This window comes from Novosphingobium clariflavum (assembly GCF_026420865.1).
Classification (GTDB): domain Bacteria; phylum Pseudomonadota; class Alphaproteobacteria; order Sphingomonadales; family Sphingomonadaceae; genus Novosphingobium; species Novosphingobium clariflavum.
Genome location: NZ_JAPCWC010000006.1, coordinates 1 through 57,671, shown reverse-complemented (window position 1 = coordinate 57,671; position 57,671 = coordinate 1). Strand labels below are relative to the sequence as shown.

52 protein-coding genes (1 of these 52 running past the window's edge) are annotated in these 57,671 nt (G+C 65.7%); 23 read left to right on the top strand and 29 right to left on the bottom strand.

Translation table 11 applies throughout. The features are described 5' to 3' along the window. On the bottom strand, positions 1-1,250 hold the 5' portion of the coding sequence (locus OKA11_RS09965; protein WP_267220051.1) for an acyl-CoA carboxylase subunit beta. Its footprint begins 277 nt before the window's first position; 1,250 of the gene's 1,527 nt are visible here — the first part of the coding sequence; the start codon lies at positions 1,248-1,250; the stop codon falls past the left edge of the window. Between the two features lie 349 nt (positions 1,251-1,599). Next, a complete protein-coding gene (gor, locus tag OKA11_RS09960) occupies positions 1,600-2,946 on the bottom strand; it encodes a glutathione-disulfide reductase (RefSeq protein WP_267220050.1) in 1,347 nt (448 codons plus the stop codon). Positions 2,947-3,212: 266 nt separating this feature from the next. Here gor and OKA11_RS09955 point away from each other — a divergent pair, with 266 nt between their 5' ends. Continuing rightward, positions 3,213-3,860 carry an RBBP9/YdeN family alpha/beta hydrolase gene (locus OKA11_RS09955; protein WP_267220049.1) on the top strand — a complete coding sequence of 216 codons (648 nt, stop codon included), beginning with the start codon at positions 3,213-3,215 and terminating at the stop codon, positions 3,858-3,860. 74 nt (positions 3,861-3,934) lie between these two features. Here the strand turns inward: OKA11_RS09955 and pgi are convergent, their stop codons facing one another. Further along, a complete protein-coding gene (gene pgi, locus OKA11_RS09950; protein WP_267220048.1) occupies positions 3,935-5,455 on the bottom strand; it encodes a glucose-6-phosphate isomerase in 1,521 nt (506 codons plus the stop codon). 228 nt (positions 5,456-5,683) lie between these two features. Between pgi and lepB the strand changes: the two genes are divergently transcribed. The 5 genes from lepB to OKA11_RS09925 all read left to right on the top strand — a co-directional run bounded on the left by lepB (position 5,684) and on the right by OKA11_RS09925 (position 10,933). Continuing rightward, entirely contained in the window at positions 5,684-6,568 is an 885-nt protein-coding gene (gene lepB / locus OKA11_RS09945; protein ID WP_267220047.1) for a signal peptidase I, read from the top strand. After that, complete coding sequence (rnc, locus tag OKA11_RS09940) at positions 6,569-7,237, top strand: ribonuclease III (protein WP_267220046.1); 669 nt, start codon at positions 6,569-6,571, stop codon at positions 7,235-7,237. Then, positions 7,234-8,127, top strand: a complete 894-nt coding sequence (gene era, locus OKA11_RS09935; protein ID WP_267220045.1) for a GTPase Era — start codon at positions 7,234-7,236, stop codon at positions 8,125-8,127. Before rnc ends, era begins: the two co-directional genes overlap by 4 nt. Further along, the gene (locus tag OKA11_RS09930; RefSeq protein ID WP_267220247.1) at positions 8,127-9,200 is read left to right on the top strand and encodes an SGNH/GDSL hydrolase family protein; all 1,074 of its coding nucleotides are present in this window, start codon (positions 8,127-8,129) and stop codon (positions 9,198-9,200) included. The genes era and OKA11_RS09930 overlap by 1 nt, the downstream gene beginning before the upstream one ends. A 221-nt stretch (positions 9,201-9,421) precedes the next feature. After that, positions 9,422-10,933, top strand: a complete 1,512-nt coding sequence (locus OKA11_RS09925; RefSeq protein WP_267220044.1) for an ArnT family glycosyltransferase — start codon at positions 9,422-9,424, stop codon at positions 10,931-10,933. Here OKA11_RS09925 and OKA11_RS09920 read toward each other — a convergent pair whose 3' ends face one another. From OKA11_RS09920 to plsY, 4 genes are all read right to left on the bottom strand, one after another. Continuing rightward, positions 10,934-11,113 carry a hypothetical protein gene (locus tag OKA11_RS09920; RefSeq protein ID WP_142634389.1) on the bottom strand — a complete coding sequence of 60 codons (180 nt, stop codon included), beginning with the start codon at positions 11,111-11,113 and terminating at the stop codon, positions 10,934-10,936. It abuts the gene before it with no gap. Next, positions 11,110-13,740 carry a type I DNA topoisomerase gene (topA, locus tag OKA11_RS09915; RefSeq protein ID WP_267220043.1) on the bottom strand — a complete coding sequence of 877 codons (2,631 nt, stop codon included), beginning with the start codon at positions 13,738-13,740 and terminating at the stop codon, positions 11,110-11,112. The genes OKA11_RS09920 and topA overlap by 4 nt, the downstream gene beginning before the upstream one ends. Before the next feature lie 182 nt (positions 13,741-13,922). Next, the gene (gene dprA / locus OKA11_RS09910; RefSeq protein WP_267220042.1) at positions 13,923-15,041 is read right to left on the bottom strand and encodes a DNA-processing protein DprA; all 1,119 of its coding nucleotides are present in this window, start codon (positions 15,039-15,041) and stop codon (positions 13,923-13,925) included. After that, positions 15,038-15,625 (bottom strand): glycerol-3-phosphate 1-O-acyltransferase PlsY, encoded by a 588-nt coding sequence (gene plsY / locus OKA11_RS09905; RefSeq protein ID WP_267220041.1) that lies wholly within the window; start codon positions 15,623-15,625, stop codon positions 15,038-15,040. Before plsY ends, dprA begins: the two co-directional genes overlap by 4 nt. A gap of 109 nt (positions 15,626-15,734) precedes the next feature. Between plsY and murI the strand changes: the two genes are divergently transcribed. The 4 genes from murI to OKA11_RS09885 all read left to right on the top strand — a co-directional run bounded on the left by murI (position 15,735) and on the right by OKA11_RS09885 (position 20,037). After that, entirely contained in the window at positions 15,735-16,568 is an 834-nt protein-coding gene (murI, locus tag OKA11_RS09900) for a glutamate racemase (protein WP_267220040.1), read from the top strand. Next, entirely contained in the window at positions 16,565-17,380 is an 816-nt protein-coding gene (locus OKA11_RS09895) for a hypothetical protein (protein WP_267220039.1), read from the top strand. The genes murI and OKA11_RS09895 overlap by 4 nt, the downstream gene beginning before the upstream one ends. Positions 17,381-17,553: 173 nt before the next feature. Beyond that, a complete protein-coding gene (gene hemA, locus OKA11_RS09890; protein WP_267220038.1) occupies positions 17,554-18,768 on the top strand; it encodes a 5-aminolevulinate synthase in 1,215 nt (404 codons plus the stop codon). 165 nt (positions 18,769-18,933) lie between these two features. After that, positions 18,934-20,037, top strand: a complete 1,104-nt coding sequence (locus tag OKA11_RS09885; RefSeq protein ID WP_267220037.1) for an NADH:flavin oxidoreductase/NADH oxidase — start codon at positions 18,934-18,936, stop codon at positions 20,035-20,037. Positions 20,038-20,108: 71 nt separating this feature from the next. On the opposite strand, the gene OKA11_RS09880 is transcribed toward OKA11_RS09885, so the two are convergent. From OKA11_RS09880 to OKA11_RS09860, 5 genes are all read right to left on the bottom strand, one after another. Further along, entirely contained in the window at positions 20,109-21,320 is a 1,212-nt protein-coding gene (locus OKA11_RS09880; RefSeq protein ID WP_267220036.1) for a type III PLP-dependent enzyme, read from the bottom strand. Between the two features lie 384 nt (positions 21,321-21,704). Next, positions 21,705-22,883, bottom strand: a complete 1,179-nt coding sequence (locus OKA11_RS09875) for a carboxynorspermidine decarboxylase (RefSeq protein ID WP_142634407.1) — start codon at positions 22,881-22,883, stop codon at positions 21,705-21,707. A 31-nt stretch (positions 22,884-22,914) separates the two neighbouring features. Continuing rightward, complete coding sequence (locus OKA11_RS09870; RefSeq protein ID WP_142634409.1) at positions 22,915-23,265, bottom strand: DMT family protein; 351 nt, start codon at positions 23,263-23,265, stop codon at positions 22,915-22,917. Positions 23,266-23,275: 10 nt separating this feature from the next. Further along, on the bottom strand, positions 23,276-23,698 hold the full coding sequence (locus tag OKA11_RS09865; protein WP_267220035.1) for a hypothetical protein: 423 nt from the start codon (positions 23,696-23,698) through the stop codon (positions 23,276-23,278). Then, positions 23,698-24,909 carry a saccharopine dehydrogenase family protein gene (locus tag OKA11_RS09860; RefSeq protein WP_267220034.1) on the bottom strand — a complete coding sequence of 404 codons (1,212 nt, stop codon included), beginning with the start codon at positions 24,907-24,909 and terminating at the stop codon, positions 23,698-23,700. Before OKA11_RS09860 ends, OKA11_RS09865 begins: the two co-directional genes overlap by 1 nt. A gap of 368 nt (positions 24,910-25,277) precedes the next feature. Between OKA11_RS09860 and OKA11_RS09855 the strand changes: the two genes are divergently transcribed. The 6 genes from OKA11_RS09855 to OKA11_RS09830 all read left to right on the top strand — a co-directional run bounded on the left by OKA11_RS09855 (position 25,278) and on the right by OKA11_RS09830 (position 29,229). Beyond that, positions 25,278-26,498, top strand: coding sequence for a DUF3419 family protein (locus OKA11_RS09855; protein ID WP_267220033.1), 1,221 nt, complete (start codon positions 25,278-25,280; stop codon positions 26,496-26,498). A 41-nt stretch (positions 26,499-26,539) separates the two neighbouring features. Next, positions 26,540-27,145 carry a class I SAM-dependent methyltransferase gene (locus OKA11_RS09850; RefSeq protein WP_267220246.1) on the top strand — a complete coding sequence of 202 codons (606 nt, stop codon included), beginning with the start codon at positions 26,540-26,542 and terminating at the stop codon, positions 27,143-27,145. 16 nt (positions 27,146-27,161) lie between these two features. Next, positions 27,162-28,139 carry a threonine ammonia-lyase gene (locus tag OKA11_RS09845; RefSeq protein WP_267220032.1) on the top strand — a complete coding sequence of 326 codons (978 nt, stop codon included), beginning with the start codon at positions 27,162-27,164 and terminating at the stop codon, positions 28,137-28,139. 63 nt (positions 28,140-28,202) lie between these two features. Next, positions 28,203-28,625: an MAPEG family protein gene (locus OKA11_RS09840; protein WP_267220031.1), complete on the top strand. Its 423-nt coding sequence runs from the start codon at positions 28,203-28,205 to the stop codon at positions 28,623-28,625. Between the two features lie 85 nt (positions 28,626-28,710). Beyond that, a complete protein-coding gene (locus tag OKA11_RS09835; protein ID WP_267220030.1) occupies positions 28,711-28,947 on the top strand; it encodes a hypothetical protein in 237 nt (78 codons plus the stop codon). 18 nt (positions 28,948-28,965) lie between these two features. Further along, a complete protein-coding gene (locus tag OKA11_RS09830) occupies positions 28,966-29,229 on the top strand; it encodes a hypothetical protein (RefSeq protein WP_267220029.1) in 264 nt (87 codons plus the stop codon). Positions 29,230-29,252: 23 nt separating this feature from the next. On the opposite strand, the gene OKA11_RS09825 is transcribed toward OKA11_RS09830, so the two are convergent. The 3 genes from OKA11_RS09825 to OKA11_RS09815 are packed head-to-tail and all read right to left on the bottom strand — an operon-like array spanning position 29,253 to position 32,270. Beyond that, positions 29,253-30,506: a class I SAM-dependent RNA methyltransferase gene (locus OKA11_RS09825; protein WP_267220245.1), complete on the bottom strand. Its 1,254-nt coding sequence runs from the start codon at positions 30,504-30,506 to the stop codon at positions 29,253-29,255. A gap of 2 nt (positions 30,507-30,508) precedes the next feature. After that, positions 30,509-31,921, bottom strand: a complete 1,413-nt coding sequence (locus OKA11_RS09820; RefSeq protein ID WP_267220028.1) for an NAD(P)H-hydrate epimerase — start codon at positions 31,919-31,921, stop codon at positions 30,509-30,511. Further along, on the bottom strand, positions 31,893-32,270 hold the full coding sequence (locus OKA11_RS09815; RefSeq protein ID WP_267220027.1) for a hypothetical protein: 378 nt from the start codon (positions 32,268-32,270) through the stop codon (positions 31,893-31,895). The genes OKA11_RS09820 and OKA11_RS09815 overlap by 29 nt, the downstream gene beginning before the upstream one ends. 128 nt (positions 32,271-32,398) lie before the next feature. Between OKA11_RS09815 and OKA11_RS09810 the strand changes: the two genes are divergently transcribed. Further along, the gene (locus OKA11_RS09810; RefSeq protein ID WP_267220026.1) at positions 32,399-32,674 is read left to right on the top strand and encodes a hypothetical protein; all 276 of its coding nucleotides are present in this window, start codon (positions 32,399-32,401) and stop codon (positions 32,672-32,674) included. A gap of 60 nt (positions 32,675-32,734) precedes the next feature. Here the strand turns inward: OKA11_RS09810 and ilvD are convergent, their stop codons facing one another. The 5 genes from ilvD to OKA11_RS09785 form a co-directional block, all read right to left on the bottom strand. After that, positions 32,735-34,591: a dihydroxy-acid dehydratase gene (gene ilvD, locus OKA11_RS09805; RefSeq protein ID WP_267220025.1), complete on the bottom strand. Its 1,857-nt coding sequence runs from the start codon at positions 34,589-34,591 to the stop codon at positions 32,735-32,737. Positions 34,592-34,727: 136 nt separating this feature from the next. Next, complete coding sequence (locus OKA11_RS09800) at positions 34,728-35,294, bottom strand: DUF805 domain-containing protein (protein WP_267220024.1); 567 nt, start codon at positions 35,292-35,294, stop codon at positions 34,728-34,730. A gap of 54 nt (positions 35,295-35,348) precedes the next feature. Continuing rightward, complete coding sequence (locus OKA11_RS09795) at positions 35,349-36,101, bottom strand: N-formylglutamate amidohydrolase (RefSeq protein WP_267220023.1); 753 nt, start codon at positions 36,099-36,101, stop codon at positions 35,349-35,351. Beyond that, complete coding sequence (locus OKA11_RS09790) at positions 36,098-36,910, bottom strand: 4-(cytidine 5'-diphospho)-2-C-methyl-D-erythritol kinase (protein ID WP_267220022.1); 813 nt, start codon at positions 36,908-36,910, stop codon at positions 36,098-36,100. Before OKA11_RS09790 ends, OKA11_RS09795 begins: the two co-directional genes overlap by 4 nt. Positions 36,911-37,003: 93 nt before the next feature. Then, on the bottom strand, positions 37,004-38,653 hold the full coding sequence (locus OKA11_RS09785; RefSeq protein WP_267220021.1) for an electron transfer flavoprotein-ubiquinone oxidoreductase: 1,650 nt from the start codon (positions 38,651-38,653) through the stop codon (positions 37,004-37,006). A 113-nt stretch (positions 38,654-38,766) separates the two neighbouring features. Between OKA11_RS09785 and OKA11_RS09780 the strand changes: the two genes are divergently transcribed. From OKA11_RS09780 to moaB, 3 genes are all read left to right on the top strand, one after another. Next, entirely contained in the window at positions 38,767-39,540 is a 774-nt protein-coding gene (locus OKA11_RS09780) for a uracil-DNA glycosylase family protein (protein ID WP_267220020.1), read from the top strand. A 99-nt stretch (positions 39,541-39,639) separates the two neighbouring features. Next, positions 39,640-41,391, top strand: coding sequence for a lytic transglycosylase domain-containing protein (locus OKA11_RS09775; RefSeq protein WP_379489282.1), 1,752 nt, complete (start codon positions 39,640-39,642; stop codon positions 41,389-41,391). Then, entirely contained in the window at positions 41,381-41,908 is a 528-nt protein-coding gene (gene moaB / locus OKA11_RS09770) for a molybdenum cofactor biosynthesis protein B (RefSeq protein WP_142634443.1), read from the top strand. Before OKA11_RS09775 ends, moaB begins: the two co-directional genes overlap by 11 nt. Before the next feature lie 15 nt (positions 41,909-41,923). On the opposite strand, the gene OKA11_RS09765 is transcribed toward moaB, so the two are convergent. The 7 genes from OKA11_RS09765 to OKA11_RS09735 form a co-directional block, all read right to left on the bottom strand. Beyond that, positions 41,924-42,772 (bottom strand): arylamine N-acetyltransferase family protein, encoded by an 849-nt coding sequence (locus OKA11_RS09765; RefSeq protein ID WP_267220018.1) that lies wholly within the window; start codon positions 42,770-42,772, stop codon positions 41,924-41,926. Positions 42,773-42,967: 195 nt separating this feature from the next. After that, on the bottom strand, positions 42,968-43,216 hold the full coding sequence (locus tag OKA11_RS09760) for a hypothetical protein (RefSeq protein ID WP_267220017.1): 249 nt from the start codon (positions 43,214-43,216) through the stop codon (positions 42,968-42,970). Positions 43,217-43,253: 37 nt separating this feature from the next. Further along, complete coding sequence (locus OKA11_RS09755; RefSeq protein ID WP_267220016.1) at positions 43,254-44,888, bottom strand: alpha-D-glucose phosphate-specific phosphoglucomutase; 1,635 nt, start codon at positions 44,886-44,888, stop codon at positions 43,254-43,256. Positions 44,889-45,114: 226 nt separating this feature from the next. Beyond that, positions 45,115-45,411, bottom strand: coding sequence for a JAB domain-containing protein (locus OKA11_RS09750; protein WP_267220244.1), 297 nt, complete (start codon positions 45,409-45,411; stop codon positions 45,115-45,117). A gap of 239 nt (positions 45,412-45,650) precedes the next feature. Next, positions 45,651-46,160 carry a hypothetical protein gene (locus OKA11_RS09745; protein ID WP_267220015.1) on the bottom strand — a complete coding sequence of 170 codons (510 nt, stop codon included), beginning with the start codon at positions 46,158-46,160 and terminating at the stop codon, positions 45,651-45,653. A 61-nt stretch (positions 46,161-46,221) separates the two neighbouring features. Then, on the bottom strand, positions 46,222-46,554 hold the full coding sequence (locus OKA11_RS09740; RefSeq protein ID WP_267220014.1) for a hypothetical protein: 333 nt from the start codon (positions 46,552-46,554) through the stop codon (positions 46,222-46,224). A gap of 72 nt (positions 46,555-46,626) precedes the next feature. Then, entirely contained in the window at positions 46,627-47,226 is a 600-nt protein-coding gene (locus OKA11_RS09735; RefSeq protein ID WP_267220013.1) for a helix-turn-helix domain-containing protein, read from the bottom strand. A gap of 455 nt (positions 47,227-47,681) precedes the next feature. Here OKA11_RS09735 and OKA11_RS09730 point away from each other — a divergent pair, with 455 nt between their 5' ends. After that, the gene (locus OKA11_RS09730) at positions 47,682-50,645 is read left to right on the top strand and encodes a TonB-dependent receptor (protein WP_267220012.1); all 2,964 of its coding nucleotides are present in this window, start codon (positions 47,682-47,684) and stop codon (positions 50,643-50,645) included. A gap of 79 nt (positions 50,646-50,724) precedes the next feature. On the opposite strand, the gene lepA is transcribed toward OKA11_RS09730, so the two are convergent. Further along, entirely contained in the window at positions 50,725-52,527 is a 1,803-nt protein-coding gene (gene lepA, locus OKA11_RS09725; RefSeq protein ID WP_267220011.1) for a translation elongation factor 4, read from the bottom strand. Between the two features lie 66 nt (positions 52,528-52,593). Beyond that, positions 52,594-55,308 (bottom strand): EAL domain-containing protein, encoded by a 2,715-nt coding sequence (locus tag OKA11_RS09720; RefSeq protein ID WP_267220010.1) that lies wholly within the window; start codon positions 55,306-55,308, stop codon positions 52,594-52,596. A gap of 284 nt (positions 55,309-55,592) precedes the next feature. Here OKA11_RS09720 and OKA11_RS09715 point away from each other — a divergent pair, with 284 nt between their 5' ends. Both OKA11_RS09715 and OKA11_RS09710 read left to right on the top strand, forming a co-directional pair. Next, complete coding sequence (locus tag OKA11_RS09715) at positions 55,593-56,912, top strand: FAD-dependent oxidoreductase (RefSeq protein ID WP_267220009.1); 1,320 nt, start codon at positions 55,593-55,595, stop codon at positions 56,910-56,912. A 171-nt stretch (positions 56,913-57,083) separates the two neighbouring features. Then, positions 57,084-57,581, top strand: a complete 498-nt coding sequence (locus tag OKA11_RS09710; protein WP_379489281.1) for a TlpA family protein disulfide reductase — start codon at positions 57,084-57,086, stop codon at positions 57,579-57,581. Positions 57,582-57,671 lie beyond the last annotated feature (90 nt).

Sequence of the window (57,671 nt, the reverse complement as noted above, 5' to 3'; positions counted from 1 at the left end):
TCGCCGCGCAGGTGCTTGGACGCCATGACGTCGTAAGCGCCGCCATAGGCCTTGCGGGTGATCACGGTGATCTTCGGCACGGTCGCCTCGGCATAGGCGAAGAGCAGCTTGGCGCCGTGCTTGATGATGCCGTTGTGCTCCTGATCGGTGCCGGGCAGGAAGCCCGGAACGTCCACGAAAGTGATGATCGGGATGTTGAAGGCATCGCAGAAGCGCACGAAACGCGCGGCCTTCTTCGACGAGTTGATGTCCAGCACGCCCGCCAGCACCATCGGCTGGTTGGCGACGACGCCCACGGTCTTGCCCTCGATGCGGCCGAAACCGACGATGATGTTGCCGGCATGCAGCGGCTGGACCTCGAAGAAGTCACCCTCGTCGAGGGTCTTCTTGATGACTTCGTGCATGTCGTAAGGCTGGTTGGCCGAAGGCGGGATGACGGTGTCGAGGCTTTCCTCGGCGCGGTCCCAGGGATCGGCGCAAGGACGCTCGGGCACTTCCTCGCGGTTGTTGAGCGGCAGGAAGTCGAAGAAATCGCGCGCAGCCAGCAGCGCCTCGATATCGTTTTCCAGCGCAAGGTCGGAGACCGAGGTCTTGCTGGAGTGGGTGACCGCGCCGCCCAGTTCTTCCTGCGTGACGACTTCGTTGGTCACGGTCTTGACCACGTCCGGCCCGGTGACGAACATGTAGGAGCTGTCCTTCACCATGAAGATGAAGTCGGTCATCGCCGGCGAATAGACCGCGCCGCCCGCGCAGGGGCCCATGATCAGCGAGAGCTGCGGCACCACGCCCGATGCCAGCACGTTGCGCTGGAACACTTCGGCATAACCGCCAAGCGAGGCCACGCCTTCCTGGATGCGCGCGCCGCCGGAATCGTTGAGACCGATGACGGGGGCGCCAACCTTCATCGCGTTGTCCATCAGCTTGCAGATCTTCTGCGCGTGACGGTGCGACAGAGAGCCACCGAACACGGTGAAATCTTGACTGAACACATACACAAGGCGGCCATTGATGGTGCCCGAACCGGTGACGACACCGTCGCCGGGGATGCGCTGGCTTTCCATGCCGAAGTCGGTGCAGTCATGCTCGACGTAGAGATCGAACTCCTCGAAGCTGCCTTCGTCCAGCAGGATGTCGAGACGTTCGCGCGCGGTCAGCTTGCCCTTGGCGTGCTGCGCGGCAATGCGCTTTTCACCACCACCCAGCTTCGCTGCGGCGCGGCGCTTCTCCATTTCGGCGATATTCGCTGACATCCGTTATCCCTTGCAATGACCTTGCAGTAACCCGGGGCCTTTGGCTGGCCGCTCGGCGCAAATTTGCTGTGACTGCTAAGGCAGGTCGGAACGCTCAGGTCAATAGTTTTAATCGCTCGGTTAAATGGTCGGAGTAATGATCTGGCGCCAAATCCGCCCCACCGATGGCTATCCAACGCCCCGCCGATAAAATGGCGCAATTTCGCGATATCGACGCATTTTGACACCCTGAAAACAGCACAGCCCGCAAGCCCCATGCGATGGTGGCTCCCGGGCTGTCTTCACTCCCGCGCGCAGGCGGTTGCGACATTTGCATGCAGGCGGCGGGGATACACGCCCCGCCCAGGCATCACTTCATCAGCACAAGCTCTTCCGACATCGTCGGGTGGACGGCGACGGTGGCATCGAAGTCGGCCTTGGTCAGCCCCGCCTTCACCGCAATGGCGGCGGCCTGGATGATTTCCGGCGCTTCCGGCCCGATCATGTGCAGGCCGAGCACGCGGCCGGTGCCCGCCTCGCAGATCATCTTGTAGAGCGAGCGTTCGTTGCGGTGGGCAACGACGTTCTTCATCGGCCGGAAGTCGCTGGTATAGATTTCCACCTCGCCGTACTGCTGGCGCGCCTGCGCTTCGGTCAGGCCCACCGCGCCGATCGGCGGATGGCTGAACACGGCCGAGGGAATGCAGCCATAGTCCACCGTCGCCGGCTTGCCGCCGAACACGGTATCGGCAAAGGCCTGGCCCTCGCGGATCGCCACCGGAGTCAGCTGGACGCGGTTGGTCACGTCACCCACGGCGTAGATGTGGTCGACGCTGGTCTTCGAATACTGGTCGACCAGGATCGCGTTCTTGTCATCCACCGCGACCCCGACGTTCTCCAGCCCCAGCCCCTCGACATTGGGCACGCGGCCGGTGGCGAACATCACGCAGTCGACTTCAATCGGATCGTGATTGGTCATCGAAACGGTCAGCGAGCCATCGGCATTCTGCTCGATGCCGCGGAAGTCGGCGTTGAAGCGGAAGTCGATGCCCTTGGCGATCGAGATCTGCAGCAGACGGTCGCGCAGCTGTTCGTCGTAGCCGCGCAGGAGCTGATCGGAGCGGTTGATCAGCGTCACCTTGGCACCGAACTCGTGGAAGATGCCCGCAAACTCGTTGGCGATGTAGCCGGCCCCGGCGATCAGCATGCGCTTCGGGATCGCGTCGAGGTGGAACGCCTCGTTGGAGGTGATGCCCAGTTCATGGCCGGGGCAGCTGGGCACCTGCGGACGCGCGCCGGTGGCGATCAGGATCACTCTGGCCGTCTTCTTCTCGCCGCTCGACAGCGTGATCTCGTGGGGGCCGGTGATGACCGCGCGCTCGTGGAAGATCTCGACCTTGTTGTTCGAAAGCGTCTGCGTGTAGAGCCCGTTGAGCCGGTCGACATCGCCCAGCACGTTGTCGCGCAGCTTCAGCCAGTCGAACTTCGCCTCGGGAATATCCCAACCGAAATGCTTGGCGTCTTCGAGATCCTCGGCAAAATGCGCGCCGTAGACGAGCATCTTCTTGGGCACGCAGCCACGGATCACGCACGTACCGCCGACCCGGAATTCCTCGGCCACCGCCACGCGCGCCCCGTGCGATGCGGCGATGCGGCTGGCACGCACGCCGCCCGATCCGGCGCCGATGGTGAAGAGGTCGTAGTCGAATTCGGACATGCGGCTTGCTCCTATGCACCCCTGGTCGGGGGCGTACTCTCTTGCGGCGCGCATATGGGGCATGGGCGCATGGATTGCCAACGGGTCATTTGCGCCTGGCCACCGCAAGCCTTTCGGAATGGGCCGACAATCAGGTCGTCGAAACCTTCCAACCACTGGGCGCAGAGTCATTGTCAACTTTTTTAGTTGAGTTATAAGAGTCGCATCGCCCACCGCGCCTCAGTCTATCCCCTGGGCTCGGTGGGCACCCTTACGGGAGACGATGAATGGCACAGACGCACACGCCGCAAGCGCATGCCGAGAAGCCCCTGATCCTGCTGATCCCGGGCCTTGACGGCAGCGGGCCGGGGCATTGGCAGCGCCGCTGGTCGGAAGAGATGGACGATGCCCAGATGGTCGACCTCGGCCTCTGGGAGAAACCCCACCGCAACACCTGGATCAACCGGCTGAACCTTGCCGTGCAGCGCGCCGGACGGCCGGTGGTGCTGGTCGCGCACAGCCTCGGCTGCCTGCTAACCGCATGGTGGGCGAAGTTCGAGCAACCCGGCTGGTCGAGCCCGGTGGTCGGCGCGCTGCTGGTGGCGCCGCCGGAAGTGGACTTCTTCCCGCGCGACGACCGGCTCAACGGCTTTGCACCGACGCCCGCCGATGCCCTGCCCTTCCCCTCGATCCTCGTCGCCAGCCGCAACGATCCATGGATCGGCTTCCCGACCGCACAGCTGCTCGCCAAGCAATGGGGCAGCGAGTTCGAGGACGCGGGCGAAGCCGGTCACATCAATGCCGATTCGAAGATCGGCAGCTGGGAAGACGGCAAGCTGCTGCTGCACCGCCTGCTGAACACCCGGCCCGCCGCCTCGGTCCCGCATATCCCGACGCATGGAGACTGGTCCGAGGGTCTCGAATACCGCTCCTGAACAGAACCACCCGAGAGAGGACTGCCTGAAAGCACCGGGCCGGGAATGCACCTGCATCCCCGGCCCGTTCCTTCTTACTTGATGCCGGCGAGTTCCAGCAGCGCCTCGGTCGAGGGATCGAACGCGGTGTCGCCCTGCTCGATCTGCTTGGCGATTTCCTTGCCGAGTTCGACGCCGAACTGGTCGAAGGGATTGATGCCCATCAGCACAGCATTGGCGAAGGTGCGATGCTCGTGGAACGCGATCAGCGCGCCGAAGGTGGCAGGGCTCACTTCGTCGAGCAGGATCGTCGCCGAAGGACGGTCACCCGGATAGGCGCGCGCCGGATCCTCGCTCGCCTTGCCCGCCATCAGCGCCGCGCCCTGCGCGAAGCAGTTCGACAGCAGGATGCGGTGATGCGCCGGGTTCAGGTCATCGCCCGGTCCGATTGCGGCGATGAAGTCCACCGGCACGATGTTGGTGCCCTGATGGAGCAGCTGGAACACCGCGTGCTGCGCATCGGTGCCGACACCGCCCCAGGTGATCGGCGCGCTCGGCCCGTCGACCGGCGAGCCATCCACCTTCACGCTCTTGCCGTTCGATTCCATCTCCAGCTGCTGGAGATAGTCCGGCAACAGCTTGAGGCGTTCGTCATAGGCAAACACGCCGCGCGTCTGGCAGCCGCGCAGGCGGGTGTAGTACTGGTCCGCGAAGGCGGCGCGCAGCGGCAGGTTGGCAAGTCCGTCGGTGTCGCGGAAATGCGCGTCCATCGCCGCCGCACCGTCGAGGAACTCGGCAAAGTCCGGCCAGCCGAGCGCCATGGCGACCGGGAAACCGATCGACGACCACAGCGAATAGCGGCCGCCGACGCTTTCCGAGAACGGCAGGATGCGGGTTTCGTCCACGCCCCATTCAATCGCCTTGTCGGGCGCGGCGGTCAGCGCCACGACGCGGCCATAAGGGTCCTCGACGCCGTTGTCGCGCAGCCAGGCGATGGCGCTTTCGGCGTTGGTCATCGTCTCGATGGTGGTGAACGTCTTGGAGGCGACCGCCAGCATCGTCGTGGCCGGATCGCACTTGGCGAAAGCGGCTTCCAGCGCGCAGCCGTCGATGTTCGAGACGACCTGCACGTTCACCATCGCGCCGTCGCGCGCCAACGCGTCGATCGCGAGCGCCGGGCCAAGCGCGGAGCCGCCGATGCCGATGTGGATGAGATGCTTCACCTCACCCATGGCACCGCGATGGATGGCCTCGACGATAGCGGCCATGCGGTGGTGGAATTCGGCGGCGAGTTCGACGCTTGCTTCCTTGCCGACGCCGCGCTGGGCGGTGTGCTCGGCGGCGCGGCCTTCGGTGGTGTTGACGATCTCGCCGTCGAACAGCGCCTTGCGGCGGGCATCGAAGTCCATCGCGGCGGCCAGTTCCTCGAAGGCGGCGACGTGTGCGGCATCAAGGTGGGTCTTCGACCAGTCGAACCGCATGCCGCAATCGGCCTCGATGTCACTGGCCTCGAAATGGGTCGCAAACGTGTCGAGGCGGGCGGGGTCGGCGGCAAAAAGCGCCTTCAGGGTCGGCTTGGGAAGGCCCTCCAGCTTGGTCCACACCGCTTTGCTCATGCCTCGTATCCCTTCATTCGAATATATCGCCAGTCTTGAGGGCAAGCTGGCGGCTAAAAACGCGGGCCGCGTTATGCATGGCAGGCAAGGCAAGGCCAAGTGCCATTGTTGGAACCGCACCGTTAGAGGGGCAATCCAGCGAAAAGATGACGATTTTGGTCGATCCGCAAAGGGTCTTGGGCGGGATTGCGCTTGACGGCAGCGCGCAGGCGCAACAAGGGTCGCCTCATGAGCGAAACCGACACTGCCACTCCGGCCCCGTCATCCGCAAGCCCGACGCAGGGCGACAAGGCACAGGCCGACAAGGCACAGCGCGACAAGCGATCAGAACAGCCAAAGAAGGACGAAAGCTTCATCGCTTTCCTGTTCTGGCTGGTTCTGGGCGTGGTCGTGCTGCGCAGCTTCATCATCTCGCCCTTCAACATTCCCAGCGAATCGATGCTGCCGCGCCTGCTGAACGGCGACTATCTGTTCGCCTCCAAGTGGTCCTACGGCTACTCGAAGTACTCGCTGCCCTTCAGCCTGCCGCTGATCCCGGGCCGCGTGTTCGCCAGCCAGCCCGAGCGCGGCGACGTCGCCATCTTCAAGGCGCCCCCGGGCAACGACGTCGACTACATCAAGCGCGTCATCGGCCTTCCGGGCGACGAAGTGCAGGTCAAGGGCGGGCAGGTCTGGCTCAACGGCAAGCCGGTGCCGCGCGTGAAGCAGCCCGATTTCGTGCTGCCCGTCACCCCCAACACCCATTGCTACGCGCCCGAGTTCGAAGGCACCGACGCCAAGGGCAAGCCGGTCTGCAACTATCCGCAGTACCGTGAGACCCTGCCCAACGGCAAAAGCTACAACGTGCTCGATCTCGGCCAGACGCCGCAGGACGACACCGGCGTCTATGTCGTGCCCGAAGGCCAGATGTTCATGATGGGCGACAATCGCGACAACTCGCTCGACAGCCGCTTCCCTGCCGTGGAAGGCCAGGGCATCGGCATCGTTCCGCAGGAAAACCTCGTCGGCAAGGCCTCGGTCATGATGTTCTCGACCGACGGCTCGGCCAACTGGTTCCTGCCCTGGACCTGGTTCACAGCCGCGCGCTGGAGCCGCATCGGGAGCGTGATCTGAGTGCTTGACGCGCAGGACCGCGCCTTCATCGCCAGGATTTCCGGGGCCGAGCCCGTCGACGAAGCCCTCTGGCTCGCCGCGCTCACCCACGGCAGCACCGGCGAGAAGCGCAATTACGAACGTCTCGAATTCCTCGGCGACCGGGTGCTTGGGCTCTCGGTCGCCGAATGGCTCTTCGAGAACAGCGAGGAAGCCGAAGGACGGCTCTCGCAGCGTCTCAACGCGCTGGTCGCCCGCGCGACCTGCGCGCAAGTGGCGCGCGGCATCGAACTGGGGCCGCGCATGCGCCTGGGCAAGCAGGCCCGCGACGACGGCGGCCAGGACAGCGACAACATCCTGGGCGACGTGATGGAGGCGCTGATCGGCGCCTGCTTCATCGAACGCGGCTTCGATGCCGGCAAGGCCATGGTCCGCGGCCTCTGGGCAGGCGAGATGCAGGGCAAGGCCGGCAAGCGCAAGCACCCCAAGTCCGCATTGCAGGAATGGGCGGCCGGCAATCGCCGCCGCATGCCCGAATACAAACTGGTCGACCGTTCCGGCCCCGACCACGCCTCGAAATTCACTGTCGAGGTTTCGATTCATAACGTAGGCTCGGCGCGCGCGGTCGCGAACTCCAAGCAGGATGCGGAAACGCAGGCCGCCGAGGAATTCATGAGGAAATTCGGATGACCCAGCATTGCGGTCTCGTCGCCGTCATCGGCGCCCCCAACGCGGGCAAGTCTACGCTCGTCAACGCGCTGGTCGGCCAGAAGGTGGCGATCACTTCGGCCAAGGCCCAGACCACGCGTGCGCGCCTGATGGGCATTGCCCTGCTCGATGAAACCCAGATCATCCTGGCGGACACGCCCGGCATCTTCGAACCCAAGCGCCGTCTCGACCGCGCGATGGTCGCCGCCGCCTGGGAAGGCGCGCAGGAAGCCGATGCCGTGCTGCTGGTGGTCGACCCCATCAAGAAGCGCCGCCACGAACTGGAACCGCTGCTCGAAGCGCTTGCCGCGCGCCCGGAACGCAAGATCCTGGTGCTCAACAAGGTCGATGCCGGCGCCAAGGAGCCGCTGCTGGTGCTGGCCCAGGAACTGACCGGCAAGGTCCAGTTCGACGAAGTGTTCTTCATCTCGGCGCTGACCGGCGACGGCGTGCCCGAACTCAAGGCGCACCTCTCCTCGCTCATGCCGGAAGGTCCCTGGCACTATCCCGAGGATCAGGTCTCCGACGCCAGCGAACGCCTGCTCGCCTGCGAAATCACGCGTGAACAGCTCTACCGCCAGCTTCACGAGGAACTGCCCTACGACGCCGCCGTGCGCCCCGAGGCCTACGAGCAGCGCAAGGACGGATCGGTGGAGATCCGCCAGCAGATCGTCGTCACCCGCGACAACCAGCGCGCCATCGTGCTGGGCAAGGGCGGCGCCAAGATCAAGGCGATCGGCGAGGCCGCGCGCAAGGAACTGGCCGAAGTGCTGGGCCAGAAGGTCCACCTCTTCCTCCACGTGAAGGTCGAGGAAAACTGGGCCGACGCGCGTGACATCTACGAAGAGATCGGGCTGGACTGGGTGAAGTGATGGCACGCGTCTCGCTGGCGGGCCTTGCCGCCACCGCGCTGCTGCTCGGCGGCTGCGCGACCCCTTACATGAAAGCCCGTGCCGCCGAGGCCGATGTCGCCGCCCAGGTCGAGGAAAGCCTCGCCGGGCAGCGCTATGTCGCCATCGGCTCGTCCTTCGCTGCCGGTCCGCAGCTGCCCCCCGCCAAGACCGGCGCGCCGATGCGCTGCGGACAGAGCCTCAACAACTATCCCACGCTGCTGGCCGAACGCTTCGGCATGGTGCTGACCGACCGTTCCTGCTCGGGCGCGAAGACCGACAACGTGCTGGGCCCCTGGTCCGAGATCCCGCCGCAGATCAACGCGGTTACGCCGCAGACCCGGCTGGTGACGCTGACCATCGGCGGCAACGACCTCAACTACGTCGGCAACCTGTTCAATGCCGCCTGCGCCTATCGTTCGAAGCAGGCGGTCGCGGCGGGGGGCAAGCCCCGCGCCTGCGGCCCGGTCAAGGTTCCGACCGACTACGACTACGCGCGTGACGAGATGCAGATGATGGAGATCGCGCGGCGCGTGCGCACCCAGGCGCCGCACGCCCGCATCGTCTTTGTCCAGTACCTGACGCCGCTGCCCGAACCGGGCAGGCTCTGCGCCAATACTCCGATCAGCGAAGAGCATGCCGCGATCATCCGCAGGATCGGCGTCCGGCTTGCCGAGATCACCAACCGCGTCGCCCAGGCCAACGGCGCGCTGCTGGTGGAGATGAACCAGTCCTCGGCAGCCCATACCCCCTGCGATGCCGTGCCATGGCTGATCGGCTCGCCGGAAGGCTATGACGGCAAGCAGGGCCTGCAGTGGCACCTCAACTTCGCGGGCATGGAAGCGACCGCGAACGACATCGCCTGGTGGCTGACCCGTTCGGGCGTGAAGCCGGTGAAGCCGAATTTCCCGCAGACGCTCGCTCCCCCCGCTCCGACCGCTGCGCCCGGCGCGACGCCGGTCCCGCTGCCTGCAGCCCCGGCCCCGGTGGTGACGCCGCCCAGAACCGGCACCACCAAGAGCACCGGAACGGGTACGGGCACCCGGCGCCGCTGAAACACTCGATCCGCCGGCCCTGTCGCAGCCTAGCGCGCGCCAGGGCCGGCCCCATGGCCCTTTTCCCGATCCTGCACGAACGGTGCCCTGCAAGCTGCGGATGCAGTCCGGCGGCGGCGTCTCGGTAGCGCAATCTTCGCGCGCCATAAGGTGCGCGTTGCCACTGCGCGTTATCACTGCCCGGACATGCTGCGGGCCCACGGGACGATAAAGGGTCGATCATGATCGCAGCTGCCGGGCGTCTTCTCGCCCGCACCGGAACCTCACTGCGCGCCGGCCTCGCCGCGCGCGGCAGCGCCGCCTCGCCCCTGCTCTACGCCGCGGTGGCCCTGGCGGTCCGCCTCCTGATGCTCGGCAAGCCCGCGTTCCAGTCCGACGAGCAATTCTACTTGCTGGTCGGCCAGCGCATGGCCGAGGGCGCCGTGCCCTTCGTCGACATCTGGGACCGCAAGCCCTGGGGGCTCTTCGCGATCTTCCGCAGCGTCTACCTGCTGCCCTTCGATCCGGTCCTGAGCTATCAGCTGCTCGGCCTCGCCTGCTCGGTGCTCACCGCGCTGGTGATCGAGCGCATGGCCCGCTGGATCGCCCCGCCCCGCGCCGCACAGGCGGCAGGGCTCGTCTATCTGTTGTGGCTGGTCGTGTTCAATGCCGCGCTGGGGCAAGCGCCGGTGTTCTACAACCTGCCGGTGGCCCTCGCCGCGATGCGGGTGATCGAGGCCTGCCAGCGCCGTGCCGACCCGCTGCTCTGGCGGCGCGGACTGGTGCCGATGCTGCTGCTCGGCATCGCCATGCAGATCAAGTACACGGTGCTGTTCGAAGGGATCGGCTTCGGCCTGATGCTGCTGGCACGCGCACGCGCCGACGACTGGCCCCTGCCCCGCCTTGCCGCAGCCGCAGCGCTATGGCTGCTGGCGGCGCTGGTCCCGACCGCGGCGGTCATGGCAGGCTATGCACTGACCGGCCATCTCGGCGCCTTCGTGCAGACCAATTTCCTGTCGATCTTCGGCCGCGCCACCGACCATGCCGACGCGTATGCCCAGCTCGCCAAGGAAGCGCTGGCGATGACGCCGTTCGCGCTGGCCATCCTGCTGGCGCCGCGCCGCCTCTCTCCCGTGCCGGGCGACGTACCCGGCACGCTTCCGGCGCTGCGCGGGTGGGCGATGTTTGCCATCGCCGGATTTCTCGTATTCGGCACCTGGTACGACCATTACCTCGGCCCGGTGCTGGTGCCGCTGTCGATCCTCGCCGCCCCCGCCCTCGCCCGCACGCACAAGGGCGAGCGCTGGTACGGCCAGGTGCTGATCGGCCTCGGCATGGTCGGCGCGGTGCTGGTCCCGGCCTTCCAGGTCCGGGAAAAGGGCACGGCCGAAGATTTCCGCATCGCCAGCGATCTCATCGCCCACGAACTGCACGGCCGCTGCCTCTACGTCTACGAAGGCGACAGCGCCTTCTACCGCACGACAAACGCCTGCATCCCCACGCGCTTCGCCTACCCCAGCCACCTCGATGCCATGAACGAGGCGGGCGCGCTGGGCGTCGATCCGGTGGCGGAAGTGGGCCGCGTGCTGGCGAGCAGGCCCGGCGTGATCGTGGTTGCCGAAACCGGCCGCCCCAACCAGCCCAATCTCAGGACCCGCGCGCTGGTCCGCGAGCGGCTGGCCGAGAGCTACCAGCGCTATGCCGGGGTCACTCTCGGCACCCGCAAGTACGGGCTCTACCGCCTCAAACCGTGATCAGCGGGCCTTGGCGATCGCAAAGCCGTGCTGGCGCGCGGCGTCCTTGGTCGATTCCTCGGTACGGTTGAGCGCCTTGGCGATCTCCTTCAGCCCCTTGCCCTTTCCGGCAAGGACCTGAAGCTTCTGCAGCTCTTCCGGTTTCCAGGGCTGCTTGTGCTTGGCGATCTTGTCGCTCATTCCGCGGCTTCCTTCTTCACGGCCTTCTTGGCCGGAGCCTTCTTGGCGGCAGGCTTTTTCGTCGCGGGCTTCTTTTCGCCCGCCGCCGCCTCGTCGCCCTTCTTGGCAGCCGCCTTTTTCGGAGCCGCCTTCTTGGCCGGGGCCTTCTTGGCAGGCGCCTTCTTCTTGCCCTTGGCCGGGCCCTTGGCCGCCTTGGCATCGATCAGCGCGATCGCCTGCTCAGGCGTGAGATCCTCCGGCTTCTGGTCGCGCGGGAGCGTGGCATTGGTGGTGCCGTCGGTCACGTAAGGACCGAAGCGGCCCGCCATGACCTTCATCTCGCCTTCCGAGGTAGGATGTGCGCCCAGCACCTTGATCGGCTCGGCCTTGGCGCGAGCGCCGCCGCCGCGATTGGCAGCGTCTGCCAGCATCGAGACGGCCGCGTTCATGCCGGTCTCGAACACTTCGGCGGTGTTGCGCAGGCGCGCATACTTGCCGTCATGCGCCAGATAGGGGCCATAACGGCCGATGCTGGCGGTGATGTCCTTGCCGCTTTCCGGGTGCGGACCGATCGTGCGCGGCAGGCTGAGCAGCTTGATGCCCCATTCCAGCGTCAACTCGTCGATGTCCTTGGGGATCGACGCGCGCTTGGCTTCCTTGCCTTCGCCCAGCTGGATGTAGGGACCGAACCGGCCGACGCGGCGCACGATCTCCAGCCCGGTTTCCGGATCCTTGCCCAGCGCCTCGTCCTCGCCCTCGCCATCGGCGCTGCCGCCGGGCTGCGCGAACTTGCGCGTAAACTTGCATTCCGGATAGTTCGAGCAGGCAACGAACGCGCCATAGCGACCACCGCGCAGCGAGAGGCGGCCCGCGCCGCACTTGGGGCAAACGCGCGGATCGCTGCCGTCGGCCTTGGGCGGGAACAGGTAATCCGACAGGAATTCGTCAAGCGCCTCGGTCACTTCCGAGGGCTTCTTTTCCATGACCTCGTCCGACTTCGGCTTGAAGTCGCGCCAGAAGGCTTCAAGCAGCGCCTTCCATTCCTGACGGCCGCCCGAAACGTCGTCGAGCTCGTCTTCCATGCCCGCGGTGAATTCGTAGGCGACATAGCGCTGGAAGAAGCGTTCAAGGAACGAGGTCAGCAGGCGGCCGGACTCTTCGGCGAAGAAGCGGTTCTTCTCGGTGCGGACGTAGTTGCGGTCCTTGATCACCTGGATCGTCGCCGCATAAGTCGACGGGCGGCCGATGCCGAGTTCTTCCAGACGCTTGACCAGGCTCGCTTCCGAATAGCGCGGCGGCGGCTGGGTGAAGTGCTGTTCGGCGCTGACGTCCTTCTTCGCGGGCATGTCGCCCGACTTCATGAAGGGCAGCAGGCCCGAATCGTCGTCATCCGACTTGTTGTCCTGGCCTTCCTCGTAGACCGCGAGGAAGCCCGGGAACTTCACCACCTGGCCGGTAGCGCGCAGTTCGTGCTGGCCGGTGCCGTCGCGCAGGGTGACGGTGGTGCGTTCCAGCGCGGCGGAAGCCATCTGGCTCGCCATCGCGCGCTTGAAGATCAGGTCGTAGAGGCGCGCCTCGTCACCCGAACCGTAGCGGTCCTTGGTGAAGTCGGTCGGGCGGATCGCCTCGTGGGCTTCCTGTGCGTTCTTCGCCTTGGTTTCGTAGTGACGCGGCTTTTCGGGCAGGTAGTGGCCCGAGAACCGCTCGGTGATCGCCGCGCGCGCCGCCGAGATGGCGCTGGGATCCATCTGCACACCGTCGGTACGCATGTAGGTGATCGCGCCCGCTTCATAGAGCGTCTGCGCCACGCGCATCGTCTGGCTGGCCGAGAAGCCGAGCTTGCGCGAGGCTTCCTGCTGCAGGGTCGAGGTGGTGAACGGCGGCTGCGGATTGCGGCGGTGCGGCTTGGTCTCGACCGTCTCGACGCGGAAGGCGCCGTTCTCGACAGCGGACTTGGCGCGAAGGGCCATGCCTTCGTCGCCGATGCTGAGCCGATCGAGCTTCTGGCCCTCGAACGTCACCAGACGGGTGGTGAAGTCGGTGCCGTCATGCGCCATCTGCGCGGTGACGGACCAGTACTCCTGCGGCGTGAATGCCTCGATCTCGCGCTCACGGTCGACGATCAGGCGCAGCGCCACCGACTGCACGCGGCCGGCCGACTTGGCGCCGGGCAGCTTGCGCCAGAGCACCGGCGAAAGCGTGAAACCGAACAGATAGTCGAGCGCGCGGCGGGCAAGGTAGGCGTCGATCAGGTCCTGATCCAGCTCGCGCGGCTGGGTCATCGCCTTAGTGACGGTGTCCTTGGTGATGGCATTGAAGGTGACGCGCTGCACGTCCTTCGGCAGCGCCCGGCGCTTGGCCAGCAGTTCCTTCACGTGCCACGAAATCGCCTCACCCTCGCGATCAGGGTCAGTCGCGAGGATCAGTCGGTCGGCTTCCTTGGCAGCATCGGTGATGGCCTTCACCTGGCGCTGCTTGTCGCCATAGAGCTCCCAATCCATCTCGAAACCCTCGTCCGGGCGGACCGAGCCGTCTTTGGGAGGCAGGTCGCGGACGTGGCCGTAGCTGGCCAGAACCTTGTAGTCCTTGCCGAGGTACTTCTCGATGGTCTTCGCCTTGGCCGGCGATTCTACGATGACTAGCTGCATGCGATACTCTTATAGCCCCTACGCGCGCGCTCCCACGCATGCGCATGTGTGTACACGCATAGGGTGGGAAGCTTTGAGGCGCCTCGTCAAGCACCCCGATGGGCCCAAGCACCCCGATATGGCAAGGTCATTTCAGGCTGCAACACCAGTGATACCGCGCAACCCTGCGGAAAACCGCTCTTTTACCCCAGACTGACACGCCCGCCGGCGTGGCGCACCAGCCTTCCGGCGATCTCCAGCTCAAGCAGTTCCAGCTGCACCGCGGCCGTCCCCGCACCCGATTGCCGGATCAGTTCGTCGACCGCGACCGGGGCCGTCGTGAGCAGCCCGGCTATGCCCGCTGCCTGCGCTTCGACACCCGCATCGCCCGCCCACGCCCAGTCCTGCGCCTCCTCGCGAAAACGGGAGCGCGGCGTACCGTCGAAACCGGTCAGGAGTTCGATCACATCGGCCACCGACTGAACCAGAACCGCCCCGTCGCGGATCAGGTTGTTGCATCCGTGGGAGCGCGGATCGAGTGGCGAACCCGGTACGGCCATGACCTCGCGCCCCATCTCGCCTGCCAGCCTCGCGGTGATGAGCGAGCCCGACTTGGGCGCCGCCTCCACCACCACGGTACCGGCAGCGAGCCCGGCAATGATGCGGTTACGCGTCGGAAAATGACGGGCGAGCGGTTCGGTGCCGGGCGGCTGCTCGGCCACCAGCAGGCCTTCACCGGCGACGCGCTGCTGCAACTCGGCATGTTCCGGCGGATAAGTCACGTCGATGCCGCTGGCGATCACGCCGATCGTCGCCCCGCCCGCCAGCGCGCCCTGATGTGCCGCGCCGTCGATGCCCCGGGCCAGCCCCGAGACAACGGCATGACCCGCCTCCGCCAGCCCCTGGGCGAATTCGCGCGCGATCCGCACCGCGCCTGCCGAAGCGTTGCGCGCGCCGACGATGGCGACGCAGGGTTTCGCGAAGATCGCGAGGTTGCCGCGCACCGTCAGGATCGGCGGCGCGCCTTCACTATGGACCAGCAGGCGCGGATAGTCCGGCGAATCGTGAAAGAGATAGCTGGCGCCCGCCTTGCGGATCCGCGCGACTTCGGCCTCGACGACCCGTTCCGGCGCCGCCGTGTAGCGCCGTCCGGCGCGGCCGGCCAGTTCCGGCAGAGCCTCCAGCGCCGCAACCGCGCTGCCGCAGCGCGCCATCAGTTGCCGGTAGGTGACCGGGCCGACATTGGGAGAACGCAGCAGACGGATGCGCGCAAACGCCTCGTCGTGCGACAGCGGTGCTGGCTCCCCCCCGGCGCCGCTCACGACGTCTTGCTGCTCCCGATCCGGGGCTCGGTACCTGCGCGCAGGCGGCCGATGTTCTCGCGGTGCTGGAACAGCACCACGGCGGCGATCACGCCCAGCACGCCCGCGGCTTCACCATAGCCCAGCGCGCATGCCGCAAGCGGCGCGGCGACGGCAGCGGTCATCCCGGCGACCGAGCTGATCCGCACCGTCAGCAGCAGGCCGATCCAGGTCAGCGCGTAGATCAGCCCGACCGGCCATGCGAGGCCAAGCGCGATTCCAGCCGTGGTTGCGACACCCTTGCCGCCCTTGAAGCCAAGCCAGACCGGAAAGCAGTGACCGGCGAAGGCACCAAGCGCCGCCAGCCAGACCCAGTCGGGCAGGAAATGCCGGGCGATCAGCACCGCCGCCAGCCCCTTGAGCAGGTCCAGCAGCAGGGTCGCCGCGGCAAGACCCTTGCGCCCGGTCCGCAGCACGTTGGTGGCGCCGATATTGCCCGAGCCGATCGAGCGCAGGTCGCCGGCACCGGCGATCCGAGTGATGAGAAGCCCGAACGGCACCGAGCCGAGGGCGTAACCGAGGACAATTGCGAGAATCCAGTTCATGCCTCGCCTCTTAGCCGCTCATGACGATCAGGCGAAGCGGCTTGCAGCATTCGACATTGCCCTTTGCACATCGGCGCGGTTAACAGTGTGCAAGGTACAGGGAAAAACGATGCCTTCCGAGAATTACCCCGCGTCGACCGGGCACGCCGTCGACCCCGCCGCCCCGATCCTGGTTTTCGATTCGGGTGTGGGCGGACTGTCCGTGCTGGAGGAAGTGCGCAAGGCACTCCCCGATGCCCCGATCATCTACGCCGCCGATACCGCCGGCCTGCCCTACGGCACCAAGACCGAGGCCCAGATCGCCGCCCGCGTCGCCGGGCTGCTCGGGCGGATGACCGAACGTTTTGCCCCGCGCCTCGTCTGCATCGCCTGCAACACCGCATCGACGATCGCGCTGGGCATGGTGCGCGACGTGCTCGAGGTGCCGATCGTCGGCACCGTGCCCGCCATCAAGCCCGCGGCTGCGCTCACGCGGACCGGCACCATCGGCCTGCTCGGCACCCAGGCGACCATCCGCCAGGCCTATGTCGACCGGCTCGAACACGAATTTGCCGCCGACAAGCGCCTGCTGCGACACGGCGCGCCCGAACTGGTGGAAGCCGCCGAGGCCAAGCTGCGCGGCGAGCGGGTCGATCCCGCCGCGATCCGCCGCGCCGCCGATGCCCTGCGCACGATGCCGGGCGGCGCTGACATCGACACGGTGGTGCTCGCCTGCACGCATTTTCCGCTGCTGGAAGAGGAACTACGCGAAGCGTTCGGCCCCGACGTCACCTTCGTTCACGGCGCTGCCGGCATCGCCCGCCAGATCGCCCGGCTCACGCAGGGCCAGGAATATGCTCGCCAGGGCCCCGACCGCGCGCTATTCACCGGAACCAGGGATTTGTCCGCATCCTACGCCGCGACCCTGGCACGATACGGACTCATAGGGGGCGGGCTGTTTTGACGCCGAGATTCAACATTTTCATACTCGTCGTGCTGCTGCTCGTCGGGCTCCCGGTCTACTGGTTCCAGTTCGACGCCAGCGCCAGGGACGCACAGCCCAAGCGGCTCGACATCGCAGCCCTGCGCGAAATGGCCAATGCCATTCCCGGCGCCCATCCCGTGCAGATCCGCCACGAGATCATCGGCTCGCGCATCTCCCTCTACAACCAGCTCGCCGCCGGAGCCGGACTGCGCCCGATCCATACCGGGGTGCGCGCCTACGAGCTGCGGGTTCCCGGCCAGCGTCCGATCCTGATCGACGCAGGCACCTCCGCCGCATTGGCCGAGGAAAACAACGTCACCGATTTCGACGCCGCCGCACAGCAGCGGGTGGATCATGTCGCGCGGGACGCCGGCCTGCGGCTGCAACTGCTCGACCGCCCGGTTCACCGCGGCAATCCCGCGGTTTCCTCGCCCCATGCCGCCCGCCTGCCCGATCTCGGCGATGGGCGGCCCCGCGCCGTTGCGCCGGGGGTGGTCGTGATCCCGCAGGACAACCTGCCCAATCATCCCCGCATGGTCTTCGTGCAACTGGCGAACGGCGCCGAGTTCCTGTTCACCGGCGATGTCGCCCAGGTGCCGCTCAGCTGGGAGGCACTGCGCCCGCCCGCCCGCACTTTCGCCGATCTCGGACACCCGGCGCTGCGCACCGAAATCGTCTCCTGGTTGATGACGATCAATGCGCTGAAGCGCGCGGCGCCCAAGATGGTGGTCGTCGCCGGCCACGATCCGGCAGCCCCCCGGATCATCCCCTGGGGGTTCGTTCGTAGCTGAAGGCCCCTCGAATGCGAAAAATTCGCCTGTGCGACGATTTATTTCAAGCCAATCCCGAGGCGATATCGATCACTGTATCCGGTACAAGCGACTGGTCATGCGGTCCGCGATACGGTATTGGCCCGCAGCACAAAGTAGAAGCCGTTTTAAGGCCAGCGCAGGATAACGCCCAGGTGAACTACGAGCATATTTTCGATCAGGCGATCGACCGCCTGCATTCCGAAGGCCGTTACCGGGTCTTCATCGATATCTTGCGCAACAAGGGCGCTTATCCCAACGCACGCTGCTTTGCCGGCCACAACGGGCCCAAGCCGATCACCGTGTGGTGCTCCAACGACTATCTTTCGATGGGCCAGCACCCCAAGGTGATCGAGGCCATGGAAGAAGCGCTGCACGACGTCGGCGCCGGTTCCGGCGGCACCCGCAACATCGGCGGCAACACGCACTACCACATCGAACTCGAGCAGGAACTGGCCGACCTTCACGGCAAGGAAGGCGCGCTGCTGTTCACTTCGGGCTATGTCTCGAACGACGCCACGCTCTCGACCCTCGCCAAACTGCTGCCGGGCTGCGTGATCTTCTCGGACGAGCTCAACCACGCCTCGATGATCGCCGGCATCCGCAATTCGGGCTGCGACAAGAAGGTCTGGCGCCACAACGACCTCGAACACCTCGAGGAACTGCTGGCCGCCACCGATCCGAACCTGCCCAAGCTGATCGCCTTCGAATCGGTCTATTCGATGGACGGCGATATCGCCCCGATCCACGCGGTCTGCGACCTGGCGGAAAAGTACAACGCCCTCACCTATATCGACGAAGTCCACGCGGTCGGCATGTACGGCCCGCGCGGCGGCGGCATCACCGATCGTGACGAGGCGGCCCACCGCATTGACATCATCGAGGGCACGCTGGGCAAGGCATTTGGCGTCATGGGCGGCTACATCGCCGCCGACCAGCGCGTGATCGACTGCATCCGCAGCTATGCGCCGGGCTTCATCTTCACCACCTCGCTCTCGCCGGTGCTCGTGGCCGGCGTGCTGGCCTCGGTGAAGCACCTCAAGAGCTCCAGCGCCGAGCGTGAGGCGCAGCAGCGCTCGGCCGCCACGCTCAAGCAGATGTTCCGCGACGCCGGCCTGCCGGTGATGAACTCCACCACGCACATCGTGCCGCTGATGGTCGGCGATCCGGTCAAGGCCAAGAAGATCAGCGACATCCTGCTCGCCGAATATGGCGCCTACGTGCAGCCGATCAATTTCCCGACCGTGCCGCGCGGCACCGAACGCCTGCGCTTCACGCCCGGGCCGACGCATACCGAGGCGATGATGCGCGACCTGACCGACGCCCTGGTCGAAATCTGGGGCCGGCTGGAGATGCGCCTGGCGGCCTGATCCTCCTTTCGCTTTCGCGGCTGCAAAATATTCTACTATCGGAAGGGCTCCACCAGACGGTCGGAGCCCTTTTCATTTGGCCAAGGCACCCCAAGTTGCCTGCCGTCGCAGGCGCCGCTCGGCGCCCCTCCCCCCAACTGCGACGACATGACCGGAAGGACCCGCATGGCCAAGCTCTTCGAACCGATCACCCTCGGCAAGCTCCCTCTCGCCAACCGCATCGTCATTGCGCCGATGTGCCAATATTCCGCCGAAGACGGCAAGATGACCGACTGGCATGTCCAGCATCTGGGCAACCTCTCCCAGTCGGGCGCTGCCATCCTCACCATCGAGGCGACCGCGGTCAGCCCCGAAGGTCGCATCTCCTACGCCGACGTCGGCCTGTGGGACGACGAGACGGAAGCGGCGATGGGCAAGGTGCTGGACTCGGTCCGCCGCTGGTCCGATATGCCCATCGCCATCCAGCTTGCCCATGCCGGCCGCAAGGCCAGCACCGCCAAGCCCTGGGACGGCGGCGCCCAGATCGCCCCTCAGGACGCGAACGGCTGGCAGACGGTCTCCGCATCGGACATCCCCTTCCTTGCGCATGAGAACGCGCCCCAGGCGCTCGACAAGGCAGGGCTCGCCCGCATTCGCGACGCATTCGCCGACGCCGCCCGCCGCGCCGCCCGCCTCGGCATCGATGCGATCCAGATACACGGTGCCCACGGCTACCTGCTGCACCAGTTCCTCTCGCCGCTCTCCAACACCCGCACCGACGAGTACGGCGGCACTCTCGAAAACCGCATGCGCTTCCCCCTCGAAGTCTATGACGCCGTGCGCGCCGCTTTCCCCGCCAACAAGCCGGTTACCATGCGCGTCTCCGGCACCGACTGGACCCCTGGCGGTTGGGACATCGAGGAGACCATCGCTTTCGCCAAGGCACTTGAAGCACGCGGCTGCGACGGTTTCCACGTCTCCAGCGGCGGCCTTCATGCCGACCAGAAGATCCCGGTCGGCCCGAACTACCAGGTGCCGCTTGCCCGCAAGGTGAAGGAAGCGGTGGAGGCGATGCCGGTCATTGCCGTCGGCCTCATCACCGAACCCGAGCAGGCCGAGGCCATCGTCGCCACCGGCGATGCCGACATGATCGCGATTGCCCGCACCGTGCTCTACGATCCGCGCTGGCCCTGGCACGCCGCTGCCGCCCTCGGCGCCCAGGTCAAGGCCTCGCCGCAGTTCCTCCGCTGCCAGCCGCGCGCCCTGAAGGATCTGTTCACCGCAGGCTGAGCACCAACAAAAAAGGGCCCCCGGTCATCGCTGACCGGGGGCCCTTTTTTTGTGTTTCTATCAGCGAACGATCAGCGCAGCGAGACGACGTTGTCCGAAACGCGCGGGTCCTTGCGCTCGCCGGTGTAGAGGCTCGCCATCGGTTCGTCCGAGACGGTCACCACGTCGCCGGTACCGAAGCCGTTAAACGCCGTGCGCATCGCCGCGCCATAAGCGCCGAGCATGCCCACTTCGATCCAGTCCCCCGCCTTGATGTCGGCGGGGAGCAGGAACGGGCCTTCCATGAAGTCGGCATCGTCGCAGGTCGGGCCGTAGAACGAGAACTCCTGAAGGTCCTCCGAACGCTGACCGTCACGCGCGATGCACTTCACCGGGAAGCGCCATGCCACGTGCGCCGCATCGTAGAGCGCGCCATAGGCGCCCTCGTTGATGTAGAGCTCGTCACCGCGACGCTTCTCGACCTTGACGATCATCGAGCTGTATTCGGCAGAGAGCGCACGGCCCGGCTCGCACCACAGTTCGGCGTTGTACGCGATCGGCATCGCCTCGAAGTGGCGGTGGATGACCTGGAAGAAGTCTTCCAGCGGCGGCGGTTCCATGCCCGGATAGACCGAGGGGAAGCCACCACCGACGTCGATCATGTCGATGACCACGCCCGCATCGGCAATCGCCGCACGCGCACGTTCCAGCGCCTGTACATAGGCGAACGGCGTCATCGCCTGCGACCCGACGTGGAAGCACACGCCCAGCCAGTCGGCAACCTGACGGGTCGCCTGAAGCAGCGGGCCTGCATCTGCCAGATCGATGCCGAACTTCGAGGCGAGGCTCAGCTCCGAATATTCCGACGAAACGCGAAGACGCACGCAGAGACGCAGGTCGGTCGCTTCGTTGCCATCGGCGTCGGTGGTCGCTTCGAGGATCTTCTCGACTTCCTCGATGGTATCGAGGCTGAAGGTGCGAACGCCATGCTCGAAATAGGCTTCGCGGATCGCGCTCGCCGTCTTGACCGGGTGCATGAAGCACAGGGTCGCATCCGGCAGGGTCTGGCGGACCATGCGGACTTCACCGATCGAGGCAACGTCGAAATGCGTGATCCCATTGTCCCACAGGATCTGGATGAGATCCGGCGAGGGGTTCGCCTTCACCGCATAGAGCGACTTGCCCGGAAACTTCGTGGCGAAGAAACGGGCAGCGCGCGCCGCTGCGTGCGGGCGATTGAGAATAACGGGTTCGTCAGGCGCGAGGGTGTGCGCTACGACCGATGCATCAAGATGTTCGAGCAACTCAAGGGACCCCCAAACGGATTGTTAGCGACAAAGCTGCCTTGCGGTTTGGAAGTCCCCATGGGGCAGCGAGGGGCCGGATATAGGGCGGGGCCGATGAATCGCAAGTGAAAAAATCCGGCCTTCATGAAAACGTCACAGAAGTTTCATGAAGGCCGTCACACCGCGCCCTTGATCCGAATTTAGCCTTTTAAAACCAGATGGTTAAACTACGCCCGCCACCCTTCGGAAAAATACCCCGAGAGATGCGGCAAAGCATCGCGATACACGGTTAAAACGCAGGCTCGCCCCGGGGATTCACGCGACTCGTCGCAGCAGGGACCGGCCGGGGCAACGACAGGACGGACCGAGCCGCCCTGCCCTGCCGCATCGGCTGGACGCCGCTCAACTCAAGCGGGCGCGGAAGTCCTCGTAATCGAAGCGGCGGATGCAATCGAGTGCATCGGTTTCCGAATCCCATAGCCAGATCGATGGCAGCGGCACGCCGTTGAAGGTCGTGGTCTTGACCATCGAATAATGGGCCTGGTCGAGAAACGCGAAGCGCATGCCCGGTTCGGGCCGCTCAGGCAGCACGTAATCACCGATCACGTCTCCCGCGAGGCACGACGGCCCGCCCAGGCGCACCGGCTGGCCATCGCCCTCCTCACGCTCGCCCAGCATGGCAGGGCGATAGGGTGCCTCGATCACGTCGGGCATGTGGCAGGTCGCGGAAATGTCGACCACGGCGACCGGCATGCCGTTGTGGGTGATGTCGAGCACGCTGCCGACCAGAATGCCGGCGTCGAGCGCCACGGCCTCACCCGGCTCCAGGTAGACTTCCGCCCCGGTGTCTTCCTGAAGGTCGATCAGGAATTCCACCAGCTCGTCGCGCTGGTAATCGGCGCGGGTGATGTGGTGGCCGCCGCCGAGGTTGATCCACTTGAACTGCCCGAAATAGGGTTCGAGGTAGTCGAACGCCTTGTCCCAGGTACGGCGCAGCGGCTCGAAGTCCTGCTCGCACAGGGTGTGCATGTGGATGCCGTCGATCATCTCGACATGCTCTTCGGTGAGCTGGTCGATCGGGAAGCCAAGGCGCGAGTGCGGCGCGCAAGGATCGTACTTGGGCACTTCGCCTTCGGGATGCATCGGATTGACGCGCAGGCCGATGTCGAAGTCCTCGCCGCGGGCGCGGGCGGCCTCGATCTGCGACCAGAAGCGCTCGATCTGCATCGGCGAGTTGAAGATAACATGGTCCGACAGGCGCAGGATCTCGTCGAGATCCTCGGCCTTGTAGGCGGCGCAGTAAGTCGCGATCTCGCCGTCGTAGAACTCGCTGGCAAGGCGCGCTTCCCACAGGCCCGAAGTGCAGACGCCGTCGAGATACTCGCCGACGATCGGCGCGGTGGACCACATCGAGAACGCCTTGAGCGCGGACAGCACCTTGGCGCCCGACCGCTCGCCGATGTCGGCCAGCACGCGCAGGTTGTCGCGCAGCTTGGCGGCATCGACCACGAAACTGGGGCTGTCGACGCGCGACAGGTCGAAGTGAACGAAGGCTCCCGGATCGCCGGCGCGGGTTTCCATCACTGAAGTCCTTTGCGAAAAGGGGACGGCCTCAGCCGAACGGCCCCTTGAAGATAAACCATGCCCCGGCGCCGACCAGCGAAAAACCGATGACTTCGTTGAGCCCCGGCTTTTGGCCGAACAACGCCCACGCCACCAGCACGAACGCCGTGAGCGAAAAGGCCTCCTGGAGCACTTTCAGCTGGCCGAGAGAATAGACCTGACTGCCGATCCGGTTGGCCGGAACCGCCAGGCAGTATTCGAAGAAGGCGATGCCCCAGCTCATCAGCACCGCCACCCACAGCGCCTTGCCCGGCATCTTGAGATGCAGATACCACGCCGTGTTCATGAACAGGTTGGAGCCCGCCAGAAGAGCAACCGGCGCCACGAAATTCCAGTTCATCGGCGAATTCTCAGTCGACGCAGATCACAGCGGGCGCCTTGTCGCCGCGCAGTTCGGCGTAGCAGCCGTAAAGCTTGTCATCGGCCTGACACTGACCAGTAATGGGACTGACGGCGGGCCTGTCAGGCGAGACCGCACCCGCGCTCGCCACGCATTTGCCCGCGCACTGCGACGTGTCGGTGCAGGTCTTGCCGGCGTCGGCAAAGCGGTGGACGCACTGCTCCATGCCCATCCGGCCACGCCGCTGCACGGTGCCGCCGGATTGTTCGCAGGCCGCACGGTCTGCCGCGCTCATTTCGCGCGCAAGGCCGCCGGGCTCCGAAGTTCCGCCCGTCTGGGTGACAGGCGGCTTCACAGGCGGCTGGGGACCGTCCTGCGGCGCGCAGGCGGCAAGCGCCAGTGCGCCGGCAAGAACGGTCCACAGCCCGCGCATCAGAACGCGACGGGTCCGTCGAGTTCCTCGACCGTCCAGGGCAGGCCGTGCTTGTTCAGCATGTCCATGTAGGGATCGGGATCGAACTGCTCCATGTTGAACACGCCCTCGCCCGCCCATGCGCCAGTCACGATCATGGCCGCGCCGATCATCGCCGGAACGCCGGTGGTGTAGCTGACGGCCTGGTTGCCGGTTTCGGCATAGGCGTCTTCATGGTCGCAGATGTTCTTGATGTAGAACGTCTTCTCACCCGAACCGTCGAGCGCCTCGCCGGTCGCGATGTCGCCGATGTTGGTCTTGCCCTTGGTGGTCGAACCGAGCGAGCTGGGCTCGGGCAGCACGGCCTTGAGGAACTGCAGCGGGATGATCTCGACGCCGTTGTAGACCACCGGGTCGATGCGGGTCATGCCCACGTTCTGCAGCACGGTGAGGTGCTTGATGTACTCGTCGCCGAAGGTCATCCAGAAGCGGCCGCGTTCCATCTCGGGGATGAACTTGGCGAGGCTTTCCAGTTCCTCGTGGTACATCATGTACATGTTCTTGGGGCCGACGGCCTCGAAGTCGAATTCCACCTTCTTGCCCATCGCCGGGGTCTCGACGAATTCGCCGTTCTCCCAGTGGCGTGCGGGAGCGGTCACTTCGCGGATGTTGATTTCCGGGTTGAAGTTCGTCGCGAAGGCCTGGCCGTGGTCGCCGCCGTTGCAGTCGAGGATGTCGAGCGTGCGGATGGTCTTGAGCTTGTGCTTCTTCAGCCACATCGCGAAGACCGAGGTGACGCCCGGATCGAAGCCCGAACCCAGCAGCGCCATCAGGCCCGCCTGCTTGAAGCGCTCCTGATAGGCCCACTGCCAGTGGTATTCGAACTTGGCCACGTCCTTGGGCTCGTAGTTCGCGGTGTCCATGTAGTGCGTGCCGGTCGCCAGGCACGCGTCCATGATCGCGAGGTCCTGATAGGGCAGCGCGAGATTGACGACCAGCTTGGGGCCGATCGAGCGGATCAGCGCCGAGGTCGCCTCAACGTCGTCGGCGTCGATCGCATACGTGCTGATCGTGACGCCGGTGCGCTGCTTCACCGATTCGGCGATCGCTTCGCACTTCGAAACCGTGCGGCTGGCGAGATGAATGTCGGAAAAGATATCCGGATTCATCGCCATCTTGTGGACCGCGACCGAACCGACGCCACCTGCGCCGATCACCAGAACCTTGCTCACCAATCTATCTCCTTGAACGCGCAAGCCGCGAAAGGGCCGCATATAGTGCCCCTGTGTGACAACTCAACTCTTGTGCGGGCAGAGCCCCGCACAAGAGGTTCTTGTCAGGAGCGCCTTCGACATCCGTCGAAGGCTTGCGGCACCAGCCCACTCCCCCACCCGACCTCCCACAACAGTGTATCCTGGATGGGAGGTCGGGTGGGGGAGCGGGCCGGTGCCGCACAAAACGGCCGAATGGCCGTTTTGCCCGGGCGTGAGCCCGGACAAAGAACGACTGTCATAAACCGCCATCGTCCCGTCATCACCCGGTCACCCCGTAGTGGCATTGCCGCCACGACACGCCGACCTGGCACCGGGGGACCACTACCATGCCGCACGCACGCCCTGCTTCCGATCTGATCGAGGGAGCGGTCGTCCGCTCGGAATCCTCCCGCGCCGCACGCCTGCTGGACAAGGCCTTCGCGCTCGCGTTCAAGGGCCTCGTCTACGCGCAGATCTGGGAAGATCCGGTGGCGGACATGGCGGCACTCCAGATCAGGCCGGACAGCCGGGTGCTGACCATCGCCAGCGGCAGCTGCAACGCCCTCTCCTACCTCACCGCCGATCCCGCGGCGATCACATGCGTCGACCTGAACACCGCGCATATCGCGCTGGGACGCCTGAAAATCGCGGCGATCCGAAACCTCGATTACGCCGACTTGCGCAGCTTCATCGCCGAAGCCGACAAGCCGGAAAACGCCCGCATCTACCGCGAAAAGCTGGCCCCGCATCTCGACGAGGCGACGCGCCGCTATTGGGAAGGGCGCGATCTTGTCGGCCGCCGCCGCATCAAGGGCTTCACGCGCGGCATCTACAAGCGCGGACTGCTCGGCCACTTCATCGGTGCGGCCCACGTGCTCGCCAAGCTCTACAAGATCGACCTCAGCGAAATCCTCGGCGCCGAGACGCTGGAAGAACAGCGCCGTGTCTTCGACGAGCGCTTTGCCCCGATCTTCGAGCGCAAGCTTGTGCGCTGGCTGACCGACCAGCCCGCCTCGCTGTTCGGCCTCGGCATTCCTCCCGCCCAGTACGACGCCCTTGCCGGCGGCCAGCGCATGGCCGACGTGCTGCGTGCACGCCTCGAAAAGCTCGCCTGCCACTTCCCGCTCAATGACAACTACTTCGCATGGCAGGCCTTCGGGCGCGGGTATGGCCGTCAGGACAAGGCCCCATTGCCGCCCTACCTCCAGGAAGCCAACGCCGCCTGCGTGCGCGACCGCCTCGGCCGCCTGACGCTGCGCCACGCCAGCTTCACGCAGGTCCTCCAGGAAAGCGCGGACGCTTCGCTCGACCGTTACATCCTGCTCGACGCACAGGACTGGATGAGCGACGCGCAGCTCACCGAACTGTGGAGCGAGATCACCCGCACCGCCCGCCCCGGATCGCGGGTGCTGTTCCGCACGGCCGCCGAACCCACCCTGTTGCCGGGCCGCGTGCCAGACGAAATCCTGTCGCGCTGGGACTACCGCGAGAAAGAATCCCGCGTCGCCACCGAGGGCGACCGCTCCTCGATCTACGGCGGCGTCCATCTCTACGTGCTGAAGGACTAGCCGTGCGCGACACCGCCCTTCCCGCCGATCACGCCGCGCTGATGGACCGCGTCTATCGCGGCCAGCGCCACATCTACGACCTCACGCGCAAGTACTACCTGTTCGGCCGCGACCGGCTGATCCGCGAACTCGATGCGGCGCCGGGCATGGCGGTGCTGGAAGTCGGCTGCGGCACCGGACGCAATCTCGAACTGGTCGGCAAGGCCTGGCCCGGTGTCGAGCTCCATGGCTTCGACATCTCCGGCGAGATGCTCAAGAACGCCCGCAAGCGGCTGGGCGAAGCGGCCCGGCTCGCCCCCGGCGATGCCACCCGGTTCGATCCCCAGGCCCTGTTCGCACGCGCCGGGTTCGACCGGATCGTCCTCTCCTACACGCTCTCGATGATCCCCGGCTGGCAGGACGCCCTGACCCGCGCGGTGACGGCCCTTTCCCCCGGCGGCGCGGTTCACGTCGTCGATTTCGGCGACCTCGCAGGCCTGCCTTCCCCCTTGCGGGCGGGCCTGCGGGGCTGGCTGACACGCTTTCACGTCACCCCGCGCACCGACTTGCCGGGCGTAGCGGCACGCCTTGCCAACGAACGCGGCCTGCCGGTGCGGTTCACCCGCGGGCCACTGGGCTATTACCAGATGGTGCGTATCGGCCACTGAGGCTATGCCCTTGGCCATGAACACGAATCCCCAGCGCCGCCCGACCCGTGAAGGGGTTGTCGAAGCCGCCGCCAAGGTCGCCGCGATCCTGCCGCGCACGCCCTTGCTGCCGCTGGAGGTCGATGGCCGCACGATCTGGTGCAAGGCGGAAAGCCTGCAACCGGTGGGCGCCTTCAAGATTCGCGGCGCCTGGCACCGCCTTACCGCGCTTTCCGACGAGGAACGCCAGCGCGGAGTCGTCGGCGTGTCCAGCGGCAACCATGCTCAGGGGGTGGCCTGGGCCGCACGCAGGCTGGGCATCACCGCCGCCATCGTCATGCCCATCGATGCACCGGAAGTGAAACTGGCCAACACCCGCGCACTCGGCGCCGAAGTCGTCCTCTACGACCGCCCCGGCGGCGAGGACCGCGACGCCGTCTCGCAGCGCCTTTGCGCCGAGCGCGGCGCCACGCTGGTCCATGCCTTCGGCGATCCCTGGATCATCGAGGGACAAGGCAGCCTCGGCCTCGAGATCGCCGCGCAGATGGCGGAAATCGGCCTGGGAGAGCCCGACCAGATCGTCACGCCCTGCGGCGGCGGCGGGCTCACCGCGGGCCTTGCGCTCGCCCTGCCCGATGCCGCCGTGGTCCCGGTCGAGCCCGAGGGCTGGGACGATGTCGGCCGCAGCCTTGCCAGCGGCGAGATTCAGCGAGTCTCCGCCGATGCGCCGCCGACCGCCTGCGATGCCCTGCAAACGCCCGCGACCTGGCCGATCAATTTCGAGGTGCTGAAGGCGCGCTGCCCCTTCGGCCTTGTCGCCACGCCCGCCGAAGTGCGCGCGGCACAGCGGCTGGCTTTCGCAAAACTGCGCCTCGTGATCGAACCCGGCGGCGCGGCGGCATTGGCAGCGGTCCTGGCCGGCAAGGTGGAACTGACCGACCGCACGGCCGTGGTCCTTTCCGGCGGCAATACCGATGCCGAAGCCTTCGCCAAGGTACTGGCCGAAAACGCCTAAATCCCGGATTGACAAGCCGCCTGACCGGGCCGACGCTCCCTTCCATCAGCAAGGGAGCGTCCGATGGTTGGAATGGCAATCCTGCAACCCGTGGTCGCGCTGGCGGCCTGGACCATGGTCATGTGGTTCTGGCTCTACGGCTCGCGCCTCTCCTCGTTCGGCAAGGCCGATCCCGAGGAACTGATCGACGATCCCCACGTCTCGCTGGACCACGTCCTGCCGCCGCAGACCGAGTGGAAGGCGCATAATTACCGGCACTTGCTTCAGGATCCGGTGATCTTCTACGCGATCGCGATCACCCTCGCCATCATCGGCCAGGGGGACGGCCTCAATGCGCAGATCGGCTGGGCCTACGTGATCCTGCGGGTGCTCCATTCGATCGTGCAATCCACCTTCAACCAGATGATGCCCCGCTTCGCGCTCTACGCGCTCTCCAGCTTCTGCCTGATGTTCCTTGTCGCCCGCGCGGCACTGGTGATGTTCTAGGCCGCCCAGGTCCTGACCCTAGACGAACGCCCGCGCGGAAAGTAAACTACCGGGCTAACACAAGCGTGGTTCTGGGAGGTGCTGCGTGAAGACTGTGCAAAGGCAATTGGCCAGCCCGCCGATCCGGTGGTGCGTGCTCGTTCTGGAAATCGGCTTTGTCGTGCTGACGCTGGCCGCGCTCATCAACATGATGCTTCCGGTCGGCTGGGGTCTCAGCTGGTCGATGTTCTTTGTCGGCGTGATCGGCAGCGCATGGGGGGCGGTGATCTACCAGCTGCTCTCCTGCAATGCCGACGATACGGAGAGTGACGGGAACGCCTGATCGCTGTAGAGCGAGCCCATGGATTTCGACGACCAACTCCGCCGCTATTTCGGCACCGACGACCTTGCGACCATCGCTCCCTCCACGCTGGAAACCGGGCTGGACCGCATACGCGTGGACCTCGGCATGGAGAAGGACCGCGCCCGCCGTTTTGCGCTGTGGTCCCTGCTCTACATGTTCGGTGCCTCGCCCGACCTCGACGTCGCGTTCGACAACGAGGACGACCGCAATGCCGCGCGCGACTTCATGGACATGATGGCCAAGGCACAGGAATCCGATTGATTCCCGGCGACTGAGACGCTGCCTCAGTCGCGCTCGAAATAGCTCGCCAGTTCGACGTGGGTGGACCAGCGGAACTGCCCAACCGGGCGCAGTTCCACCAGCCGGAAGCCCGCCTCGATCAGCCGCGCCGCATCGCGTGACCAACTGGACGGGTTGCACGAGATGTAGACCACCCGGCCCACGGTGGACTCGGCAATACACTCCACCTGCTCGCGCGCGCCGGCCCGCGGCGGATCGAGCACGACGGCCTCGAACTTGCTGAGTTCGTCCGGCTGGAGCGGGTTGCGGAACAAGTCGCGGTGGGCGGAGAAAACCGGCAATTGGGCGCGGTCTGCGCCCGCCTTGCAGGACAAGTGGGCATCGCGTGCGGCTTCGGCAGCCAGGACCCGGGTCTGCGGCCCGGCCAGCGCCATCGCAAACGTGCCAAGACCGGAAAACAGGTCCGCCACGGTCGCAGCGCCTTCCAGCCAGCGCTTCGTCGCGCCGACCAGTGCTTCCTCGCCGTCGACCGTCGCTTGCAGGAACGAACCGGGCGGCAGCGGCACCTGGACGCCGCCCAGCGTCACCGTGACCGGCACCGGCTCCCACACGGTCTCGAAACCGTAGCCGCCGTCCATGGTCAGGCGCGCGAGCCCATGCTCACGCGAGAAATCGAGCATCGCTTCGGTCGCGGCGAGCCCCTCGGCGGTAAGCCCTTTCACGCCCAGATCGACGCCCTGATCGGTCAAGGTCATCTCGATATCGGCAGCCATGCGGGTCTGCTGGTGCTTGCTCGGCTTGCCGTGACGGCCCTTCTTCGCCGGAGCGGCCTTGCCCATGGTGATGAGCAGCTTGCGCAGCGGGCCCAGCACCGCGAACAGTTCCGGCGCCATGACCGGGCATTCTTCCAGTTCGACCAGCCGGTGCGACTTCGCCTCACGGAAGCCGATCACGACGCGCCCGCCCGAACTTTCCGCTCGCAGCGACACGCGGCGACGCGCGCCCGGCGGCGAGAGATGCGGCGGCGCGATCTTTTCCGCGCCAAGTTCCTGCGAGGCCGAGGCATTGGCCACGCGCGCCTCGACAAAGGCGGTCAGCGTCTCCTCGTCGAGTTGCTGGAGCTGGCAACCGCCGCAGCGCCCGAAATGGCTACAGGCCGGCTGGACGTGGTGCGGCCCCCATTCGAGGGTGCCGTCTTCATGCAGCAAGTCGCCCGGCGCAGCGCCCCAGGCAAAGCGGCCGGATTCGGTCACGCCATCGCCCTTGGCGGCGATGCGGATAATTTCTTCGGTTCCCATAGTCACAGGCAGGCCGCTAGCGCAGCCGGAACCATTTGTCCAAGCTGACCGGCGGTAAAGGCGGGCGAAGCGTGCCGCGCGGCCTCTCCATGCAACCAGACACCCTCGCAAGCCGCCGCAAAAGCCTCCGTACCGGCGGCAAGACGGCTGGCGACGCATCCGGCCAGCACGTCCCCCGTTCCAGCAGTCGAGAGCCACGAACTGGCCCGCGGCGCGCAGGCAAGACGGCCATCGGGCGCAGCGATCACGGTGTCCGGCCCCTTGGCAACCACGACCATGCCGCTCGCCTCCGCCAGAGCCAGAGCGCGGGCCGGTTTGCTGCCTGTGCCGTCGAGATCGAAAGCGCGCTCCAGCGCCATCAGTTCGCCCTCATGCGGGGTTGCCACGGTAGCGGCCGAACGCTCCGCCAGCACGCGCGGTGCCAGCAGGATCAGCGCGTCGGCATCGACCACTGCCGGCACCGGATCGGCCAGCGCCACCGCCAGCCGCTCCCGCGCGGCCGCATCGCGGCCGAGCCCCGGCCCGACCAGAATGGCCGTGTTGCGATCATCGGCCAGCACGTCGCTCAAGGCGCCCTGCTCGACCACCAGATCGGCAGGCACATTGCGCTTGCTGTCGGCAAAGAGCTTCACATAGCCCGCCCCCGCGCCCTGTGCCGCAAGGCTAGCCAGCACCGCAGCCCCGGGCATTGCGCCGCCGACCACCGCCAGGAGCCCGCGCCGATATTTGTGCGCGTCCGCGCCCGGCGCGGCGATCCGGGGTTTTGCAACCGCAACGGCCGCTCGGTCGATCGCTGGAATGCCGATCGGAACCTGCCGCAGCGCGCCCATCGTGGCAGCAGCGGGCATCAGGAAATGCGCGAATTTCCACGCGCCCAGCGCCAGCGTCGCATCGTAGTCAGGTAGCCCCTGATTGAGCAGCATCCCGGTATCCGACTGCACCCCGCTTGGCAGATCGAGCGCGATGCGGTGGTGATGCGCTTGGGCCAGCCGCACCAGCAGGGCAAAGTCCTCAGCCGACAACGGACGCGTGAGGCCGCTGCCGTAGAGGCAATCGACAAAGACGTCGCCGTGCACCTCGGCATCGGCTCCCAGCACGGCACCATGATAGCGGGTCCGTGCATCGCGGGCAGCGTCCGTCTTCGGACCGACCGGAGCCACCACCGTCACCTGCCCGCCGCGTTCGCGAATGACCTCGGCGATGACATAGCCATCGCCGCCATTGTTGCCGGGGCCGCACAGGATCGTGACGGAACGCCCGGCCGAGACCCGCCAGACCCATTCCGCCGCACCCAGCCCGGCAATCCGCATCAAGGACTCCACCGACGCCCCCGCCGCGATCAGCACCTCTTCGCCGCCGCGCATCTGGGCAACGGTCAGGATCTGGTCATTTTGCGGCAGCAGCCTGTGGGGCATGGGACTTCCTCGTGGCCGGGAACAGGTAGCGGTCAGCCCCGACAGAAACGTCGAGCCGCCCGCCTTCCAGCCTTGTTACTGCCACTTGCGCCCCATCGGCAACCTCAAGCCCGCGCCCGTCGCTGACAACGGCAAAGCGGCGAAAGCCGCCATCCGGGTGGCGAACCAGCAGCGTCAGCCCATTCGCCCCCTGATGCCGCTCCACCGCGCAGATCGGCTTGAGTTCGCCGGAACCGGAAACCGCGCAAGGGATATGGTCCTCCCCCTCGGCAACCTTAGGCGCCTCGTGCTTCGACGAGCAGGCGGCAAGTGCGAGAACAAGGGCAACAGCAGGGAGCGATCGGACCATGTCCCTTGGCTACAAGGACTTTCTCGCCGACCGCAAGCGCCCGTCTGGCGCAGACCGAGAATGGGACACTTACACAAGGCCCCGTGCAGTGTTACGCTGCATGGATTCTGTCGAGGGAGAGCATAACGATGCCGCTTATCGAACGCGCCGCCCGGGCTCTGGCAAAAGCCGAACACGGTACCGACGACTGGAATACCCTGACCCCGCAAGATCGCGAGCAATTGAAGGAAACCGCACGCGAAGTCGTAAAGGCGCTGCGGGTGCCGACGCCGGGCATGTGCCTCGCCGGTGAGCATCTGCTCAAGAAGGACCGCGGCCTGACCGTCAGCATCAGCGATGTGCACGACACATGGCAAAACATGGTGGACGAGGCCGTGCGCATGGCGCCTGCCGCCGACGGCTGATCCGGCCGCAAACGGCCATGGGATGCAGGGGCGATTGCCCCTGCATTACCCTCTTGAACCTTACTTGCGCTTGAGCTGCGTGACGTCGCGCACGGCACCCTTGGCCGCGCTGGTGGTCATCGCCGCATAGGCCTGGAGCGCTGCGGAAACCTTGCGCGGACGCGGGTGGACCGGCGACCATGCCTCGGCACCGCGCGCTTCCTGGCTGGCGCGACGGTGAGCCAGCACTTCGTCCGAAACCATCAGATTGATGGTGCGGCCGGGAATGTCGATCTCGATGGTGTCGCCGTTCTCGACAAGGCCGATAGCGCCCCCCTCGGCGGCTTCCGGCGAGGCGTGGCCGATCGAAAGGCCGGAAGTGCCGCCCGAGAAACGGCCGTCGGTCAGCAGCGCGCAGGCCTTTCCGAGCCCCTTCGACTTCAGGTAGCTGGTCGGATAGAGCATTTCCTGCATGCCCGGTCCGCCGCGCGGTCCTTCATAGCGAATGACCACGACGTCACCCGCACCGACCTGTCCGCCGAGAATGCCTGCAACCGCCGCGTCCTGCGATTCGTAGACGCGCGCGGTGCCGGTGAACTTCAGGATGGAATCGTCCACGCCCGCCGTCTTCACGATGCAGCCGTCCTGCGCGATATTGCCATAAAGCACCGCAAGGCCGCCGTCCTGGCTGAACGCGTGTTCCTTGCTGCGGATGACCCCGTTCTCACGGTCGAGATCGAGTTCCTCCCAGCGGCGGGACTGGCTGAAGGCCGTCTGCGTCGGCACACCACCCGGGGCAGCCTTGAAGAATTCCTGCACCGAAGGCGCGTTGGTGCGGCTGATGTCCCAGTGGTTCAGGGCATCGCCCAGCGTCTTGGCATGGACGGTCGGCAGATCGGTGTGCAGCAGGCCCGCACGGTCGAGCTGGCCGAGGATCGCCATGATGCCGCCGGCACGGTGAACGTCTTCCATGTGAACGTCGTTCTTCGCGGGCGCCACCTTGGACAGGCACGGCACCTTGCGGCTGAGCCGGTCGATGTCCTCCATCGTGAAGTTCACGCCCGCCTCGGCGGCGGCGGCCAGCAGGTGGAGCACGGTGTTGGTGGAGCCACCCATGGCGATATCGAGGCTCATGGCGTTCTCGAACGCCTCGAAGCTGGCGATATTGCGCGGCAGAGCGCTCTCGTCCTCCTGCTCGTAATAGCGGCGGCAGAGGTCGACCGCGAGACGGCCCGCTTCCAGGAACAGGCGCTGACGGTCGGAGTGGGTCGCCAGCGTCGAACCGTTGCCCGGCAGCGAAAGCCCCAGCGCCTCGGTCAGGCAGTTCATCGAGTTGGCGGTGAACATGCCCGAGCATGACCCGCACGTCGGGCAGGCCGAACGCTCGATCGCCTTCACTTCCTCATCGGTATAGCTCTCGTCGGCAGCGGCAACCATCGCATCGACCAGATCGAGCGCATGTTCCTTGCCGCGCAGCACGACCTTGCCCGCTTCCATCGGTCCGCCCGAGACGAAGACCACCGGAATGTTGATGCGCAGCGCGGCCATCAGCATGCCCGGCGTGATCTTATCGCAGTTGGAGATGCAGACCATGGCGTCGGCGCAGTGGGCGTTGACCATGTATTCCACGCTGTCGGCGATCAGGTCGCGGCTGGGCAGCGAATAGAGCATGCCGTCGTGGCCCATGGCGATGCCGTCATCGACCGCGATGGTGTTGAATTCCTTGGCAACACCGCCCGCCGCCTCGATCTCGCGGGCGACCATCTGGCCCAGGTCCTTCAGGTGGACGTGGCCGGGCACGAACTGGGTGAACGAGTTCACCACGGCAATGATCGGCTTGCCGAAGTCCGCATCCTTCATCCCCGTCGCGCGCCAGAGGCCACGCGCGCCCGCCATGTTGCGGCCGTGGGTGGAAGTGCGTGAACGATAGGCGGGCATTGTGCGAACTCCGGGATTGGTCATGGCGGCGGCGCTCTGCGAGCGTCGTCTTGCCGCGCCCCTACGCCATGCGGATGGCTTTTGCGAGGCATAAAATTTCCTGAAATGCGGTTTTTGCTTTTCGGATCGTGCAAGATCAATCCTGCGGCGGCGGCCCGTAGCGATTGTCACCCTTGGAACCCGCGCCCGCGAGCAGCAGGATCAACACGCCGAGGGCGCCGAGATAAAAGAGGTTGTTGAGGAACAGCAGTCCGAACAACCGCATGTCAGGCTCTGGCGCGGCAAAGATCCTTGGCATCTGGGTAAAGCCGATAACCAGGAACGGCAGTGGCAGCAGCCCCCAAGTGCCGGCCTTTCCCGTGTCATGCAGACGTCTGGTTACAGCAGCAGCCAACAGGACGATCGCGACAGCCATCACAATCTCCATCGCTCCGGTCACGGCCGAAAAATCGGGCATCAACTCGGGGTGATGCCCTTGAATACTGATCTCGTAATGGCCCGGCCCCGAAGTCACTGTGGCCTGCTCCGGGTGTTCGCGAGCGTATTGCTGCATCTTCGCCATGCTGCGCACCATCATCGGCCCGATCGCCGCAAAGCTGCCAATACAGACCAGACCGACCACGACACCGGCCCAGGGCCAGAACTTCGCCCGCCCTTCTCGACCTGAGAATTTGGCCAGCCGTACAAGGTGATAGCCGATCATGATACCCCTGCCTTCAGTATCGGGAGACTATCCTTCAGGCCATCGCTTCACAAGTCAGGCCAGCGTGGCAGCTACTTGACGGCAGATGCGTGCCATGCGTTCTGCCCAGACCGCCTGACCTGCAGCATCACCGATCAGATCCTGCCGGATCTCGATGCCAAGGTAGGGGCGACCATGCGCCTCCGCATGGCGGTTCATCGTCGCGTTGAGGACCTTGCCCGAATAGGGAAGCTGGTCGCCGACCACGAGCCCCTCGGCCTCCAGCAGCGGGATCGCGATGCGCGCGGCGCGCTCGTCCTCGTTATAAAGCACGCCGACATGCCAGGGGCGCGGCTTGTCGCACGTCGCCAGTGCGGGCGTGAAGCTGTGGAGCGAGAGGATCAGCGCGGGCTCGGCGGCCGTGAGCTGGGCTTCCAGATCGTGGTGATAGGCGTGGAAGAACTGCGAGAGTCGCGCCGAACGCCCCTGCGCGCAGAGCACGTTGCCGGGGATCTCGTGGCCGTCGGACACTTCGGGCAACAGGCCCGGCGCATCGAGGTCACGGTTGAAGTCGCAAACGAGGCGGCTGACGTTGGCGAGCCATGCGGCGATTTCACCGGTCTTGCAATTTTCGGCCACCATCTGCCCGGCCACGCCGGCCACGCCGATATCGATGGCGATGTGGCGGTTCAGCAGTTCGCCGTCGATGCCAAGGTCCACGCCTTCGGGAACGCGGTTGGAGGCGTGGTCAGCGACGATCAGGATGCCCCCGGCTCGCGGGGTGCCAAGGAGGCGCCAAGCCTCGGTAATACGGCCTTCGGTAATCAACGCAGTTTCCCGGACAATTGCCACCAGTCGGGGCGGGTTGCAGCGATCCTTGCCGCCGCCTCGCTTAAGGCTTGCTGACTCTCGTAAAGCGCGAAGCACGTGGCCCCGGAGCCGGACATGCGGGCAAGGAACGGCCCAGTCTCACGCAGCGCCGCCAGAACATCGGCCACGGCCGGGCAAATCTCGATGGCGGGCGCTTCAAGGTCGTTGCGGCCGGCAAGTGCGATGTCGCGAAGGGCTCCCGTCGGCATCGCCCCCCGGTCGATCCGATCCCATGCCTGGAACACCGGCCCCGTCGGCACCGGCACGCGCGGGTTGACCAGCAGGACCGGGCAACCGGCCAGATCATTCTCGGCCACTTCGGCAAGATCGGTGCCGGTGCCGGTGCCGATGCAGGGGCGCGAGAGCACGCAGGCCGGAACGTCCGCTCCGAGTTTCGCCGCACGGGCGTGCCAGTCGTCCGGCAGGCCGTGCGTACGCTCCACCATGCGGAACACGGCGCCCGCATCGGCAGAGCCACCACCCAGCCCCGCCGCTACCGGCAGACGCTTCTCGAGATCGACTGCCCAGCCCTTGCCATGCGGCAAGATCGCAAGCGCCTTGGCGACGATATTGCCGAAGGGATCATCGATCTTCGCGGCGAATTCGCCATGCGTCGTCAGGCAGTCAACCTCGGCAGGCGTCGCCGCCAGTTCGTCCCCCGCGTCAACGAAGGCGAACAGCGTTTCCAGCTCATGATAACCATCCTCGCGCCGTTTGCGGACATGGAGCGCGAGGTTGATCTTGGCGTAGGCAGTTTCAGAAATCATCGCCGCCATCCCTGAAACGAGCGAGGCGTTGGAGCAACCCCCGACGCCTCGTCTTTTTCGCAAATGACCGCCCGCGATCACATATTAGGCCAATCACATGTTAGGATAGTTCGGACCGCCGCCGCCTTCGGGCGTGACCCATTCGATGTTCTGGGTCGGGTCCTTGATGTCGCAGGTCTTGCAGTGGACGCAGTTCTGCGCGTTGATCTGCAACTTCATGCCCGAACCGTCGGGATCGACGAACTCGTAAACGCCCGCCGGGCAATAGCGCGCCTCAGGCCCGGCATAGAGCGGCAGGTTGATCTCGGTCGGGACCTTGGGGTCCTTGAGCCGCAGGTGGACCGGCTGGTCTTCCTCGTGGTTGGTGAACGAGTAGGACACGCTGGTCAGGCGATCGAAGCTGATCACGCCGTCCGGCTTGGGATAAGCGATCGGCTGGTAGAGATCGGCGCGCTGGGTGCACGAGGCATCGGTGTGATGCTTCATCGGCTTGGCGAGGCCGAAACCGAACAGCGTACGCAGCCACATGTCGGCACCGGCCAGAATCGTGCCCAGCTCGCCGCCCCACTTCGCCACCATCGGCTCGGCATTCTGGACGAGCTTCAGTTCCTTGGCGATCCAGCTTTCGCGCACGGCGCTGTCGTATTCGCTCAGCGCGTCCTGCTCGCGCCCGGCCTTAATCGCCGCGGCAATCGCCTCTGCCGCCAGCATGCCGCTCTTCATCGCGGTATGCGTGCCCTTGATGCGCGGGACGTTGACGAACCCGGCCGAGCAACCCGCCAGCACGCCGCCCGGGAAGGCCAGCTGCGGCACCGACTGCCAGCCACCTTCGTTGATCGCGCGCGCACCGTAGGCAACGCGCTTGCCACCTTCGAGGATCGCGCGGATTTCCGGGTGCTGCTTCCAGCGCTGGAATTCCTCGAACGGATAGACGTAGGGGTTCTTGTAATCGAGCGCGGTCACGAAGCCGAGCGCGACCTGGTTGTTCGCCTGGTGGTAGAGGAAACCGCCGCCCCAGGCGTTGTTCTCGCTGAGCGGCCAGCCCTGCGTGTGGATCACGCGGCCGGGAACGTGCTTGGCGGGATCGATGTCCCACAGTTCCTTGATGCCGAGGCCATAGATCTGCGGCTGGCAATCGGCTTCCAGATTGTACTTGGCCTTCAGACGCTTGGTCAGGTGGCCACGCGCGCCTTCACAGAACACGGTGTACTTGCCCAGCAGGTTCATGCCCGGCTGGAAATCGCCCTTCGGATTGCCCTCGCGGTCGACGCCCATGTCGCCGGTCTGAACGCCGATCACGGCGCCATTGTCATCGTAGAGGATCTCGGCTGCCGGGAAGCCCGGGAAGATCTCGATCTCCAGCGCCTCGGCCTGTTCGGCCAGCCAGCGGCAGAGGTTGCCGAGCGATCCGGTGTAGTTGCCCTCGTTCGACATGAAAGGCGGCTGGATGAAGTGCGGCAGCGCGAACTTCTTCTTCTTGGTGAGGTGCCAGTGCAGGTTGTCCGTCACCGGCGTTTCCGCGAGCGGGCAGCCATCCTCGCGCCAGGTCGGCAGCAGCTCGTCGAGCGCCTTGGGGTCGATGGTAGCGCCCGACAGGATGTGCGCGCCGATTTCGGAGCCCTTTTCGAGCACGCAGACCGAGAGTTCGGGATCGATCTGCTTGAGCCGGATCGCCGTGGACAGGCCCGCAGGACCACCACCGACGATGACGACGTCGTAAGGCATCTCTTCACGTTCAATCATGGCAGTCCCGACTCCTGACCCCGTCTTTGACCCTATTGGGCCTTTTCGCCCCAAAAATTGCGATTCACACACTTAAGCGTGCGATTAATTCGTGTTGTGCCTTGATTGGTGGAATGCGACAGGTCAAGACCCACGCGATGGATCAGGCTCCAAATCGGCAATTTCTGGACGATATCACAGCTGCGCTCAATTGGTGGCGCGGCGCCGGTGTCGACCACGACTACCTCGACGACCCGCGCGAGTGGATCGTGCCCGAGGAGGAGCAGGACGAGAACGGCGACCGCCTGCCCCCGCGCCGCGTGCCGGCTGCGGTGCAGGAAGTGGTGGTCCCCACCCGTATCGACCCCGCCCTGCTGCCCGCCGACATCGACGCCTTCCGCGCCTGGTGGGCCAGCGAGACGCTGCTCGACGATGGCGGCCCGACCGGCCGCCTGATGCCGGAAGGCAAAGTCGGCGCCAAGCTGATGGTGGTGGTCGAAACTCCCGAGGCTGAGGACCGCGAGCGTCTGCTGTCCGGCCCGCAAGGCCGCCTGCTCGACGCCATGCTGGCCGCCTTCGGCACCCGCCGCGAGGATGTCTACCTTGCCAGCGCCCTGCCCCGCCCGGATCCGGTGCCGAACTGGCGCGCCGCGGCTGAGCGCGGGGTCGGCGATGCCCTGGCCCGGCACGTCGCTTTGGCCGCTCCGCAGCGGCTGATCGTGCTCGGCGGCAACGTTCTGCCGCTGATCGGCCACGAATCACCGCAACGCGCTGCCGTTTTAAGACAATTTCAGCATGAAGGACTGACGATACCTCTAATGGCTGGCTGGGGGCTTGCCGCGCTGCTGCAAAATCCGCGCGCGAAGGCAAGCATCTGGAGAGCCTGGCTGGAGTGGACAAAGCCCTAGGAAGCGGGCCTCTGCCCCGGCCGAAGGATCAGGGATCAGGTCGCACGATGCGGGGATTTTGACGTGAACAAGTTTGCCAAGGCAGCGCGCGCCGCGGGGGTGGCTGCGCTCGCCGTAACAACGCTGACAGCAACGCCGGCCTTCGCCAACAGCGCCGCGGTGGACTATTTCCGCAGCCGGGCCGACAACACTTCGGTCCCATCGCTGCTGAGCCAGGATGACCGGGCCTTTTACAAGCAGGCCTTCGCCGCAGTCGACGCCAAGGACTGGGCCGCCGTCCAGAAGATGCTGGCAGACCGCCCCGACGGTCCGCTGCACCAGCAACTGCGTGCGGAATATTTCCTCGCCGCCGGTTCACCGAAGATCGAACTGACCGACCTCCAGACCTGGCTGGCACAGGGCACGGAACTTCCCGGAGCCGACCAGATCAGCCGCCTCGCCCTGAAGCGCGGCGCCATGTCGGTCCCCAGCGTCCCCAGCGAGCAACCTTTCGCGCGCCTGCCGACGATGGCCAAGCGCGTGCGCCCGGCGTCGATCAGCGACGGCACGATGCCCGCTGCGATCGCCTCGGGCATCAACGAGCGCATCAAGAACGACGATCCCACCGGCGCGCGCCTGCTGCTGGATGGCATCGACGCCGGCCTCAGCCCTTCGGCGCAGGCCGAATGGCGCCAGAAGATCGCCTGGGCCTACTACATCGGCAACCAGGACACCTCAGCCTACCAAATGGCCCAACTCGGCGCGATGGGCAGCGGCCCATGGGTCGGCGAAGCCTGGTGGACCGCCGGCCTCGCCGCATGGCGACTGGGCGACTGCGACGGCGCTGCCGACGCTTTCGACAAGACCGCCAAGTCCTCCGAAAACGCCGAACTGTCCAGCGCGGCGCACTACTGGCGCAGCCGCGCCCTGGTTCGCTGCCGCAAGCCCGAAGCCGCATCGGCCGAACTGCGCCTGGCCGCCGCGCGCGATGAGACGCTCTACGGCATGCTCGCCGCCGAACAGCTGGGCATGAAGCTGCCCGAACAGCATGCCGCCGCCGACTTCACCGCGTCCGACTGGCAGACGCTGCGCAACACGCCCAACATCCGTGCCGCCGTGGAACTGGCCGAAATCGGCGAGGACGGCCTTGCCGACGAAGTGCTGCGCCACCAGGCCCGCATCGGCGACGCCGCGCAATATGCCTCGATCAGCCGCCTCGCCCGCGATCTCGGCCTGCCTTCGACGCAATTGTGGATGGCCTACAATGCGCCCGCCGGTGGCCGCCCCGAACCGGCCAGTCGCTTCCCGACGCCAAAGTGGACCCCGGCTGGCGGCTGGAAGGTCGACCCGGCGCTGGTCTATGCCCACACGCTTCAGGAATCGATCTTCCAGACCAGCGTCGTCAGCCCCGCCGGTGCGCGCGGCCTGATGCAGATCATGCCCTCCGCCGCCCGCGACCATGCCTCACTGCTGGGTGTTTCGGGTACCGCCAGCGACCTCAACAAGCCGGAAGTGAACCTTGCCTTCGGCCAGCAGCACTTGCAGACCTTGCGCAATGCGCCAGGCACGCAGGGCCTGCTGCTCAAGGTCATGGCCGCCTACAATGCCGGACTGGTGCCGGTCACCCGCTGGAACACCCAGGTCAATTGCGACGGCGACCCGCTGCTGTGGATGGAATCGCTGCCCTACTGGGAAACGCGCGGCTATGTGAACATAGTGCTGCGCAACTACTGGATGTACGAGCGTCAGGCCGGCGGCCCTTCGGAAAGCCGCATGGCGCTTGCACAGGACATGTGGCCGACCTTCCCGGGGCTGTCCGGATCGCAAGGTGTCCACATGGCCGCAAGCGGAGCGATAATGCGTGGCCATTGATCATGAACGTCAATTCAAGCCCATCAACATCGCGCTCCTGACAGTTTCCGACACCCGCACCGCCGAGAACGACACCTCGGGCGACATTCTCGAAGGCCGCATCCGCAAGGCAGGTCATCGCCTTGTCGCCCGCGCGATCGAGAAGGACGATGCCACCCGCCTGACGGTCCGCTTCAACAACTGGATCGACGACCGCGAGGTCGATGCGATCGTGGTGACCGGCGGCACCGGCCTCACCGGCCGCGACGTCACGCCAGAGGCGATCGACCGGGTGAAGGACAAGGACATTCCCGGCTTCGGCGAACTGTTCCGCTGGATCTCGTACAAGACCATCGGCACCTCCACCGTCCAGTCGCGCGCTTGCGCGGCGGTGGCGCGAGGCACCTACATCTTCGCCCTGCCCGGCTCCAACGGCGCGGTGCAGGACGGTTGGGACGGCATTCTGGCCGAGCAGCTCGACAGCCGCAATCGTCCCTGCAACTTCGTGGAACTGATGCCGCGGCTCAGGGAAGTCTGAGCGCCGCGCCGCAGATCAGGCGGGGTTCCACAGCGGCAACCGGGCCGCTTGCTCGTCCGAAAGATCAATGCCCATGACCTCACGCAAGGTTCGGGTATAATCGCCGGCGTCAGCGACTTCCCGTACCTCAGCCACGCCGTCGCAGTGGATGGTAAGCTGGCGGTCGGTCATGGCTGCGAAGCCGTTTTCCAGCACGACACTGGCCACGCAAAGTGTCGTGAAGCGGGTGCCGGGGCGCGTGGCGGTCCAGTGGTTGCCCATTTCCAGATCGTCCTGCGCCACTTCGGCCAGATCAAACACGTATTGCGGTTGCCAGTCGCCATGGTCGGCGCTGCGCCCATCGGTGGCGCTGGCAGGTCCCGCGCGTTCCAACCGCCATTCGCCGCCCAGCGCACCACGCTCGCCGCTACGCAGCAGGCGGTGCCAGGCCCCGTCCGGGGTCTGCGCCTGAGCGCCATCCTCGAGGGGCAACGGCGGCACGTAACTGCCGCCAAAGCCCGCATCGGCAATCCACGCTGCTCCGCCCAGATTGACCAGTACCAGTGTATGCGTGCGCGGCGGCGCAGCCTGTTCGGGCAAGCCCAGCAGCACCCGCGCCAGTAGCGGCCGGTTCACCAGCCCGAGGGCGGACAGCGCGTCGGACAGGAGCCGGTTCTGTTCGAAACAATATCCCCCGCGCCGACGCAGAACCAGCTTCTCGAACACGCTGGCACTGTCGATGCGAATGCCCTCGCCCAGCGGAATGGCCAGGTTCTCAAACCCGATCGCGCGGCGATGGGCACGCTGGAGAAGGGCCAGCCCTGCGGCATCCCGAGACGGCGCAGCGGTGAGGCCGATACGGGCGAAATAGCGTTCGATTTCCATGAAACGCTCTAGAGCACCCTTGGCCCGCGGCCGGCAAGGCTGTTGATAACTTTGCGCATATTCTCGGGACAGACTTGGGCAAAACGAGTGAATATACGGCGCAAAACGTGCGGGCAGTGGGGACAAGCCTGTTCATAACCACGGCATATACGGAGCATAATCGGTGGAGGAACGGCGCATATCCTCAGCCCGCCGCTAGAGCGTTTTCCGATCTGATTGGATCAGATCGGGCTCTCCAGATTCTTTGTTTTCCGCGCTTTTCCGAGTCACTGCGTGTTCCACTCCGTTCGAAAAACGCTCTAACGACAGGACCGGCATCGCCACCCGCGCAAAATCGCGCTCGGCCATGCCGGGAACCAGACCCAACGGCGATGGCCCATAAGCTGCGGCCCATTGCTGCATGACGGCGATGAACGCGTCCGGATCCTGGGCCGCGCGAAGCAAGGCCGCACCGCGATAATGCCCAGTCGTCGGAGCCGGGTCAGGTCACCACGTCAGGCGCGATGCGCCCGGTATGGCGAACGATGCCGGCGGCCGCTTCTGCCGCAGCCACTTGCGCCTCCAGCATGACGCCGGTGTCAGCATCAAGATGCCCCGAAGGCGCCTCGTAGCGTTCGAGATAGACCCGCAGCGTCGCCCCCTGGGTGCCGGTGCCCGAGAGGCGGAACACGACGCGGCTGCCATCCTCGAACAGAACGCGCACGCCCTGGTTGGCGCTGACCGAATGGTCGACCGGGTCGGTATAGGCAAAGCTGTCCGCATGGGCGACCACCAGCGGGCCGAACACCGTGCCTGGCAGGCTCGGCAGCGCAGCCAGCAGTTCGGCCATCAGCGCGTCGGCGTCCGCCTTGTCGACACCCTCGTAATCGTGCCGCGCGTAGTAATTGCGGCCGAACCGCGCCCAATGCGACTTTGCCAGATCGTCGACGCTGATCCCGCGCACGGCCAGAATGTTGAGCCAGAGCAGCACGGCCCAGAGCCCGTCCTTCTCGCGCACATGATCCGAACCGGTACCAGCACTTTCTTCCCCGCAGATCGTCACCTTTCCGGCGTCAAGCAGGTTGCCGAAGAACTTCCAGCCGGTCGGCGTCTCGTAGCAGGGCACGCCAAAAGCCTCGGCCACCCGGTCGGCAGCGCCGCTGGTCGGCATCGAGCGGGCAATGCCCGCAAGCCTCCCGCGATAGGCCGGCGCGATCTCGATGTTGGCCGCCAGCATCGCCAGCGAATCCGAAGGGGTAATGAAACGCCCGCGCCCGATGATGAGGTTGCGATCGCCATCGCCGTCCGACGCGGCGCCGAGGTCGGGCGCTTGCGGCCCCATCATGAGGTCATAGAGTTCCTTGGCGTAGATCAGGTTGGGATCGGGGTGATGTCCGCCAAAATCCTCCAGCGGGGTGCCGTTGACCACCGTGCCCGGCGCAAAGCCCAGCCGGCGCTCGAGGATTTCGTGCGCATAGGGCCCGGTCACCGCGCTCATCGCGTCGAAACGCATGGTGAACCCGCTGGCGACCAGCTTGCGGATGTGGTCGAAGTCGAACAGCGTCTCCATCAGGTCGGCATAGTCCGCCACCGGATCGATGACCTGCACCGTCATCTCGCCCACCATGGCTTCACCGACGCGGTCGAGGTCGACGTCCGCGGCCTCCACCGTCAGCCAGCGGTCGATCCCGGTGGTGCGCGCATGGATCGCCGCGGTCACGCTTTCCGGCGCCGGCCCGCCATTGGCGATGTTGTACTTGATCCCGAAGTCCTCGTCCGGACCGCCGGGATTGTGGCTGGCCGAGAGCACCAGACCGCCGCTGGCGCCGTACTTGCGGATCACGTGGCTGGCCGCCGGGGTCGAGAGGATGCCGCCCTGCCCGACCAGCACCCGGCCATACCCATTGGCCGCGGCCATGCGGATCGCCTGCTGGATCACCGTGCGGTTGTGGAAACGCCCGTCGCCGCCGATCACCAGCGTGGCGCCCGGCGTCGGCGTGACGACGTCGAACACCGACTGGATGAAATTCTCGGCATAGCCGGGCTGCTGGAACACCCGGACCTTCTTGCGCAAACCGGACGTGCCCGGCGCCTGACCTTCATGGGGAGTGGTGGGAACGGTCACGATCCGGGTCAAGCGGGGGTCTCCATAAAAAGCATGCGGATAGTTCCTGAGCAGGAACCGAGCCAAGAAAAAGGGCTTCGGTAAAAAGGTTCCACCGAAAACAGGCAGTGCCTGCAAAGAAATTGCCTGGCACGGTTGAATGACAGTCTGGCGGCATCGTCAGCAATATCAAGCCCATCCATGGCAAAAGACAGGATCGTTTCAAGGTGTCCCGCGACCGGACGAGCGCCATGCAGGATCAAATAAGCCCGCGATCCCGCAGACTTACCGCACGATTTGCGCCCACTACGATGTGATCGTCGACAAGGAAGTCCAGGGCACCGGCGACATCGATAAAATGGCGGGTCGCCCGGATGTCGGCCGCGCTGGGCTCGGGATTTCCGGAGGGGTGGTTGTGCGCGATCACCAGTCTGCGCGCATCCAGCTCGAACGCGCGGCGCACGGCCCGGCGCAGCGGCAGGATCGCCGTGCTGCCATGGACCCCTTCGTGAAAGTCCTCAGCGATGAACAGGCCTTCGGCGGAGAGGTAGAGCACCGCCACGCATTCCTCGCGGCAGTTGCCGAGACGGCGGATGAGGTATTGGCGCAGGCGCGGGTTGCCGGGCTCGGTCGGTTCTCCGACCACCGCCTCGCGCGCGGCGAGGAGAGACAGTTCTCGGGCTGCGGCGATGGCTGCGGTCAGCAGCTTGAACCCCGGCGTCGAAACGCCGATGGTTTCGGCCAGGCTGGCGGCGGACGCGGCATGGATGCCCCGCAGCGAGCCGAAGCGCTGGATCAGACGGCAGGCAATCTCCTGCGTGCGCTCGCGCGCGAAAGGAGCCAGGACCTGCGCCAGGACGGATAGCTGCCCAGTCGCTTCTGCCGCCGCATGTGAGCGGCCAGGCCAAGCGCCAAGGCGATCATCTGCACGTAGGAAGGCATGATGTTCATCACCACGTAGGCCTGCCCCGAGACCATCTTCGCCAACGCCGGATAGACGTGACTGAAGAGTGCGATCAGCTGGGAACCGGCTATCCACAGCGGATAGACCCGGTTGGCGCCGAGCGCGACCACGAGGAAGGCGGCAAACCCGATGACGTCGATCGCCAGATGGGCAAAGTTCACTCCCAGCATCAGCATGGGTTGGATACCGACGAACAGGTGGAACATGCGATCGACAACCAGCATCCCCAGAATGGTGGCTGAAATGATCCGCTCCGGTGCGGCGCCGCGCCGCATCGCCAGTAAGAACAGCAGGACAAACACGCCATGCTGGAGATAGGCCCGCGCGCTCAGGAGAAACATGGAAGCCCCCCAGCCCCATGCCGCCGCGAGCGCGCGGAACCCGTCATCGGCCTGCTTGTGGTCAGGCCGACTGCAATTGCGGCATTTCCTCGACGAGGACCGCGCTCTGCGGGCAGGCTTCCGGCTCGTCCACGATGGCCTTCACCTGGCGCCCGGCATCGAGCAGCGCGCGATGGACACGGATCATGTCGTTCTGGCTTTCCAGCAGCGCGCGCTGCGAGCGGGCGAGACGCAGCAGCGCATTCTGGCCGGTGAAGTTGGCAACGCCATCGGCGCCGCGCGCCAGCACCATCGTTTCCATCAGCCGTGCCGAGGCCAGCAGCGCGGTGTCGAGCGAATGCTCGGCTTCGGGAAGCTGACGCGACAGGCGTGCAGCGGCGGCAGAAATCGACATTCCCATAAAAACCCTCCATCGACGTCCGCCGCTCACAGCGGACCCCCCACACAATCGCGGTACGAGGCTGGCTCACAGGTGCCGGCTCAAAGCCGTGGCAAGATCCAGTCCGAACACCGCGACGAGCAGAAGCCCGCCGGCGATGAGGACCATGGCTGCCACGCGGTTGACACCGGCATCAGGGCCATCGAGCACCTCGGGGACGATCCGTTCGACCGGCTCGTCATGCCACGGTGCCTCGACCCTGAAGGTCACTCCATCCGATAGCGTGAGGCGATTGCCCGGCTCGTCCCGAAGCCATCCATCGGCGATGACGCGGGCTGCGGGAACCTGAGGATTCTTCTCTGGTAGAGGATTACAGGCTGCATCCGCTGCCGCTGCGGGCGCCGGCCCGGCGGCCATCACCGCGCCCGCCGGATCCTGCGCGCTGACAGCTCCCTCACCGGCGACGAGGTCGTCTCCCGGGGTTACGGGCGCCGCTCCGTCCAACAGTGCCGTCTGGGCAGGATCCTGCCGCTGGTAGAAACGATAGGCCCGCGCCAGTTCGGCACGAGGCGGCGAGCCGGTTCGCCCGCGCACGCCCTCGATGCGCTGATTCACCGCACTCTCGGAAATTCCGAGCTCCCACGCGATTTCCTTGCTGGTCCGATTTTCGGCGACCAGCCGCAGCACCTAATGCTGCTTTCCCGTCAGCCCCGGCAGGGTTTCCAGGATACCCCGGAACAGTCCTGTTTCACTCTCGCGCGCCCCCAATTCGAAATTCATATCCCCCAGCGTCCCGATCCGGCGGGCAATCCCCCTCCCACCGGTTTCTCCCTTATGTATATCGCGGTAACCAATTCGGGATCAATCGTAACTTGGGCGGAATCCAAGGTGAAACGGCAGTAAAGCGCCATTACGAACACGCTCAATGCCTCCGTTAACCCCGCATTCACCATGCCCAACGTGATCCACGTTAACCATCCAAGCGAATCGATTCGCGCCCCTATCGGCCGGGCGATGCCATCTTGCGGCGCAGAGGCCGAAAAACGCTGACTGCGGCAATTGTCACAAACGTACGGCAGGCCAATACAATTTCTTACTATTCGAGGATTTGCCAGCCGCAGCCCACCATCTAGCCCAGGGTCATGAGTATCCTGCGCCCATCTGCGGCACCGTTGCCAGCCGCCCCCCGCATCGCCCTGCCCCTGCCCGAGCGCAAAACGAGGGGCCGACGCGGCGCGCTGTGCCTGCTTCTGGCTTCCAGCGGGTTTGTGGTGCCGGCCGATGCGATGGCCCAGCAGGCCGTCACGGCCAAGGGCGCAAATGGCAGCTCGAGCGCGACCACATCGGAAAGCGCGGGCCAGAACACGGGCCAGAACTCTGGCCAGAACTCTGGCGAGACCGACAGCGGCTCCACGGACGAGATCATCGTCACCGGACAGGCGGTTCCCGGCGCGGTGATCGGCGACATTCCGCCGGAGAACCGGATCGGCCAGGGCGAGATCGCCTCCTACGGCGTCGATTCCATCAGCGATCTGCTGGACGAAATCGCCGACCAGACGACCAGCATCTCGGGACGGGATTCGTCGAGCGGGCCGGTCGTGCTGGTCAACGGCAAGCGTGTCTCGGGCGTCAACGAAGTCGGCGACCTCCCGGTGGAATCGGTGCTGCGGGTGGACATCCTGCCCGAAGAAGTGGCGATCAAATACGGCTACGACGCGCAGCAGAAGGTGGTCAACATCATCCTCAAGCGGCGCTTCCAGTCGCGGGTGGCCAATCTCGAGGGCGGCATGTCCACCAAGGGCGGCGGCGGACAGGGCTCGGGCGCTTTCACCTATACGAGGATTCGCGACAACGACCGGCTCAACCTGATGGGCAAGGTCAACAGCCAGGCCGCGATCCTCGAAAGCGATCGCAACATTACGGCCGATCCCGACAGCGACGTCACGGCGGCCGGCGGCCTTTCCGACGAGCGGCCCTATCGCACCTTGCAGGCATCCACCCGCAACTACGCAATGGCAGCCAGTCTTGCGCACGATCTGGGTGGCTCGGCAAACATCTCGTTCAACCTCAAAGGCACCTACAAGACCAGCCGTTCACTGGGTGGGCTTGCCGAGGGCGAACTGTCCGTTCCGGCCAACAATCCGTTTTCGGGCGGCTCGGATTCGAGCTTCACGCGCTATCTGTCGAACGATCCGCTTAACCGGGCGAGCAATTCCGGCGATGTCTCGGCGGGGACGACCTTCAACGTGGACTTGTCCAGCCGCTGGAAACTCTCGGTGATCGGCAGCTACGACCACAGCGAATCGGACACTCGCAACGAGACCGGTTACGATCTCGACGCGCTTCAGGCCGCGCTCGATTCGGGCGATCCCGACGTCGATCCTTACGGCACATTATCGCCCACCCTGCTCGGCTCGATGCTGACCACCCACGCCAAGTCCATCACGGATACCGGCAGCGCCAGCGCGCTGATCTTCGGCAAGCTGCTCAAACTTCCGGCAGGCGACATGGGCGTGAGTTTGAAACTGGGCGGCGACTTCACTTCGCAGTCCTCCAGCACGATCCAGAACGGCGCGGCGACCGACAGCGACGCCAACCGCACCAACGGCAGCGCCAAGCTCTCCGTCGACATTCCGCTGACCAGCCGCAGCAAGGGCGTGCTCGGCGCCATCGGCACGCTGAGCCTCAACCTCAACGGCGGCATCACGCAAGTGTCGGACTACGGCACGCTGGGCACGTTCGGTTACGGGCTCAACTGGACGCCCGTGACCGGCGTGACCGTCATCGCCGCCGTGAACGAGGACCGCAGCGCGCCGACCGTCTCCCAGCTCAGCGGCCCGGTGATCACGACCACCAACCAGCGCGTCTATGACTATGTGACCGGAGAATCGGTGCTCGTCACCTCCGTCACTGGCGGCAACCCGAACCTCAAGGCCGACGACCGCCACAGCTTCAAGCTGGGCATCAACGCCAAGATCCTGAGCGAACCCAAGCTCAACTTCAGCGCCAGCTACGTCAACAGCCGCAATCGCAATGCCATCATGAGCATCGGCGGCGTGACCGAGGACCTTGAGGACGCCTTCCCCGACCGCTTCATCCGCGATGGCTCGGGCACGCTGGTGAGCGTCGATTCGCGTCCGGTGAACGTCTATATGCAGCGCACCGAGCAAGTGCGCTGGGGCTTCAACTTCTCCACCCAGCTACGCAAGCCGAAACGCCCGGAACGGCCGCCATGGATGCGGCAGGGCGAGAACGGCCAATGGCGCGGACGCCGTAATGGCGAGCAGAGCGGCGAGCAAGCTGGCCAGACCGGCGGACAACGCCCGGCCGGCGAAGCCAACGGCCAGCCGCCGCAAGGCGAAAGCCAACCGGGCCAACCCGGCAGCGAAAACGAGATCACCGTCAACGGCCAGCGCGAGCAGGATGGCCCCGGCGGCTTCGGCCCGCCTCCCGGTGGCTTCCCGCCCGACGGCCCGCCGCCGGACGGTTTCCGCGACGGTCCCCCTCCCGGCGGCCCTGACGGCTTTGGCCCGCCTCCCGGCGGCGGTCCTGGAGGACCGGGAGGCCCCGGCGGCTTCGGCGGCCCCGGTGGGCGCGGCGGCCGTGGGTTCTCCGGCGGCAGCGACAACGGCGCGCGCCTGTTGGCCTCGGTCTATCACACCTGGGTATTGCGCTCCGACGTGCAGCTTACCGAAGACGGCGAGACCATCGACCTGCTGCACGGCGGCACCGTCACCGGCAGCTCGACGCCTCAGCACAAGATCACGGCCAGCGTGGGCGTGGTCGACAACGGTCTGGGCATGCGCCTTGAAGGCAACTGGCAAAGCGCAACCAAGGTCAACGGGGACAGCCTGTCCTCCTCGACCGGTGACTTGCACTTCTCGTCGCTGGCGACGCTGGACCTGCGCCTCTTCGCGAACCTCCAGAACCGCTTCCGCGGCAAGGCCTGGGCGCGCGGCACCCGCGTCAGCCTCTCGATCGAGAACCTGTTCGACACGCGCCAGACCGTGACCGACGCTACTGGTGCCACGCCTTATGCCTATCAGAAGGACTATCTCGACCCGATGGGGCGGACGGTGCTGCTTTCGGTGCGGCGCATCTTCTGACGATACGAAAAAGGGGAGCGGTCCAATAAGGACCGCTCCCCTTTTTTCATTTCCAGCCTGAGCGGAAGGTCCGCCGTCCTTATTCCTCGCCCATGCGAAGCGCGGCGATGAAGGCTTCCTGCGGGATCTGAACGTTGCCGTACTCGCGCATGCGCTTCTTGCCTTCCTTCTGCTTTTCCAGAAGCTTCTTCTTGCGGGTGATGTCGCCGCCGTAGCACTTGGCAGTCACGTCCTTGCGCATGGCCGAGATCGTCTCGCGCGCGATCACCTTGGCGCCGATGGCCGCCTGGATCGGGATCTTGAACATGTGGCGCGGGATCAGTTCCTTCAGACGCTCCACCAGCGCACGGCCGCGCGGTTCGGCCTGGCCGCGGTGCACGATCATCGAGAGCGCATCGACCGGCTCGTTGTTGACGAGGATGTTCATCATCACGAGGTCACCCTCCTGAAGACCGATCTGCTCGTAGTCGAAGCTGGCGTAGCCCCGGCTGATCGACTTCAGGCGGTCGTAGAAGTCGAACACCACTTCGTTGAGCGGCAGTTCATACGTCACCTGGGCGCGGCCACCGACGTAGGTCAGGTCCTTCTGGATACCGCGACGGTCCTGGCAGAGCTTGAGGATCGAACCAAGGTATTCGTCCGGCGTGTAGATCACCGCCTTGATCCACGGCTCTTCCATGAAGTCGATCTTCACCGGATCGGGCATGTCGGCCGGGTTGTGCAGTTCCTTCACGGTGCCGTCGGTCATCGTCAGACGGTAGACCACCGAAGGCGCGGTGGTGATGAGGTCGAGGTCGTACTCGCGGCTCAGGCGCTCCTGGATGATTTCCAGATGCAGCAGGCCGAGGAAGCCGCAGCGGAAGCCGAAGCCCAGCGCCGCGCTCGATTCCATCTCGAAGCTGAACGAGGCGTCGTTGAGGCGCAGCTTGCCGATCGATTCGCGCAGCTTCTCGAAGTCGTTGGCATCGACCGGGAAGAGCCCGCAGAACACCACCGGCTGGACTTCCTTGTAGCCCGGCAGCGCTTCGGTCGCGCCCTGCTTCACGGTGGTGATGGTGTCACCGACCTTGGCCTGTTCCACTTCCTTGATCTGCGCGGTGATGAAGCCGATCTCGCCGGGGCCGAGTTCGGGCAGGTCGATGCGCTTGGGGGTGAAGCAGCCGACGCGGTCGATCAGGTGCTCGGTGCCGCCCTGCATGAACTTGACGCTGAGGCCCTTCTTGATGACGCCGTCGATGACGCGCACCAGGATGACCACGCCGAGGTAGGGATCGTACCAGGAATCGACCAGCATCGCCTTGAGCGGCGCGGTGCGGTCGCCCTTGGGGGCCGGGATCTTGGCGACGACGGCCTCGAGGATCTCGTCGATGCCGATGCCCGACTTGGCCGAGGCCAGCACGGCTTCGGAGGCGTCGATGCCGATCACTTCCTCGATTTCGCTGCGCACCTTTTCCGGCTCGGCGGCGGGCAGGTCGATCTTGTTGATGACGGGCACGATCTCGTGGTCGTGCTCGATCGACTGATAGACGTTGGCCAGCGTCTGCGCTTCCACGCCCTGCGCCGCGTCCACCACCAGCAGCGCGCCTTCGCAGGCGGCAAGGCTGCGGCTGACTTCGTAGGCGAAGTCGACGTGGCCCGGCGTGTCCATCAGGTTCAGCTCATAGGTGATCCCGTCGGAGGCCGTGTAGTTCAGGCGCACGGTCTGCGCCTTGATGGTGATCCCGCGTTCCTTCTCGATGTCCATGTTGTCGAGCACCTGCGCGCTCATCTCGCGGTCGGAGAGGCCTCCGGTGCGCTGGATCAAGCGGTCGGCAAGCGTCGACTTGCCGTGGTCGATATGGGCAATGATCGAGAAATTACGGATCTGGGCGAGTTCGGTCATGGATGCGCCGTTAGCAGCGCTTGCGTCATTTGAAAATGCGTCTCTGCGCGCATTTTCGAGCGCCCGTCAGCTGACCTTGCGCAGCGGCCCCACCTCGGCCGGTTCGAAGCGCGTGCGCGAGGGCGTGAACAGCACGGCGCCGTGCGGATCGAGTTCCAGCGGCGTGCCGAATTCGACCCCCATGTGATCCTCCCGGCACCAGCGCGCCGTCGCGAGAACGACGTTGTCCTCGGCCAGATGGAGCGCAAAGCAGGTCTCCACCGGCACGTTCCACAGGCCTTCCACCAGCGCGCCGGTCTGCGAGACGTTGCGGATCGTGGCATGGTAGATATGGCCGCCGTGCTCGAGCACGACCTTGCGCAGCATCGTCTGCCGCGGTGCCCGCGCCGAGCGCGGCCCCGTGGCAACCGCTCCCATCCCGTGTCCGAGGCGGGCGATGACGCCTTCCGCATTGAGTGGCTTCTCGTAGATGTAGCCCTGGATATGGCTGCATCCCAGCAGTCGGACGAGATCGAGCTCGTCGAGCGTCTCGACACCTTCGGCGGTCGTCTCCATGCCCAGCGCTTCGGCAAGGCTGACGATCGAGGCGATGATCGCGCCGTTGCGGCTGCCCTCGATGGTGGCGCCGCGCACGAAGCTCTGGTCGATCTTGATCTTGTCGAACGGCGCCTTCTTCAGATAGCCGAGCGAGGAGTAGCCGGTGCCGAAATCGTCGAGCGCCAGCCGCACGCCCACGCCCTTGAGCGCGGCGAACATGTCGTCGGTGGACTTGTCCTCGCCCAGGAACACGCTTTCGGTGATCTCCAGTTCCAGCCGCGAGGACGAGATGCCCGCATCGACGATCGCCCGCTTGACGATCTTGGGCAGATCCGGGTTCGAAAACTGCAGCGGCGAGACGTTGACCGCGACCCGCACCTCACCCGGCCAGCCCGCCATGTCGCGGCAGGCGCGGCGCAGCGCCCATTCGCCGATCTCGGCGACCAGCCCGGTCTCCTCGGCCACCGGCACGAACTTGGCCGGAGAGAGATAGCCGTGGCGCGGGTGCTTCCAGCGCAGCAACGCCTCGAACCCGGTGATGCGCTCGGTGGTGGTGTGGACCTGCGGCTGGTAGTGCAGTTCCAGCGCGCCGGCCGCGATGGCGTCGCGCAGATCCTGCTCCAGTTGCTGGCGCTCCTTGGCATCGGAATGCAGGTCGTCGTCGTAGAAGTAATAGCGTCCGCGCCCGCCACCTTTGGCCGCATAGAGCGCAAGGTCCGCATTGCGCACGATTTCCTCGGCAGTGACGCCGTGATCGGGACAGAGCGAGATGCCCACCGAAGCGCCGATGGTCACCCGCACGCCGTCGATCGTGTAGGACTGCGACAGGTTCTCGATCACGCGGCGCGCCAGATGGGCAAGGCCTTCGTGCTGGTGATGGCCCGGCAGCAGGACCTGGAACTCGTCGCCGCCGAGACGCCCCACGCGCCCCATCGCCCCCACGGTATGGGTCAGACGCTCGGCGACCTGCTTGAGCAGTTCGTCGCCGGCCGGGTGGCCCATCGTGTCGTTGACCTGCTTGAAGCGGTCGAGATCGAGCAGGAACAGCGCGCAGGCCCGGCTTTCGAGCCGCGGCGAGGTCAGGATCTTCTCCAGCCACTCCGCCATCTGGAAACGGTTGGCGAGCGCGGTCAGCGAATCGAAGCGCGCCAGCTGGGTGACGTGCTGCTGCGACTTGCGCGATTCGGTAAGGTCCGTGCCGGAGCCACGAAAACCCAGGAAATTGTGGAACTGGTCCAGCACCGGGCGGCCCGAGATCGACCACCAGCGCTCTTCCTCTTCCGGCGTCGCGGCGCGCACGGTGAGGTCCTGGAACGAAGACCGGGTGGCAAGGTGGAAGGCCAGCGTGCGTTCGCTTTCCTGGCCGCCGATCTCGAGATGGAAGAGGCTGTTGAACGGCCGCCCCACCACTTCAGACTGGGCCGCCCCCAGCAGCCCCGCAATCGGAGCCGAAACATATGTGATGGCACCGCGCCGGTCGGTCTCCCAGAACCAGCCCTGCCCGGTTTCCTCATATTCGCCGAGCAGTTCCTCGGCCCGGTGCTGACGCATCTCCTGCTCGCCGCGGCGCACCGATTCGGCGGCGGCCACGCGCACCTGGCGCATCGCCACGACCAGACCGATGCCGCTGCCGCAGACCAGCAGGATGAACGATTCGATCCATGCCGTCGCCATCGAGGCACCGCACCAGAGCGCCACCGTCGCCGCGACCGTCGCGGTCAACCGGCCCTCCAGCAGCACCGTCGAGAGCAGCACCAGCAGCACCAGCCCCTGTACCGTCAGCGCCCCCTTGAGCACCGGCGCCCAGATGCCCATGGCATTGCCGAACAGCACCATCGGCAGCGCGATCGCCACCAGCATGATCGGATAGCGCAGCCAGCTTGCTGGATCGCAGCGTTCCTCGATTCGCGACAGCCAGGGCGCGGCGAGACAGCCGAGCGCCGCCAGCAGCACCAGCGGGGTGACCAGCAGGCCCGGCGCCCGGGCAGACACCGCGCCGATCACCGCCATGACGCCGATCATCGCCGGAGCCATCAACTCCCAACGGCGCGGCACGAAATAGAACAGCGGATCGCTCGCTCCGCCCTTGGGGCGCAGGAAGGCAAAGTTCTCAGCAAAACCACGCGGACGGGAGACCGTGTCCCCGGCATCCCGATCGCCGAAACTCCTGCCGGACGCGGCCGTTTCGGGATCGCAATGGGGCTCACGAGGGCTACCGACACGCGCACGCTCGATTGCGCCCACGCCCGGCACACCCTTGCGAACGGTATGCCGTTGCCGCCTGGAACCCATATCCACCATGCGTCCGCTATGGCCTGCGGGCCATTTCAAAAGGGTTAACCCCCGCATGGTCCCTTACCGCAGAAACACTGAATTCGCAGGGGCTGACAAACCCTAACAACACCTCTCCCGAAACGCCGAACACGACGGACCGACACCGTTTTTGCTTGCCGAACGGGCCGCTGCATGTTTGCCTGAGACATGACGGGGTTCACGCCCGGTGCACCCCATCGAGGGAGAGCAAGTCCATGCGACATATCGCAATCGTGGGATCGGGTCCGGCCGGCTACTACACGGCGGAAGCGGCGCTCAGGCAGTGGCGCGACGATGTCCGGGTCGACATCTTCGATGCCATGCCGGTGCCCTTCGGACTGATCCGCAACGGCGTCGCCCCCGACCACCAGTCGATCAAGGGCGTCTCCCGCCGCTATGAGGCCACCGCGCTCACCGACAACGTACGCTTTGTCGGCAACGTCATGATCGGCCGCGACGTCACCATCGGGGAACTCCAGGACCTCTACGACGCCGTCGTGCTGGCCACCGGCGCGCCGGGCGACCGCAAGCTGGGCGTGCCGGGCGACGACCTCGCCAACGTTTTCGGATCCGCCGCCTTTGTCGGCTGGTACAACGGCCACCCCAACTTCTCCTCGCTGGCACCCGACCTTTCCGGTGAAACCGCCGTGGTGATCGGCAACGGCAATGTCGCACTCGACGTCGCGCGGATCCTTGCCAAGTCGCAGAAGGAGTTCGAGGGTTCCGACATCGTCACCCATGCACTTGAAACGCTAACCGCATCGCGGGTGCGCCGCATCGTCATCCTCGGTCGGCGCGGACCACATCAAATCGCCATGACTGCCAAGGAACTGGGTGAGATCGCCCACCTCTCGCGCGCCTGCCCGCATGTCGATGCCGCCGACCTGCCGCCTGAAAGCGCCGATGCCGCGCTCGAGGCCGCACAGCGCAAGGCGGTTGGCCATCTGCGCGCCTTTAGCAAGACGCCCGAACCCGGCGCGCGCCCCCGCACAGAGCGCGCGGTCGAGATCGACTTCGCCTTCTTTACCGCTCCCCGCGCCATCCTTGGCGAAGGCAAAGTCGAGGCAGTCGAGGTGGAGCGCACGCGGCTGGAAGATGGCAAGGCCATCGGTACCGGCGAAACCTACCGCATCCCCGCAGGTCTCGTGGTCTCCTGCATCGGCTACCAGACCTCGCCGATCCCCGACGTGCCCTACGACCACGACCTCGGCCGCTTCGCCAACACAGAGGGACGGATCGCGCCGGGCCTCTACTGCGTGGGATGGGCGCGGCGCGGCCCCACCGGGACCATCGGCACCAACCGCCCGGACGGCTTCGCCATCGCCGAAAAGATCGCCGCCGACCTGAACGGCGATTCCGGGAAGCCCGGCCGTCCCGGTTTCGACGCCCTCGCCGCCCGACGCGGGATAGACTACGTCAAGTTCGCGGACTGGCGAAAGATCGACGAAGCCGAGATCGCCAATGCCCGCGCCGGCTCTCCGCGTGAGAAGTTCGTGGAAGTCGAACGCATGATCGAGGCTGCCGGAAAACAGTAACCCGGCCTTTCCGTTCAACCATTACACTGATTTCATTCCCTGTTTGTCCTAAGAATGCTACTGACGAAGCGTTGACTCATTCGCGGGGCAACAGGGGAAATGACAACAATGATGAATGGATCGCTTCGTCTGGGTGCGGCGCTGCGCTCGGTGCCGATGCGCGTCAGTGCAATGTTGGCGGGCGTTACGCTCGCGGGGGCGATGCTGGCGGCGCCGTCGATCATCGCCGATGCCCGGACCATGCCCGCTGTCGGCCAGCCTGCCCCCGAATTCGAATTGACGCTGATGAACGGAAGCAAGGTCTCCCTGGCCGAACTCAAGGGTCAGGTCGTCGTACTCAATTTCTGGGCAACCTGGTGTGTACCCTGCCGCGCCGAACTGCCGACTCTGGACAAGTATTACGCCTTGCAGCGCAAGAACGGCCTGCGCGTCTTCGCGATCACCACCGAAGGCTCGCTTCCGGCCTACCGCCTCAAGAACCTGTTCAACACCATGACGATCCCGGCCGCGAAGCACATCAAAGGCCCCTACGGACCGCTCACCGGCGTGCCCACCAATTTCATCATCGATCGTGCCGGCAAGGTTCGCTATGCGAAAGCCGGCGCATTCGACCTCGACGACCTCAACGCCCTGTTGGTGCCGCTGCTCAACGAACCGGCTCCGAACTGACGCAGTTCCGACTTCGACAATCATTGCATCTTCATGACAGTTTCTGGAAATAAATTTTCGTAATTCTTCTAGTTTCTTAGAAGTTTTAGC

Coding starts and splice junctions, on each gene's coding strand:
- OKA11_RS09745 (WP_267220015.1), bottom strand. CDS start 46,160: ATGTTTCTCCTGAGCGCGCGGGCCTATCTCCAGCATGGCGTGTTTGTC.
- OKA11_RS09790 (WP_267220022.1), bottom strand. CDS start 36,910: ATGATTTCTGAAACTGCCTACGCCAAGATCAACCTCGCGCTCCATGTC.
- OKA11_RS09885 (WP_267220037.1), top strand. CDS start 18,934: ATGGCCAAGCTCTTCGAACCGATCACCCTCGGCAAGCTCCCTCTCGCC.
- OKA11_RS09875 (WP_142634407.1), bottom strand. CDS start 22,883: ATGGAAACCCGCGCCGGCGATCCGGGAGCCTTCGTTCACTTCGACCTG.
- OKA11_RS09810 (WP_267220026.1), top strand. CDS start 32,399: ATGCCGCTTATCGAACGCGCCGCCCGGGCTCTGGCAAAAGCCGAACAC.
- OKA11_RS09830 (WP_267220029.1), top strand. CDS start 28,966: ATGGATTTCGACGACCAACTCCGCCGCTATTTCGGCACCGACGACCTT.
- OKA11_RS09870 (WP_142634409.1), bottom strand. CDS start 23,265: ATGAACTGGAATTTCGTGGCGCCGGTTGCTCTTCTGGCGGGCTCCAAC.
- pgi (WP_267220048.1), bottom strand. CDS start 5,455: ATGAGCAAAGCGGTGTGGACCAAGCTGGAGGGCCTTCCCAAGCCGACC.
- OKA11_RS09850 (WP_267220246.1), top strand. CDS start 26,540: ATGGACCGCGTCTATCGCGGCCAGCGCCACATCTACGACCTCACGCGC.
- OKA11_RS09845 (WP_267220032.1), top strand. CDS start 27,162: ATGAACACGAATCCCCAGCGCCGCCCGACCCGTGAAGGGGTTGTCGAA.
- OKA11_RS09855 (WP_267220033.1), top strand. CDS start 25,278: ATGCCGCACGCACGCCCTGCTTCCGATCTGATCGAGGGAGCGGTCGTC.
- OKA11_RS09825 (WP_267220245.1), bottom strand. CDS start 30,506: ATGGGAACCGAAGAAATTATCCGCATCGCCGCCAAGGGCGATGGCGTG.
- OKA11_RS09820 (WP_267220028.1), bottom strand. CDS start 31,921: ATGCCCCACAGGCTGCTGCCGCAAAATGACCAGATCCTGACCGTTGCC.
- OKA11_RS09785 (WP_267220021.1), bottom strand. CDS start 38,653: ATGATTGAACGTGAAGAGATGCCTTACGACGTCGTCATCGTCGGTGGT.
- ilvD (WP_267220025.1), bottom strand. CDS start 34,591: ATGCCCGCCTATCGTTCACGCACTTCCACCCACGGCCGCAACATGGCG.
- OKA11_RS09710 (WP_379489281.1), top strand. CDS start 57,084: ATGTTGGCGGGCGTTACGCTCGCGGGGGCGATGCTGGCGGCGCCGTCG.
- murI (WP_267220040.1), top strand. CDS start 15,735: ATGCCTTCCGAGAATTACCCCGCGTCGACCGGGCACGCCGTCGACCCC.
- OKA11_RS09955 (WP_267220049.1), top strand. CDS start 3,213: ATGGCACAGACGCACACGCCGCAAGCGCATGCCGAGAAGCCCCTGATC.
- lepA (WP_267220011.1), bottom strand. CDS start 52,527: ATGACCGAACTCGCCCAGATCCGTAATTTCTCGATCATTGCCCATATC.
- OKA11_RS09780 (WP_267220020.1), top strand. CDS start 38,767: ATGCGACAGGTCAAGACCCACGCGATGGATCAGGCTCCAAATCGGCAA.
- OKA11_RS09740 (WP_267220014.1), bottom strand. CDS start 46,554: ATGTCGATTTCTGCCGCCGCTGCACGCCTGTCGCGTCAGCTTCCCGAA.
- topA (WP_267220043.1), bottom strand. CDS start 13,740: ATGCAGCTAGTCATCGTAGAATCGCCGGCCAAGGCGAAGACCATCGAG.
- lepB (WP_267220047.1), top strand. CDS start 5,684: ATGAGCGAAACCGACACTGCCACTCCGGCCCCGTCATCCGCAAGCCCG.
- OKA11_RS09920 (WP_142634389.1), bottom strand. CDS start 11,113: ATGAGCGACAAGATCGCCAAGCACAAGCAGCCCTGGAAACCGGAAGAG.
- era (WP_267220045.1), top strand. CDS start 7,234: ATGACCCAGCATTGCGGTCTCGTCGCCGTCATCGGCGCCCCCAACGCG.
- OKA11_RS09765 (WP_267220018.1), bottom strand. CDS start 42,772: ATGGAAATCGAACGCTATTTCGCCCGTATCGGCCTCACCGCTGCGCCG.
- OKA11_RS09840 (WP_267220031.1), top strand. CDS start 28,203: ATGGTTGGAATGGCAATCCTGCAACCCGTGGTCGCGCTGGCGGCCTGG.
- OKA11_RS09865 (WP_267220035.1), bottom strand. CDS start 23,698: ATGCGCGGGCTGTGGACCGTTCTTGCCGGCGCACTGGCGCTTGCCGCC.
- OKA11_RS09730 (WP_267220012.1), top strand. CDS start 47,682: ATGAGTATCCTGCGCCCATCTGCGGCACCGTTGCCAGCCGCCCCCCGC.
- OKA11_RS09815 (WP_267220027.1), bottom strand. CDS start 32,270: ATGGTCCGATCGCTCCCTGCTGTTGCCCTTGTTCTCGCACTTGCCGCC.
- plsY (WP_267220041.1), bottom strand. CDS start 15,625: ATGAACTGGATTCTCGCAATTGTCCTCGGTTACGCCCTCGGCTCGGTG.
- OKA11_RS09925 (WP_267220044.1), top strand. CDS start 9,422: ATGATCGCAGCTGCCGGGCGTCTTCTCGCCCGCACCGGAACCTCACTG.
- OKA11_RS09715 (WP_267220009.1), top strand. CDS start 55,593: ATGCGACATATCGCAATCGTGGGATCGGGTCCGGCCGGCTACTACACG.
- OKA11_RS09800 (WP_267220024.1), bottom strand. CDS start 35,294: ATGATCGGCTATCACCTTGTACGGCTGGCCAAATTCTCAGGTCGAGAA.
- gor (WP_267220050.1), bottom strand. CDS start 2,946: ATGTCCGAATTCGACTACGACCTCTTCACCATCGGCGCCGGATCGGGC.
- OKA11_RS09930 (WP_267220247.1), top strand. CDS start 8,127: ATGGCACGCGTCTCGCTGGCGGGCCTTGCCGCCACCGCGCTGCTGCTC.